This is a genomic window from Candidatus Pelagibacter sp. HIMB1587, from assembly GCF_052047775.1.
Lineage (GTDB): Bacteria > Pseudomonadota > Alphaproteobacteria > Pelagibacterales > Pelagibacteraceae > Pelagibacter.
The window spans coordinates 125,717-183,387 of sequence record NZ_JBNAJJ010000002.1 but is presented as its reverse complement, the minus strand read 5'-3'; the positions used below and the strand labels follow the sequence as shown (position 1 = coordinate 183,387).

The 57,671-nt window shown below is 28.9% G+C and carries 54 protein-coding genes and 3 tRNA genes (2 of these 57 running past the window's edge); 33 read left to right on the top strand and 24 right to left on the bottom strand.

Annotated features, from left to right (window positions below):
* The 4 genes from ACTTBE_RS05450 to ACTTBE_RS05435 all read left to right on the top strand — a co-directional run.
* A protein-coding gene (locus ACTTBE_RS05450) for a Fur family transcriptional regulator (protein WP_262590069.1) crosses the window boundary here: on the top strand, nucleotides 1-253 show its 3' portion. Its footprint begins 176 nt before the window's first position; only the last 253 of its 429 coding nucleotides appear in the window; the start codon falls outside the window, past its left edge; it ends in the stop codon at nucleotides 251-253.
* A gap of 106 nt (nucleotides 254-359) precedes the next feature.
* Nucleotides 360-776 carry a rubrerythrin family protein gene (locus ACTTBE_RS05445; protein ID WP_262590070.1) on the top strand — a complete coding sequence of 139 codons (417 nt, stop codon included), beginning with the start codon at nucleotides 360-362 and terminating at the stop codon, nucleotides 774-776.
* A 159-nt stretch (nucleotides 777-935) separates the two neighbouring features.
* Nucleotides 936-2,267, top strand: coding sequence for a (Fe-S)-binding protein (locus tag ACTTBE_RS05440; RefSeq protein ID WP_440677499.1), 1,332 nt, complete (start codon nucleotides 936-938; stop codon nucleotides 2,265-2,267).
* Nucleotides 2,268-2,269: 2 nt separating this feature from the next.
* A complete protein-coding gene (locus tag ACTTBE_RS05435; RefSeq protein ID WP_440677498.1) occupies nucleotides 2,270-2,863 on the top strand; it encodes a DUF3501 family protein in 594 nt (197 codons plus the stop codon).
* Here ACTTBE_RS05435 and ACTTBE_RS05430 read toward each other — a convergent pair.
* Genes ACTTBE_RS05430 through ubiE form a run of 6 tightly spaced genes read right to left on the bottom strand, consistent with a single transcriptional unit; the run spans nucleotide 2,860 to nucleotide 7,966 of the window.
* A complete protein-coding gene (locus ACTTBE_RS05430) occupies nucleotides 2,860-3,300 on the bottom strand; it encodes an SH3 domain-containing protein (RefSeq protein WP_440677497.1) in 441 nt (146 codons plus the stop codon). The genes ACTTBE_RS05435 and ACTTBE_RS05430 overlap by 4 nt on opposite strands.
* Nucleotides 3,291-4,046, bottom strand: coding sequence for a HesA/MoeB/ThiF family protein (locus ACTTBE_RS05425; protein ID WP_440677496.1), 756 nt, complete (start codon nucleotides 4,044-4,046; stop codon nucleotides 3,291-3,293). Before ACTTBE_RS05425 ends, ACTTBE_RS05430 begins: the two co-directional genes overlap by 10 nt.
* The gene (dut, locus tag ACTTBE_RS05420; protein ID WP_440613541.1) at nucleotides 4,043-4,480 is read right to left on the bottom strand and encodes a dUTP diphosphatase; all 438 of its coding nucleotides are present in this window, start codon (nucleotides 4,478-4,480) and stop codon (nucleotides 4,043-4,045) included. The genes ACTTBE_RS05425 and dut overlap by 4 nt, the downstream gene beginning before the upstream one ends.
* Nucleotides 4,480-5,685 carry a bifunctional phosphopantothenoylcysteine decarboxylase/phosphopantothenate--cysteine ligase CoaBC gene (gene coaBC / locus ACTTBE_RS05415; RefSeq protein ID WP_440677495.1) on the bottom strand — a complete coding sequence of 402 codons (1,206 nt, stop codon included), beginning with the start codon at nucleotides 5,683-5,685 and terminating at the stop codon, nucleotides 4,480-4,482. Before coaBC ends, dut begins: the two co-directional genes overlap by 1 nt.
* An 8-nt stretch (nucleotides 5,686-5,693) precedes the next feature.
* Entirely contained in the window at nucleotides 5,694-7,262 is a 1,569-nt protein-coding gene (gene ubiB, locus ACTTBE_RS05410) for a 2-polyprenylphenol 6-hydroxylase (protein ID WP_440677494.1), read from the bottom strand.
* A complete protein-coding gene (gene ubiE / locus ACTTBE_RS05405) occupies nucleotides 7,262-7,966 on the bottom strand; it encodes a bifunctional demethylmenaquinone methyltransferase/2-methoxy-6-polyprenyl-1,4-benzoquinol methylase UbiE (RefSeq protein WP_440613538.1) in 705 nt (234 codons plus the stop codon). Before ubiE ends, ubiB begins: the two co-directional genes overlap by 1 nt.
* A gap of 29 nt (nucleotides 7,967-7,995) precedes the next feature.
* Here ubiE and mutM point away from each other — a divergent pair, with 29 nt between their 5' ends.
* The 4 genes from mutM (at nucleotide 7,996) to dnaN (ending at nucleotide 12,005) form a co-directional block, all read left to right on the top strand.
* Nucleotides 7,996-8,859, top strand: a complete 864-nt coding sequence (gene mutM / locus ACTTBE_RS05400; RefSeq protein ID WP_440677493.1) for a bifunctional DNA-formamidopyrimidine glycosylase/DNA-(apurinic or apyrimidinic site) lyase — start codon at nucleotides 7,996-7,998, stop codon at nucleotides 8,857-8,859.
* A 48-nt stretch (nucleotides 8,860-8,907) separates the two neighbouring features.
* Nucleotides 8,908-9,168: a 30S ribosomal protein S20 gene (gene rpsT, locus ACTTBE_RS05395; protein ID WP_262590084.1), complete on the top strand. Its 261-nt coding sequence runs from the start codon at nucleotides 8,908-8,910 to the stop codon at nucleotides 9,166-9,168.
* A 316-nt stretch (nucleotides 9,169-9,484) separates the two neighbouring features.
* Nucleotides 9,485-10,903 carry a chromosomal replication initiator protein DnaA gene (dnaA, locus tag ACTTBE_RS05390; protein WP_440677492.1) on the top strand — a complete coding sequence of 473 codons (1,419 nt, stop codon included), beginning with the start codon at nucleotides 9,485-9,487 and terminating at the stop codon, nucleotides 10,901-10,903.
* A complete protein-coding gene (gene dnaN / locus ACTTBE_RS05385) occupies nucleotides 10,893-12,005 on the top strand; it encodes a DNA polymerase III subunit beta (protein ID WP_440648217.1) in 1,113 nt (370 codons plus the stop codon). Before dnaA ends, dnaN begins: the two co-directional genes overlap by 11 nt.
* On the opposite strand, the gene ACTTBE_RS05380 is transcribed toward dnaN, so the two are convergent.
* Genes ACTTBE_RS05380 through argH form a run of 4 tightly spaced genes read right to left on the bottom strand, consistent with a single transcriptional unit; the run spans nucleotide 12,002 to nucleotide 15,439 of the window.
* Complete coding sequence (locus ACTTBE_RS05380; protein ID WP_440677491.1) at nucleotides 12,002-12,703, bottom strand: lysophospholipid acyltransferase family protein; 702 nt, start codon at nucleotides 12,701-12,703, stop codon at nucleotides 12,002-12,004. The two genes, dnaN and ACTTBE_RS05380, sit on opposite strands and share 4 nt — an antisense overlap.
* Nucleotides 12,704-12,714: 11 nt before the next feature.
* Entirely contained in the window at nucleotides 12,715-13,929 is a 1,215-nt protein-coding gene (gene lysA, locus ACTTBE_RS05375) for a diaminopimelate decarboxylase (protein WP_440677490.1), read from the bottom strand.
* The gene (locus ACTTBE_RS05370) at nucleotides 13,926-14,051 is read right to left on the bottom strand and encodes a hypothetical protein (RefSeq protein WP_440675541.1); all 126 of its coding nucleotides are present in this window, start codon (nucleotides 14,049-14,051) and stop codon (nucleotides 13,926-13,928) included. Before ACTTBE_RS05370 ends, lysA begins: the two co-directional genes overlap by 4 nt.
* Nucleotides 14,048-15,439, bottom strand: coding sequence for an argininosuccinate lyase (gene argH / locus ACTTBE_RS05365; protein WP_440677489.1), 1,392 nt, complete (start codon nucleotides 15,437-15,439; stop codon nucleotides 14,048-14,050). The genes ACTTBE_RS05370 and argH overlap by 4 nt, the downstream gene beginning before the upstream one ends.
* A 24-nt stretch (nucleotides 15,440-15,463) precedes the next feature.
* Here argH and ACTTBE_RS05360 point away from each other — a divergent pair, with 24 nt between their 5' ends.
* Nucleotides 15,464-15,973, top strand: coding sequence for a TlpA family protein disulfide reductase (locus tag ACTTBE_RS05360; protein WP_440677488.1), 510 nt, complete (start codon nucleotides 15,464-15,466; stop codon nucleotides 15,971-15,973).
* Here the strand turns inward: ACTTBE_RS05360 and ACTTBE_RS05355 are convergent.
* Complete coding sequence (locus ACTTBE_RS05355; protein ID WP_440677487.1) at nucleotides 15,970-16,173, bottom strand: twin transmembrane helix small protein; 204 nt, start codon at nucleotides 16,171-16,173, stop codon at nucleotides 15,970-15,972. The genes ACTTBE_RS05360 and ACTTBE_RS05355 overlap by 4 nt on opposite strands.
* 49 nt (nucleotides 16,174-16,222) lie before the next feature.
* Between ACTTBE_RS05355 and ACTTBE_RS05350 the strand changes: the two genes are divergently transcribed.
* The gene (locus tag ACTTBE_RS05350; protein WP_440677486.1) at nucleotides 16,223-16,873 is read left to right on the top strand and encodes an alpha/beta hydrolase; all 651 of its coding nucleotides are present in this window, start codon (nucleotides 16,223-16,225) and stop codon (nucleotides 16,871-16,873) included.
* A 47-nt stretch (nucleotides 16,874-16,920) separates the two neighbouring features.
* The gene (locus ACTTBE_RS05345) at nucleotides 16,921-17,490 is read left to right on the top strand and encodes an HNH endonuclease (protein ID WP_262590094.1); all 570 of its coding nucleotides are present in this window, start codon (nucleotides 16,921-16,923) and stop codon (nucleotides 17,488-17,490) included.
* Here ACTTBE_RS05345 and ACTTBE_RS05340 read toward each other — a convergent pair.
* The 3 genes from ACTTBE_RS05340 to ACTTBE_RS05330 are packed head-to-tail and all read right to left on the bottom strand — an operon-like array spanning nucleotide 17,487 to nucleotide 19,084.
* Complete coding sequence (locus tag ACTTBE_RS05340; RefSeq protein WP_440677485.1) at nucleotides 17,487-18,020, bottom strand: demethoxyubiquinone hydroxylase family protein; 534 nt, start codon at nucleotides 18,018-18,020, stop codon at nucleotides 17,487-17,489. The two genes, ACTTBE_RS05345 and ACTTBE_RS05340, sit on opposite strands and share 4 nt — an antisense overlap.
* Nucleotides 18,004-18,486: a disulfide bond formation protein B gene (locus ACTTBE_RS05335; RefSeq protein ID WP_440677484.1), complete on the bottom strand. Its 483-nt coding sequence runs from the start codon at nucleotides 18,484-18,486 to the stop codon at nucleotides 18,004-18,006. Before ACTTBE_RS05335 ends, ACTTBE_RS05340 begins: the two co-directional genes overlap by 17 nt.
* Entirely contained in the window at nucleotides 18,479-19,084 is a 606-nt protein-coding gene (locus tag ACTTBE_RS05330; RefSeq protein ID WP_440677483.1) for a YqaA family protein, read from the bottom strand. The genes ACTTBE_RS05335 and ACTTBE_RS05330 overlap by 8 nt, the downstream gene beginning before the upstream one ends.
* Nucleotides 19,085-19,141: 57 nt before the next feature.
* On the opposite strand from ACTTBE_RS05330, the gene ACTTBE_RS05325 reads away from it, so the two are divergent.
* The 3 genes from ACTTBE_RS05325 (at nucleotide 19,142) to ACTTBE_RS05315 (ending at nucleotide 20,931) form a co-directional block, all read left to right on the top strand.
* A tRNA-Leu gene (locus tag ACTTBE_RS05325) sits at nucleotides 19,142-19,226 on the top strand.
* A 6-nt stretch (nucleotides 19,227-19,232) separates the two neighbouring features.
* Nucleotides 19,233-19,832 (top strand): AMP-binding protein, encoded by a 600-nt coding sequence (locus ACTTBE_RS05320; RefSeq protein ID WP_440677482.1) that lies wholly within the window; start codon nucleotides 19,233-19,235, stop codon nucleotides 19,830-19,832.
* Entirely contained in the window at nucleotides 19,813-20,931 is a 1,119-nt protein-coding gene (locus ACTTBE_RS05315) for an AMP-dependent synthetase/ligase (RefSeq protein WP_440677481.1), read from the top strand. Before ACTTBE_RS05320 ends, ACTTBE_RS05315 begins: the two co-directional genes overlap by 20 nt.
* Nucleotides 20,932-21,290: 359 nt before the next feature.
* Here ACTTBE_RS05315 and ACTTBE_RS05310 read toward each other — a convergent pair whose 3' ends face one another.
* From ACTTBE_RS05310 to ACTTBE_RS05295, 4 genes are read right to left on the bottom strand one after another with little or no spacing between them, the layout of a single operon-like run.
* Complete coding sequence (locus ACTTBE_RS05310; protein WP_440648233.1) at nucleotides 21,291-22,196, bottom strand: CarD family transcriptional regulator; 906 nt, start codon at nucleotides 22,194-22,196, stop codon at nucleotides 21,291-21,293.
* Complete coding sequence (gene fdxA / locus ACTTBE_RS05305; RefSeq protein ID WP_075484280.1) at nucleotides 22,153-22,479, bottom strand: ferredoxin FdxA; 327 nt, start codon at nucleotides 22,477-22,479, stop codon at nucleotides 22,153-22,155. Before fdxA ends, ACTTBE_RS05310 begins: the two co-directional genes overlap by 44 nt.
* The gene (locus ACTTBE_RS05300; protein ID WP_440677480.1) at nucleotides 22,476-22,892 is read right to left on the bottom strand and encodes a TerB family tellurite resistance protein; all 417 of its coding nucleotides are present in this window, start codon (nucleotides 22,890-22,892) and stop codon (nucleotides 22,476-22,478) included. The genes fdxA and ACTTBE_RS05300 overlap by 4 nt, the downstream gene beginning before the upstream one ends.
* A 4-nt stretch (nucleotides 22,893-22,896) precedes the next feature.
* Entirely contained in the window at nucleotides 22,897-25,374 is a 2,478-nt protein-coding gene (locus ACTTBE_RS05295; RefSeq protein ID WP_440677479.1) for a helicase-related protein, read from the bottom strand.
* A 174-nt stretch (nucleotides 25,375-25,548) separates the two neighbouring features.
* Here ACTTBE_RS05295 and ACTTBE_RS05290 point away from each other — a divergent pair, with 174 nt between their 5' ends.
* The 4 genes from ACTTBE_RS05290 to ACTTBE_RS05275 all read left to right on the top strand — a co-directional run bounded on the left by ACTTBE_RS05290 (nucleotide 25,549) and on the right by ACTTBE_RS05275 (nucleotide 32,220).
* Nucleotides 25,549-27,510, top strand: coding sequence for an acetoacetate--CoA ligase (locus tag ACTTBE_RS05290; protein ID WP_440677478.1), 1,962 nt, complete (start codon nucleotides 25,549-25,551; stop codon nucleotides 27,508-27,510).
* Nucleotides 27,511-28,737, top strand: a complete 1,227-nt coding sequence (locus ACTTBE_RS05285; RefSeq protein WP_440677477.1) for a pyridoxal phosphate-dependent aminotransferase — start codon at nucleotides 27,511-27,513, stop codon at nucleotides 28,735-28,737.
* 84 nt (nucleotides 28,738-28,821) lie between these two features.
* Entirely contained in the window at nucleotides 28,822-29,826 is a 1,005-nt protein-coding gene (locus ACTTBE_RS05280) for a TAXI family TRAP transporter solute-binding subunit (RefSeq protein WP_440677476.1), read from the top strand.
* A gap of 72 nt (nucleotides 29,827-29,898) precedes the next feature.
* On the top strand, nucleotides 29,899-32,220 hold the full coding sequence (locus ACTTBE_RS05275) for a TRAP transporter permease (RefSeq protein ID WP_440677475.1): 2,322 nt from the start codon (nucleotides 29,899-29,901) through the stop codon (nucleotides 32,218-32,220).
* 1 nt (nucleotide 32,221) lies between these two features.
* Here ACTTBE_RS05275 and ACTTBE_RS05270 read toward each other — a convergent pair whose 3' ends face one another.
* The 3 genes from ACTTBE_RS05270 to ACTTBE_RS05260 all read right to left on the bottom strand — a co-directional run bounded on the left by ACTTBE_RS05270 (nucleotide 32,222) and on the right by ACTTBE_RS05260 (nucleotide 33,655).
* Nucleotides 32,222-32,647 (bottom strand): PaaI family thioesterase, encoded by a 426-nt coding sequence (locus tag ACTTBE_RS05270; protein WP_440677474.1) that lies wholly within the window; start codon nucleotides 32,645-32,647, stop codon nucleotides 32,222-32,224.
* 153 nt (nucleotides 32,648-32,800) lie between these two features.
* Nucleotides 32,801-33,565: a glycosyltransferase family 25 protein gene (locus ACTTBE_RS05265; protein ID WP_440677473.1), complete on the bottom strand. Its 765-nt coding sequence runs from the start codon at nucleotides 33,563-33,565 to the stop codon at nucleotides 32,801-32,803.
* A 13-nt stretch (nucleotides 33,566-33,578) separates the two neighbouring features.
* Nucleotides 33,579-33,655 (bottom strand) — tRNA-Arg (locus tag ACTTBE_RS05260).
* A gap of 149 nt (nucleotides 33,656-33,804) precedes the next feature.
* On the opposite strand from ACTTBE_RS05260, the gene aceE reads away from it, so the two are divergent.
* Genes aceE through ACTTBE_RS05245 form a run of 3 tightly spaced genes read left to right on the top strand, consistent with a single transcriptional unit; the run spans nucleotide 33,805 to nucleotide 39,008 of the window.
* Nucleotides 33,805-36,846 (top strand): pyruvate dehydrogenase (acetyl-transferring), homodimeric type, encoded by a 3,042-nt coding sequence (gene aceE, locus ACTTBE_RS05255; protein ID WP_440677472.1) that lies wholly within the window; start codon nucleotides 33,805-33,807, stop codon nucleotides 36,844-36,846.
* Nucleotides 36,846-38,108: a 2-oxo acid dehydrogenase subunit E2 gene (locus tag ACTTBE_RS05250; protein ID WP_440677471.1), complete on the top strand. Its 1,263-nt coding sequence runs from the start codon at nucleotides 36,846-36,848 to the stop codon at nucleotides 38,106-38,108. The genes aceE and ACTTBE_RS05250 overlap by 1 nt, the downstream gene beginning before the upstream one ends.
* Before the next feature lie 6 nt (nucleotides 38,109-38,114).
* Entirely contained in the window at nucleotides 38,115-39,008 is an 894-nt protein-coding gene (locus ACTTBE_RS05245; RefSeq protein ID WP_440677470.1) for a DMT family transporter, read from the top strand.
* On the opposite strand, the gene ACTTBE_RS05240 is transcribed toward ACTTBE_RS05245, so the two are convergent.
* Nucleotides 39,005-39,769, bottom strand: coding sequence for an undecaprenyl-diphosphate phosphatase (locus ACTTBE_RS05240; protein WP_440677469.1), 765 nt, complete (start codon nucleotides 39,767-39,769; stop codon nucleotides 39,005-39,007). The genes ACTTBE_RS05245 and ACTTBE_RS05240 overlap by 4 nt on opposite strands.
* A gap of 182 nt (nucleotides 39,770-39,951) precedes the next feature.
* On the opposite strand from ACTTBE_RS05240, the gene ACTTBE_RS05235 reads away from it, so the two are divergent.
* Nucleotides 39,952-41,391, top strand: coding sequence for an NAD(P)-dependent oxidoreductase (locus ACTTBE_RS05235; protein ID WP_440677468.1), 1,440 nt, complete (start codon nucleotides 39,952-39,954; stop codon nucleotides 41,389-41,391).
* Nucleotides 41,391-45,896: a glutamate synthase large subunit gene (gene gltB / locus ACTTBE_RS05230; RefSeq protein ID WP_440677467.1), complete on the top strand. Its 4,506-nt coding sequence runs from the start codon at nucleotides 41,391-41,393 to the stop codon at nucleotides 45,894-45,896. The genes ACTTBE_RS05235 and gltB overlap by 1 nt, the downstream gene beginning before the upstream one ends.
* On the opposite strand, the gene ACTTBE_RS05225 is transcribed toward gltB, so the two are convergent.
* Complete coding sequence (locus ACTTBE_RS05225; RefSeq protein WP_440677466.1) at nucleotides 45,889-46,635, bottom strand: alpha/beta hydrolase; 747 nt, start codon at nucleotides 46,633-46,635, stop codon at nucleotides 45,889-45,891. The genes gltB and ACTTBE_RS05225 overlap by 8 nt on opposite strands.
* A gap of 42 nt (nucleotides 46,636-46,677) precedes the next feature.
* On the opposite strand from ACTTBE_RS05225, the gene ACTTBE_RS05220 reads away from it, so the two are divergent.
* Genes ACTTBE_RS05220 through lepA form a run of 8 tightly spaced genes read left to right on the top strand, consistent with a single transcriptional unit; the run spans nucleotide 46,678 to nucleotide 56,241 of the window.
* Nucleotides 46,678-47,832 (top strand): glycosyltransferase family 4 protein, encoded by a 1,155-nt coding sequence (locus ACTTBE_RS05220; RefSeq protein ID WP_440677465.1) that lies wholly within the window; start codon nucleotides 46,678-46,680, stop codon nucleotides 47,830-47,832.
* Complete coding sequence (gene thrS / locus ACTTBE_RS05215; RefSeq protein ID WP_440677464.1) at nucleotides 47,833-49,749, top strand: threonine--tRNA ligase; 1,917 nt, start codon at nucleotides 47,833-47,835, stop codon at nucleotides 49,747-49,749.
* A complete protein-coding gene (gene infC, locus ACTTBE_RS05210; protein WP_075505925.1) occupies nucleotides 49,750-50,295 on the top strand; it encodes a translation initiation factor IF-3 in 546 nt (181 codons plus the stop codon).
* A 53-nt stretch (nucleotides 50,296-50,348) separates the two neighbouring features.
* Nucleotides 50,349-50,555, top strand: a complete 207-nt coding sequence (gene rpmI / locus ACTTBE_RS05205) for a 50S ribosomal protein L35 (RefSeq protein ID WP_023854436.1) — start codon at nucleotides 50,349-50,351, stop codon at nucleotides 50,553-50,555.
* A 2-nt stretch (nucleotides 50,556-50,557) separates the two neighbouring features.
* Nucleotides 50,558-50,914 (top strand): 50S ribosomal protein L20, encoded by a 357-nt coding sequence (gene rplT, locus ACTTBE_RS05200; protein WP_440633264.1) that lies wholly within the window; start codon nucleotides 50,558-50,560, stop codon nucleotides 50,912-50,914.
* Nucleotides 50,915-50,954: 40 nt separating this feature from the next.
* Nucleotides 50,955-52,022: a phenylalanine--tRNA ligase subunit alpha gene (gene pheS / locus ACTTBE_RS05195; RefSeq protein ID WP_440677463.1), complete on the top strand. Its 1,068-nt coding sequence runs from the start codon at nucleotides 50,955-50,957 to the stop codon at nucleotides 52,020-52,022.
* Nucleotides 52,019-54,427, top strand: coding sequence for a phenylalanine--tRNA ligase subunit beta (gene pheT, locus ACTTBE_RS05190; protein WP_440677462.1), 2,409 nt, complete (start codon nucleotides 52,019-52,021; stop codon nucleotides 54,425-54,427). Before pheS ends, pheT begins: the two co-directional genes overlap by 4 nt.
* Nucleotides 54,428-54,432: 5 nt before the next feature.
* Nucleotides 54,433-56,241, top strand: a complete 1,809-nt coding sequence (lepA, locus tag ACTTBE_RS05185; protein ID WP_440677461.1) for a translation elongation factor 4 — start codon at nucleotides 54,433-54,435, stop codon at nucleotides 56,239-56,241.
* A 17-nt stretch (nucleotides 56,242-56,258) separates the two neighbouring features.
* Here the strand turns inward: lepA and ACTTBE_RS05180 are convergent, their stop codons facing one another.
* Nucleotides 56,259-57,398: a hypothetical protein gene (locus ACTTBE_RS05180; RefSeq protein ID WP_440677460.1), complete on the bottom strand. Its 1,140-nt coding sequence runs from the start codon at nucleotides 57,396-57,398 to the stop codon at nucleotides 56,259-56,261.
* A 45-nt stretch (nucleotides 57,399-57,443) separates the two neighbouring features.
* Here ACTTBE_RS05180 and ACTTBE_RS05175 point away from each other — a divergent pair.
* Nucleotides 57,444-57,533: transfer RNA gene (locus ACTTBE_RS05175), tRNA-Ser, on the top strand.
* Nucleotides 57,534-57,647: 114 nt separating this feature from the next.
* Nucleotides 57,648-57,671, top strand: partial view of an ATP-binding protein gene (locus ACTTBE_RS05170; protein WP_440677459.1) — the start only. Its footprint extends 2,046 nt past the window's final position; the window shows 24 of its 2,070 coding nt (coding positions 1-24); its start codon is at nucleotides 57,648-57,650; the stop codon falls past the right edge of the window.

Below are 57,671 nucleotides of genomic sequence, written 5' to 3'. Positions count from 1 at the left end.
AGTTTACAACACTGTTCATGCATTTCAGAAAAAAGGTTATTTAAAAGAAATTTCGATTAACAGCGATAAAAGTTATTTTGATACAAACACATCTGTTCATCATCATTTTTATGATGAAGATACTCATCAGCTAATAGATTGTGATGAAAATGATATAGACCCAGTTAATATTAAAAAAAATATTACAGGAAAAAAAATAAATTCAGTTGAAGTTTTGGTTAAAGTTGCGAGTGATAATCAAACTCAAAAATAATTCAATTAAATCAATTATATAAAATCTAGATTATAATAATTCTAAACTATTGACATTAAAGTTTTAGACACTATATGGTCTATAAAGTTAAATTAAGGAGAAAAAAATGTCTTTAAAAGGAAGTAAAACAGAAGAGAACTTAAAAGCAGCATTCGCTGGTGAGAGTCAAGCAAATAGAAGATATCTTTATTTTGCACAAAAAGCTGACATCGAAGGCTATAATGATGTAGCTACAGTATTTAGATCAACAGCAGAAGGTGAAACTGGTCACGCACATGGTCACTTAGAATACCTTGAACAAGTTGGAGATCCAGCTACTGGGAAACCAATTGGTGAAACTAAAGCAAATTTAGCTTCAGCAATTGAGGGAGAAACGCATGAATATACTGACATGTACCCAGGTATGGCTAAAACTGCAAGAGAAGAAGGTTTTGAGGAAATTGCAGATTGGTTTGAGACTTTAGCAAAAGCTGAAAAATCTCATGCTGGTAAATTTCAAAAAACTTTAGAGTCTATTGCCTAAATAATATTCATTAGTGGGCGTTTACCGCCCACTAAATTTAACAAAATTTCTAAAATCAAAAAAAATGAAAGAGCAACTTTTACAATTAATAAAAGATTGGTTTAATGAACCAGTGGTATTAGTTTCTTTATCATTAATTATAATTTCTAATATAATCGTATGAGCAAAGAAGGAAGTCTAGACGCCCCAATACGTCACCCGATTGATTTTGAGCATCCAGATTTTTTAAATCCTGAAAAATTAGATGCAGAAATGCGAAGAGTGTTTGATATTTGCCATGGATGTCGAAGATGTTTTAATCTTTGTGACTCCTTTCCAAAATTGTTCGATATGATTGATGAATCTGAAAATGAAGACGTAGAAAGTTTAAAAAGTGAGCAATTTGCTCCGGTTGTTGATGCCTGTACTCTTTGCGACATGTGTTTTATGACCAAATGTCCTTATGTACCTCCTCATGATTTTGATCTTGATTTCCCTCATTTAATGTTGAGGTACAGAACGGCACAGAAAAAATTAGGTAAATTACCAAGTGTTCCAAAGCAATTAGCCCAAATAGATAGAAACGCAAAAATTGGGGTTTTATTTTCTAAAATAATTAATTGGGCATCAGATATAAAAAATAAGTTTTTCAGAAAAATATTAGAGGTAGTTGCGGGTATCGATAAAAGGGTTCAACTTCCAAAATACAATTCAGAAACTTTTTCTAACTTTTTTAAGAAAAACAATCACAAAATAAACTACGAGACAAAAACTAATGATAGAAAAGTTGTAATTTATTCTACCTGTTTTGTTAACTTTAATAAAAAAAATACGGGTGTTGCAGCTTTAAAAGTTCTAAAGAAAAATGGCGTAGAAGTTCAAGAAGCCTATCCTGGATGTTGTGGAATGCCATTCTTAGAGCAAGCTGATCTTCCTAAAGTTGTGAAACAGGCTAAAAAAGTTTCTAAAGATTTAGTTGAATGGATTAACAAAGGTTACAAAGTTGTTACCTTAACCGCTAGTTGTGGCTTAATGTTAAAATTTGAATGGCCATTGCTTTTACCAAATGATGATAAAATAAAAAAATTATCTGCAAATGTAATGGATATTGATGAATATGTTGTTGATATTGCAAACAAAGAAGGATTAGCAGATGGTTTGCAAGAAATCGATGGTGGAGTAACAGTTCATCATGCGTGTCATGCAAGAGCACAAAACATGGGTATCAAAGCAAGAGATATGCTTAAACTTATCCCGAATGTTAAAATTGATGTTGTAGAGAAATGTGCTGGGCATGGTGGAACTTTTGGTGTGATGAAAGAAACACATGATCTGGCCAATAAAGTAGGAAGACCAACTGCAAGACAAATTAAAACAAAAAATAACAAGTACATGGCTTCTGATTGTCCTTTAGCAGGTAAGCACTTGAAGCAGCTTGAAGTGGATACTAACATCTCCAATGATGAGGCACTACATCCTATCGAATTGATGGCTAAAAGTTATAAATTATGATTATGCCAAGAGAAAAAAGAGAGATACAAAAAGAAGACATCATGCCATTGGATATCTACACAAAAAATAGAAGAGAACTGAGAAAAAATATTGTTGATTTTAAAAAAAATAGAAGAATTGCATTAGGTCCTTATGCAACTTTTTATTTTGAAAGTTACGAGACAATGTTAGCTCAAGTTCAAGAAATGTTATATATTGAAAAAGGTGGAGATGAACAACTTAAAGATGAGTTGTCAGCATACAATCCTCTAATACCAAATGGTAAAGAATTAACAGCTACTTTGATGTTTGAAATAGACAATCCTATATCACGTGCAGCTTTCCTAGGAAAAGTGGGTGGAATAGAAGAAACAGTGTTTATGAAAATTAATGGAGAAAAAATAAAAGCTATACCAGAGGAAGATGTTGATAGAACATCAGCTGAAGGAAAAGCTTCTTCAGTCCAATTTATTCATTTTAATTTTTCAGATGACCAAATAGCTAAATTTAAATCTGAAGAAATTGAAGTTGAAATAGGAATAGATCATAAAGAATATTCCCATACTACCAAGCTGTCTTTAGAGAACAAAAAGTCACTTTCTGCAGATTTTAGTTAATTAAATCCCCAGACATTATCTGTTTTAACCCAACCTTGAAATTTTCCAGATGTTATCTGACACCATTCTTGTTCACACTTTTCTAATATTAATAACCTACCTTCCTTAATAAGAGCTATTGGTTTTGCAAAAGATGTAGGGTTTTTAAATAAAATTTTATCTTTTGTTGCTATTGCAGAATTATTTTTTTTTAATTGAGATATATGTATCCACCCACCATTATTTTTAAGGTCTATAATTCTTCTAAAGTTTTCTTTTTTATCTATTTGTTTTAAAGGAAGGTTAATTTTTTTGTAAACATATTTTACATCTGAATCAAAACTTGGACCGTACCTAACGTTTACTTTATTTTTTTTTAAAGAAACAAATATTTCATCAGCTGAACTTATTGAAATTGATAAGATAAAAATTAAAATTATTCTTATAATTAATTGCATAGACAGTTTTTTCTTTTTTTAATTTTTGCTTTTCTAAAATTTAAATTTAATAAATCAATAATTAAAATATAATTATTTAAACTTTGGCCTATATTTAAAATATTTTTTAAAATTTCATTAGCTTGTATCGTGCCAACTATTCCCGCTACAGTTCCCAGGATTCCTTCATATTCACAATTGAGTATTTCATCTGATATTTTTTCCTCTTGATAAAAACATCGAAGGCATGGTTCCTTTTTATTTTTGAAATTAAATGTAAAGATATGACCATCAAATTTACTTATAGCACCAGTTACCAAAAACTTTTTATACTTTAAACTTAAATCATTAATTAGAAATTTACTTTCAAAATTATCAGTTCCATCAACAATATAATCGTAATCTTTAATAATTTTTTGAAAATTAGATTTATTTAATTTGTAATTAAAAATTTTTATATTTGTTAAAGAATTAATGTTGTTTAATTTTTTTTTAGCTATTTTGACTTTTAGTTGATTTAAATCTTTCTGATTGAATAAACTCTGCCTATGAATATTTGAAAGGCTTATTCGATCATGATCCACAATTCCTAATGAGCCAACCCCTGACCTAGTCAAGAATTCTGCTACTGGGCACCCGAGACCACCCATGCCTATTATTAATACTTTTGCATTTGTAATTTTATTTTGACCTAAAATACCAATATTTTTTAATATGATCTGTCTTGAAAAACGTTCGATTTGTTTTTTGTTTAGTTTTTTGCTCATTTTCCTGTTGAGCCAAATCCGCCTTCGCCTCTAATTGTTTCTGGAAGCTCATCTGTTTCTTCAAAATTCATTTTTATCACTGGTGCAAGAACCATTTGAGCTATTCTGTCTTTATTGTTTATTAAAAAATCTTCTTTTCCGTGATTGTAAAGTATTACTTTTATTTCACCCCTGTAATCACTATCTATGGTTCCTGGTGTATTTAAAACACTAATACTATTTTTTGCTGCTAAACCTGATCTAGGTCGTATTTGAATTTCAAATTCATTTGAAAAAGCAACGGCAATTCCAGTTGGAACTAAACAAGAATTTTGGGATTTAAGTATAATAGGTTCTTTTATAAATGCCATAAGATCCATTCCCGAAGCCCCTTCTGTTTTGTAGGCAGGTAGCTCTATTGAAGGATCTAATTTTTTAACAAGGATTTTTGCCATTAATTTAATTGATCAATTATTCTATCAACTATTTCTTCAGAAATTTCAGATTTTCTTTTGTATGGTAGGACTTCACTTTTTAAAGATTTATTTTTGTAGTGGATTACAACTTCATTATAATCAGAGTTAAATCCAATATTTTTGTTAGAAACATCATTAGCAATTATCCAATCACAATTCTTTTTATTTAATTTTTCTTCTGCATTTTTTAAAACTTCGTTTGTTTCTGCTGCAAAACCAATCACAATTTCAGGCCTCATAGAATTATGATTTGATATGTAATTTAAAATATCAATATTTTTTTCTAAATTTAAATTTAATGCTTCTTCTTTTTTTATTTTTGTTTGAGATTTATTTTTTACTTTAAAGTCTGATACTGCAGCTGAAAAAATTGCTACATCTACAGGTAAATTCTCTTGTGTAGCAGCAAACATTTCATCTGCTGTTTCAACTTCAATGAGTTTAATATCTTTTTCTACTTCTAGATTAGTTGGTCCTGAAATCAGTGTTGTGTCAAAACCTTTTTTCGATAGACATTTAGCTAATTCATATCCTTGTTTGCCACTTGATTTATTTGTTATAAAACGCACAGGGTCGATATACTCATTTGTTGGACCCGCAGTAACTAAAGCTTTAAATTTTTTATTTTGACTTTGGTTTAAAAAAAATTGGTTTAACTCATCCGCAATTTTTAATGGTTCTGACATTTTACCTTCTCCATATTCCCCACATGCCATATCTCCTATTTCTGGACCAATAAACTTATAACCAAAATCTTTTAATTTTTTTAAATTAGTTTTTGTAGATTTATGTTCCCACATTCTAACATTCATCGCTGGTGCTAAATAAATTTGTTTATTTGAGGCAAGTATTACAGCGGAAGCCAAATCATCTGTAGTACCTTGTGCTAATTTTGAAATTGTATTTGCTGTAGTTGGTGCAACGATAACTACGTCTGCCCATCTAGAAAGTGAAATGTGATCCATTTCAGTTTCGTTTTCTAAGCTAAATAAATCACTATAAACTTTACCTTGAGATAGTGATGCTACTGATAATGGAGTTACAAATTCTTTAGCACTAGAAGTAAGTATAGTTTTTATTTCTGCACTATTTTTTTTTAATAATCTAATCGTTTCAAGACTTTTATAAGCTGAAATACCACCACAAATAATAAAAAGAATTTTTTTGTTATTAAGATTTTTCATTTGCAGAATTAAAATACTATAAGACCAAAAATTACAAGAAGTAATAAACCAATAATAGATTGGTTTCTAAATGCTATCATTTCAGATTTTTTATCGTTTAAAGCTGTATAAGAATTGGAGTTTTGAGGAATTTGTCCGCTAGCTAAAAATGTTAGAGCTTGATTTGCTTTGTCCATGATTTCAGGTAACTCAGGTAATCTTTTAATTACTTCAGTACTATTTTTAAGTGTTTCGTTAAAATTATTTATAGGATCTTTTGTTTCTCTTAACCAATTTTCAAGAACTGGTTTAGAAGTTGTCCAAATATTAGTGTTAGGATTTAATTTTCTTGCAACACCCTCAACCACAACCATTGTTTTTTGTAACATCAACAATTGAGGTTGAGTTTGCATATTGAATTTTTCTGTAACATCAAAAAGCTGTTTTAATAATTTTCCACCCGAAATATCTTTAACCTCTTGACCAAATATTGGCTCTCCTATTGACCTTAATGCTTGTGCAAGATCATCTATTGGCACATTTTTAGGAACTAATCCTGCTACCAAGTGAACCTCAGCAACTTTTTTATAATCTCTTTGTATAAATCCAAATAAAATTTCAGCTAAAAAACGTTTACTCATTTTGTCTAATCTACCCATTATACCAAAATCTATTGGAGCTATTAGACCATTCTCATCAATAAATATATTTCCTTGGTGCATATCAGCATGAAAAAAACCATCCCTTACTGCATGTCTTAAAAAATGTTGGATAATATCCTCAGCAATTTTATTAGTATTTAAATTTCTTTTTTTTAGCTCCTCTGTTTCACGAATAGATACTCCATCTATCCAATCTAATGTCATTACATTCTCACTAGTAAAGTTCCAATATATTTCAGGAACTTTGAATCCAGCATCATTTTTTGTATTTTCTGCATATTCATTTGCGGCTGCTGCCTCAAACCTTAAATCCATTTCTAGGTTAGTTATTTCTTTCAACAAAAAAACAACTTCCACAAGTTTTAATCTTTTAGTTTTTTTTAAAAATGACTCAATGATAAATGCAAATAGCATCATCGCATCAATTTCTTCATTAAATATTTTTTTTATGTCAGGTCTTATAATTTTTATTGCTACATCTTTAATTGTACCATTGTCATTTATTTTAGCTTTATGAACTTGTGCTATTGATGCAGCAGCAACTGGCTCACTTAAATCAATAATAGAATTGTAAGCATCATTGCCTAAATCATTTTTAATTATTTCTTTTGCCTGATTAATAGAAAATGGTGGTACACGATCTTGTAATTTTTCCAGCTTTGTAGAAAGTTCTTCTCCTATAATATCAGGTCTAGTAGCTAAAAATTGACCTAATTTTATAAAAGTTGTACCCATCGACTCTAATGATTTTGAAAGTCTTTCACCATCATCTAGCGCATGATGACTCAATTCTTTTTTTTCAAAAGATATTGCTAATAGCTGAAATAAAATTGTGATTGCGACCGGCGGTTTTTTAAATTTAGAGGCAATATCTAAAATATCAGATTTTGCAATTTTTCTTCCTAATTTAAATAAAGTAATTAATTTTCTTAGCATTATATTTTCCAACCACTATGGATAGAAACTATACCACCTGAAAAGTTCCTATAATTACATTTCGTAAAATTATGCTTTTTCATTAAGTCAATTAATTCTTCCTGATTAATAAATTCTTCAATACTTTTTACTAAATATTCATATGGTTTTTTATCGCCAACAATAAATTGACCAATATGAGGAATTATTTTTGAATAGTTTTTATAAACAAAATCTAGGTTAGAGTTTTGAATTTTTGAAAATTCTAAACATAAAAATCTTCCACCTGGTTTTAATACCCTATAAGCTTCGGATAGAGCTTTATCTAAATTCTTTGTATTTCTAAGACCAAAACTTATTGTGTAATAATCAAATTCGTTGTCTTGAAGTGGAAGCTTCTCAGCAGCTGCATTGATCCATTTTATATTTTTATAATTAGATAATTTTTGTTTGCCTTGATTAATCATACCTTTATTTGGATCTACACAAGTGACTTCTGACATTTGATTTGTACTATTCAAAAATAATTTACCGATATCTCCAGTTCCACAAGCAACATCTATTAACTTTCTATTTGGAGATGGTTTCATTATATTGATTAGACTTTTTTTCCAAAATCTATGAATGCCCAGTGACATGAAATCGTTCATCAAGTCGTATTTACTATAAACTTGATCAAAAACACCTTCCACAAGGCCTTTTTTATTTTGAAGATATTGTTGCATAAAAAAATATATATTGAATATAGTGAGAAATGCCAGAATTACCAGAAGTAGAAATTGTTAGACAATCTTTAGACAAAAAAATTAAACAAAAAAGTATTAAAAAAGTAATTATTAGAAATAAAAATCTTAGGTTTCCACTTCCAAAAAATTTTAGTTCTTTTTTAATGAATAAAAAAATTATTAAAGTAGATAGATTTTCCAAGTATTTAATATTGAATTTTAAAAGTGGAGAGTTTTGTTTGATACATTTGGGTATGTCTGGAACCATACACATCATTGATAGTAAAAAAAAATTAAAATTTACTAATGCTAGTTTTTATCATTCTCCTATATTACCAAAAAAACATAATCATATTGAATTAATATTTAATTCTTTGAAAATAATTTATAATGACCCAAGAAGATTTGGTTTTTTTGAGTTAGTAGAAAATAGTGAAAAATTAGAAAGTAGATTTAAAAATTTGGGACCAGAACCATTCAATTTAAACTTTAATATGAATTATGTTTTTAATTACTTCAAAGGAAAGAATAAAAATATTAAAACATTTTTATTAGATCAAAAATTTGTTTCTGGAATTGGGAATATTTATGCAAGTGAAATTTTATTTCTAAGTAAGATTTATCCATTTAAAAAAGCAAGTTTGTTAACTAGAGAAGATTGTAAAAAAATTATTTACTATTCAAAAAAAATTTTATTAAGAGCAATTAAAAAAGGTGGTTCAAGTATTAGAGATTTTAAGGATACGTTGGGATCTTCTGGAAACTATCAAAAAGAGTTTAAAGTATATCAGCAAGAAGGATTAAGATGTAAAACTATAGGATGTACTGATACTATACAGAAAAAAATTGTATCAAATAGATCTACTTTTTTTTGTAATTCCTGCCAAAATTAGCAAAATATTTAGTTGACCGTTTTCAGTTCTCAAGCTATACCCCTGCGCATGGCAAATACAAAATCAGCTATTAAACGTATAAGACGTATTTCTAAACAAACAGCAGTTAATAAAGCTAGAAAAAGTAGATTTAGAAATGCATTAAAGAAAATGAACGCTTTAATTGATACCAAAAAGAAAGACGAAGCGTTAAAATTCTTACCTAAATTAAACTCTGAGTTGATGAAAATTGCAAAGACTGGTGTAATTAAAAAACAAAATGCATCAAGAAACGTTTCAAGAATAACTAAAAAGATTGCAGCAATTTAAAAACCTTAAGTTGTTTCGAAGATAAATTTCACACACACATTATATAAGATCTAAATATTTTCAAATTACTATATTTAGATTTAGTAAATCTTTGATCTTACACAATACAATCAATGTTTGATTCAATCTGTATTTGATTCAATCAAAAATTTTATTTTTAAGAAAATTTAAAACTAATTTAAAAATTTGTGTCCATAAAAAAAAATGATTGTGACAATAAACTCTACAATTGCAGATTTAATTTTTTTTTAATTTTAAATTTAATACTTGTTGCAAAATTTTTTAAATCGTTCTAACTGAGATCTTCCCTTAAGTTATGAATAAATCTTTTACAAATAAAAATATTAATAATTTTGCTTCAGAAGAGATCGATTGGCAACAAATTCAATCTGAAATGAAGAATAAATTAGGTTTGGAAATTTATGAAAGTTGGTTAAAAAAAATATCATTTCTTGAGGAGTATAATAATTATTTACTTTTATCTGTTCCAACTAGATTTATTAGAGACTGGATTACTTCGAGGTATTTAGACCAAATTCTGAAAATAATTAAATTGTATAAAAAAGGTATAATTAGAATTGAATTTAAAATTATTGATCAAAAAGTTGATAAGGATTTAAAAGAAACAACAAATATTGAAAATACCCAAAATGAAAATGTTTCATTTATAAAAGACTCGTACCTTCAGTACAACCGAATAGATCCAAACAAACGATTTGATAACTTTATAACTGGATCAAGCAATAAACTTGCATATGAAGCTTCTATAAAGGTTACAGAAACTATCTCTCATTATAATCCACTCTATATTTATGGTGGTGTAGGAATGGGGAAAACTCACTTATTAAATTCTATTGGTTTTGAGATGAAGAAAAAAAATAAAGTGATGTTCATTTCAGCTGAACGTTTCATGTATCAGTTTGTAAAATCAATTAAATCAAATGATATGGTTAAGTTTAAAGAATATTTTAGAAACACTGATATTTTATTAATAGATGACATCCAGTTTATTAGCGGCAAAGAAGCAATGCAGGAAGAATTTTTTCATACATTCAATGCTTTGTTAGATAAAGGATCGCAAATTATAGTATCTGCTGATAGAGCACCTAATAAATTAATGCGTATTCAAGAGAGAATTAAATCTAGATTTTCAGGTGGATTGGTTGTTGACATTCAAAAACCTGATTTAGAATTACGAAAAAAAATAGTTCAAAAAAAAACAGAAGAATTAAACAATTTATATTCAGATCAGCTTCAAGTATCAAAAGATATACAAGATTTTATCAGTAATGAGATCTCAGGAAGTGTTAGAGAATTAGTTGGAGCAGTTAATCGAATAGTATCCTTTTCAAGAATTTATAACAAAGTTCCAAATTTACCTGAAACTAAAGTGGTATTAAAAGATCTTTTAAATATCTCTGAAAACAAAGTAACAATTGACTTAATACAGACTATTGTGTGTAAGTTTTTTAAGATAAGCAAAAATGAAATGCTTTCTTCAAGAAGATCAAGATATCTTGTAAGACCTCGACAGACAGCAATTTACTTAACTAAAATTTTAACTTCAAAATCATTACCAGAAATAGGTAGAGAATTCTCGAATAGAGATCACACAACAATTATCCATTCTGTTAAAACAATTGAGAAAATTAAAGAAAAGGATCCAGAAATGGTAGATAATATCAATAAACTTAAAAATCAGATATTATACAATAACAAAGAAAATGAAATTTAACGTCAACCAACAAGACCTTCAGCAAGCACTAAATTATTGTCAGGGTGTAATTGAAAAGAGAAGCACGTTACCAATTTTATCTAATATTTTATTAGATGCTAGTAATTCTAAATTAACAATTACTGCTACAGATCTTGATTTAATTTTTATACACCAGCTAAATAATGTTGAAATTCTTGAAGAAGGAAAAACAACAACAACCTCGTCAATTATGTATGATATAATCAGAAAATTAACATCAGGAAAAAAAATTAACCTTACTCTTACCGATGTAAGTAAATTACAAGTAGAATCGGAAAAATCTATTTTTAATTTGAATTGTATTAGTGCTACCGAGTTTCCATTGACTGATGAAAATTTTAATGAAAATGAATTTATTATAAAATCAAAACAATTATTGAAACTTCTAAATAAATGTAAGTTTTCTGTTTCAAATGATGAAACTCGACATTATTTAAGTGGTATTTATTTTCACCAAACCGAAGTTGAAGATAAAAATTATTTAACAGCTGTTGCTACTGACAGTCATAGAATGTCGATTTCAAAAATCAGGCTAGATGAAAAAATTGAATTTGACCCTATTATACTTCCCAAAAAAACAATTTTTCAACTTTGTTCACTGTTAGATAGTTATGATGGTGATGTAAAAGTATCAAATCTAAAGTCAAAAATTAAGTTTGAACTGAATAATAGTATTTTAATTTCAAAACTTATCGATGGAAAATTCCCGAATTACATTCAGGTAATCCCTAAAAATAATCAAAAAAAATTAGAAATTGATTTAAAACTTTTCTTAAACTCAGTTGATAGAGTGGCCTCTGTATCTCTGGACAAAAAAGATGGTGTAAAATTTAATTTATCAAATGATACTCTTAACCTTTCGGTAAATAATACTAATAGCGGAGACGGAAAAGAAACATTAAATGTTAAATTTGATCACGACTTAGAAATAAGTTTTAATTCCAGATATTTGATTGATGTAGCTTCACAATTAGATGGTGATAGAGTCGAAATCTTCTTTAATGATACGGGTTCACCAGCATTAATAAAAGATCCAGGCGATTTTGACAGTATTTATGTTGTGATGCCAATGAAGGGTTAATTTATTAAATCTAATTCTTGATAGATATTTTTTTCTAAAGTTTTTAAAAATTCATTTTTTTCTAGCCCAGCTGAAATAGGTTTTAATATTGATATAGTAATTGTTCTATTACTATTTTTTCCACCTTTTTTTGGCCATACGTAGCCAGAGTTTATGGCTACTGGTAAACAATTTATTTTTAATTCTTCATATATCCTTGAGGCTCCTTTTTTAAATGGAGTTCTATTGTCAGGTAATACTCTGGTACCTTGAGGAAAAATAATTAATGGACGATTTGATTGTGATATTGTTTTTGAAATATCACTAAAAAAACCTAAATTATCTTTAGTTGTTTTATTTCTATTTATTGAAATTGATCCTATTTTTTTTAAATACCAACCAAATATTGGAATTTGAAGAAGCTCTTTCTTTAAAATAAAAACTGGTGAATTAAAAATAGTTTGCAAATAAAAGGTTTCAAACATTGATTGATGAGATGCAGCAATAAAAAATTTATCCTCTTTTATTATATTTTCTTCACCTTTAATAAGGATTTTTACTGAAAGGATAAACCTTAAGCAAATACCAGTCCAATAGCCCATTAATTTGCCACCAATTAAAACAACTTTTCTTGGTAGAAAGAAAGAAGGTAAAAAAATTATAGAAATAACAATAATTCCAGTAAAAAAAATTATTGAAAATAAAAAGTTTCTTATCATTGTCTCAAAAGCTAGATTATTTCTTTATGCTTTTGTCTTTTTCTAATTATTTTTATTTTATTGTTTTTAATTAGTAATTCTAAGGGCTTTGTTCTTAAGTTATAATTTGAACTCAGCGACATTCCATAAGCTCCTGCATCGCATATTGCAATATAGTCCTTTTCTTTGAGTTTTTGAAAATTTTTAATTGTTACAAACTTGTCTGTACTTTCGCATATAGGTCCCACAAATTCATAAGGTTTTTTGGAAACTTTTCCAGATTTAATAACGGGTAAAGTTTTATGAATTGCACCATATAATGCTGGTCTCATTAAATCATTCATTGCCGCATCTAATATAATGAATTTTTTACTTTCACTGTCTTTTATATAAATAACTTTTGTAATTAATGTTCCAGCATTTCCTATTATAGACCGCCCAGGTTCAAATATTATTTTACATTTTTTATTTTTTAAAAATTTCTTAATGGCTAAATTATATTTTTTATAATTAAGTTTTTTACTATCGTCTGTGTATTTAATTCCCATACCACCGCCTAAATCGATATATTCAAATTCATGAGATGTTTTTTTCAGAATATTATCAACCACCTTAAGCATTTTTTCATATGGTTTATGATCTAAAATTTGGCTTCCAATATGAACACTTAAACAATTAAGATCAATATTTTTTGAATTTTTACAATAATCAATAATTTCATAAAATGTTTTTTCATTTACACCAAATTTATTTTCTTTCTTACCAGTTGAAATTTGGCTTAATGTTTTGGCATCAGTATTAGGATTTAATCTTAGACCGATTTTTACAATTTTATTTTTAATTTTAGCAACTCTATTTATTTCTTCTATTTCACTTTTAGATTCTGCATTTATTAGTAAAATTTTTTTGTCTATTGCATATTTTATTTCATCTGTAGTTTTACCTACTCCCGAAAAAACAATTTTTTTTGGATTAACACCTGCTTTAAGAGCCATCATCATTTCACCAACAGAAACAACATCAGCTCCTAAACCAAATTTTGCTATTTCGCTTATTAAATTTACATTTGTATTTGATTTAACTGCAAAACATATCAATGGTGATATTGATTTAAAATTTTTTTTGAAATTTAATATATTTTCTCTTAACCTTGAATATGAGTAACAATAAGTTGGAGTATTGTACTTTTGAGCAATATCTTGGAAATAATGTTTATCAATTGAAAGTTTTTTATTTATATATTTCATTTTGTTTTAAATAGAGGATCACATTTTTCCTCTTCTGAACCAGTATAAGTTGGACAATTTTTCTTACCACAAGATACCAACATAAATGAAATTAAAATTAAAAGTGATATTTTTTTAATCATTTTTTTTTCTTATATTTTATTATCATTTTTCTTATATTATCAAAAGATGTTCCTCCAAAAGATTTTTTTGAATTAATAGAATTTTTTAATTCAAAAATATTTAAAACTTCCTCTGTGAGTTTTGGTTCAATTTTTTTTAGTTCATGTAAAGTCAACTCGTTTAAATTTTTCTTTCTTTTTTCTGCCATGTTCACAATAGCAGCTGTTTTTTGATATGCCTTTCTAAATGACATGTTGTGTTCTTTAACTAAATAATCAGCTAAATCTGTTGCCGTAATATGACCTGTATTAGCAAGTTCAAGCATTTTCTTTTTATTCGCACTGCAATTTTTTAAAACTTCATCAAATATTTTTAAGCAATTTATGAGAGTGTCATTAGAATTAAAAACTAATTCCTTATCATCCTGTAAATCTTTAAAATAGGATAGCGGCAAGCCCTTTAGTATAGTTAGCATAGAAAAAAAATTTCCATAAGAAGCACCAGTTTTTCCTCTTAGATATTCCAGAAGATCAGGGTTCTTTTTTTGAGGCATAATTGAAGAGCCTGTAACAACTTTATCTGATAAGTTGATTAAGTTAAATCCATCTGAGTTCCATATAATTAATTCCTCTGCAATTCTAGAAATATGCATTGAACATACAGAAATAGCATAAAGAAAATCTAGCACAAAGTCTCTATCTGAAACTGTATCTATTGAATTATTGGTTGGTCTTTTAAACCCAAGTTTTTTAGATGTAAAATTTCTATCTATGTTAAATGAAGTGCCTGATAGAGCCGCTACACCCAACGGACTTTCATCTAAATTATCTAAATTGTTTAAAAATCTTTTTTTATCTCTAGTAAACATTTCCACATAAGCCATTAAATAATGGCCAAATGATATAGCTTGAGCATTTTTAAGGTGAGTGAATCCTGGCATAATAGTCTCAACATTTTTTTCAGCCAGTTTAATTGAACTTTTGATTACTTTATCTATATTATTATTAATATCTTTTGTTGCAGTTTTAATCCAAATTTTAAAATCAGTTATTACCTGATCATTTCTTGATCTAGCTGTATGAATGTGTCCAGCTTCATCACCAATTATTTGAAATAATCTTTTCTCTATATTCATATGAATGTCTTCATATTTTTTATTAAATTCAAATTTTTTGTGAGTTATTTCTTTATCAATTTTATTTAGACCATAGATAATTTTATTTTTTATTTTAAAGGAAATTATCTTTTGTCTAAAAAGCATTTCAACGTGTGCAATGGATCCTTGGATGTCTTCTTTGTAAAGTCTCTTGTCTATATCAATAGAATTACCAACTTTTTGAAATAAGTTTGACGCTTCCTTTTGTATTCGTGTGTTCCATATTGCTTGGTTGTTTTTATTTTTTGCCATGATATTTAGTTATACCTAATTAATATGAGAATTTTAGCATTATTTATTTTTTTAATTACAACTGCAGAAGCTAGTGATTTACCGAACATTAAAAATATTGTTATTCATAAAGTTCCAAAAACGTATGAAAATGTATTTTTTTTAAATAAGAAAAATGAAAAAATTAAAATTAATGATTTCAAAGGAAAATTGTTAGTTTTAAATTTTTGGGCTACTTGGTGCCCTCCGTGCAAAGAAGAGATGCCTTCATTAGACAATATGCAAGCAAATTCATCACTTAATAATTTAAAAGTTTTTCCTATTAATATTGGGAAAGAAAAACTAAATAAAGTTGAAGAATTTTTTGTGAAATTAGACTTAAAAAATTTGGAACCTTTTTTTGATCCAGAGGTAACTTTAGCTAAAACATTTTCTCTAAGAGGAGTTCCAACATCAATATTTATAAATAAAGAAGGTGAGGAATTTGCAAGGGTTCTTGGTGACATAGACTTTAATGACAAAGATTTTTTAAACTGGATTGAAAAATATAATTAGTTTTTAAAAAAATATGCGAAAGCTACCAAAACAAGTATAGCCACAAATTGCAGTAGAACTCTAAGTTGCATTAGTTTATTTGAATATTTTTTACTTGTTTCTCCGCCTTTAAATAAGGTTCCAATACCCAAAACCAAAACTATTCCAACAGTTATTAAAAGAGCGATAGATAAAATTTTAACTAATATTCCTGAAAACATATTATTATTGTAGTGTGTTTTTAAAAATAAAAAACATAATAAATCATCTATGACATTTTGCCTTAATTCAATCATCATCAAGCCAGAAAAAGGAACAGAAATCAAGAATGCAATAATTTTACTTCATGGGTATGGTGGAGATGGAAAAGACATAAGTATGTTAACTTTAAATTGGAAAAGACATCTGCCAAACACTATTTTTATTTGTCCTAATGGACATGAAAAGTGTGTAATTAATCCATCAGGATATCAATGGTTTGATTTAACCAAAGAAGATCCATCTTATATTCTTGAAGAGTCAATTAAAGCTGAAAATGTTATTAAAAAATTTATTGAGGAAGTTAAAACTGAATACAACTTATCAAATCAACAAATTTGTTTATCAGGCTTTAGCCAGGGCTGCATGATGTCTTTGAATGTTGGTCTTACCTCAAATGAAAAATTTTTATGTGTCGTAGGATTTTCAGGGAAAATAATAGATCAAATTAATTTGAAAGATAGAATCAAAAATAGCACAGATACATTACTAATACATGGTGATGTCGACCAAATTGTTCCATCAACACATTTACTTGAAGCTAAAGATTTTTTAATTCGAAATAATATTCCTGTTGAAACGTTATTAATAAAAAATTGTGACCATCACATTCCTATCGAGGCATCAAGTACAGCATTAAATTATATTTTAAAAAAAATTTAACATCTGATCATATTGATTATGATGCTAAACTAAGTTAATGTTTTAATGTGAACAACTTTATTGAACAAGATGTATCATTAGAAAAATGTCCTGCATTAGTTCTTAATGCTGATTACAGACCTCTAAGCTATTACCCACTATCATTATGGTCATGGCAAGACACTGTGAAATCAGTTTTTCTTGATAGAGTTATAATTGTAAGTCATTACGATAGAACTATCAGAAGCCCTTCATTTAATATGAAGCTACCAAGTGTTATAGCTTTGAAGGACTATATTGTTCCTCAAACGAAACCAAGTTTTACTAGATTTAACGTTTTTTTAAGAGATAAATTCTCTTGTCAATATTGTGGAAGTAATGAGGAACTTACTTTTGATCATTTGCTTCCAAGATCTAAAGGTGGAGAAACAAATTGGGACAATGTTGTTACAGCTTGTTCAGCCTGTAATGTAAAAAAAGGTGGAAAATTATTAAAACATTCAGGAATGAAATTAAATCAATATCCATTCAGACCTTCAACAGAAGATTTACATAAAAATGGTAAGAACTTTCCTCCTAACTTTTTACACAAAAGTTGGATGGATTATTTGTATTGGGATGTTGAATTAGAAACTTAAATTTTTTCAGAAATATTAATTGCAATTTTAGAACCAGTTTTAATTATTTTATCTAAAATACTATAAGGTCCTTTTTTAGTTGCACCCTTTTCATAAGCGATATCTTTATGATTAAGCTCATCTTCTCTAAATTTTGTAATTTTGTTTTTGAGAAATTTTTCATCTTCATCTAATTGATTAATTTGATTTAAGTAGTGTTCATCAATTACTTCCTCTACAGATGCTGTGCATAGCATGGCAGCCTTTTTCCCTAACAAAGTAGAACCAAATCCTAAACCAACACCTAGTAAATCCCACAGTGGTAAAAGTTTTGTAGGAGCAATGTTTCTTTTTTTAATTTCATTTTCAAAGAATTCACTATGTTCCTTTTCATGAATTTTCATATCTTCTATGATTTTTTTCAAATTTTCATCTTTGACAAATGTATTTAAAGCTAACAATTGACCTTCATATATTTTAACTGCTCCACGTTCACCAGCATGATCTACCCTTATAAATTCTTCAATTTTTTTTTTACTTACTTTTGACATAGTTTAAATAAATTTTTAATGCATTGATTGTAATTAGTATAGAAATTACAATATTGTAAGTTGTAAGTGATAATCCAAAAATTTTAAATGTTACATCTTTGCAGCTCACTTTTTGTTCCTGCAATTGTTTTAAAATTTCTTCTTTGGATGTTGCCTCAGTGCCATTTTTTAGGTCACAAACTAGAGATTCCTCGATAAATCCTTGTTCAATACCAAAATGATAAACTGATAAAATAGTAGCTGTTAAAAAAACAATTACCAATAAAACCAAAAATATTTTTTCAAACTGAGAAAATTTATAATTCAAGAGTATAATTACTATTGCGATTACATATGGAATTCTTTCTAAGATACAAAGATTGCATGGTTGATGACCTAAAACATATTCAATAAAGAACGCTGACAATAAAGCAACAAAACTGACAAATAAAATTAGGTTAAGAACCAATGATTTGTTATTAAGCATTAAATTTAAAAATTAAAAGTATAATTCCTAATACTATAACTATTAAAATTCCAATTATAGTGAACCATTTTGAACCATGCTTCTCCATGAATTCAGTAAATAAGTCACCAAATTTATAAGATAAATAAGCAACAATAAAAAATCTAAGACTTCTCGAGATTAAACTTACAACAATAAATATAGGTAAACTAAAACCAACAACACCGCTAGCAATAGTGAATACTTTATAGGGAAGAGGAGTAAATCCTGCTAAAAAAAGAATACTTAGCCAGGCAAAAAAACCTGATCCTTGAGACAAACTTGTCTTCAAATTTTCTACTTTATTTTCATAACCATAAAATTCAATTACATGAATAGCCAAATCATAAAACAAATAACCTAGTAAATATCCAAAAATTCCTCCTAAAACTGAAAATAAAGATGCGATTAAAAATATTTTAAAATATTCTTTTTTTTTAGCAATCACCATAGGAATAATCATTACATCTGGAGGTATAGGAAAAAATGAACTTTCAGTGAAGGAAACAATTCCTAAGTATAATTTTGAACTTTTGTGAGCAGCTAAATTTAAACAATATTTATAAAGACTTTGGAACATTTTTTAGTTTTAATATAATTTTAGTTCTTATACTATTTAATTATAATTTAATTTAATGGGCGAATGGCGGAACTGGTAGACGCGCACGACTCAAAATCGTGTTTCGCAAGAAGTGAGAGTTCGATTCTCTCTTCGCCCACCAAAGTTTATGAATATAAAAAACTATAATAATCTTTTAGAACTATTTTATAATCAGTATACAAAAGAAAAAGCAGATCAAATTTTTCTAAAATCATTAAAAAATCCAAACGATAAATTTTCTTGGAGAGATACTTATTTGAATATTTTAAAATTAAGCGACGAGCTTAAATCTTTAATTCAAAAAAAAGATAGATGTTTATTAATTTCAGAAAATAGACCTGAATGGATGATATCTGATTTAGCGATAATGTTAGCAGGTGGAATTACCGTGCCAGCCTATACCACTTATACCGAAAGAGATTATGAATATTTAATTGATGATTGTAATCCATCAGTAATAATTGTCTCAGATCAAGTTCAATATAATAAAATTAAAAATATAATTTCTACAAAGCCATTTATAAAAAAAGCTATCACCTTTGATCAAATTGACAGTCAATCAGATACTATATGTATTAAAGATATTTTTCTAAAGAACGATTGTGAAGAGATCGATTTTTTAAAATTAGAAATTTCAAGAAAAGATATAGCTTGTATTATTTATACATCAGGAACCCAAGGTAACCCCAAGGGAGTAATGCTTAGTCATGGGGGGGATTTTAAATAATTGTGAAGGTTCTATTTCACTTTTGAAAGAGATAATATCTTACAAACCTAAATTCCTAACTTGGTTACCATTATCTCATTCCTATGAACACACCGTTCAGTTTGTCCAAATAGCAATAGGAGCAGAAGTTTACTATGCAGAAAGTATAGATAAGTTAATTAAAAATATGGGGGAGTGTAGTCCCGATATTATGACAGCTGTTCCAAGATTTTATCAGAATCTGTATCAAAAAATTAATTCAACTTTTAATAAAGCTACTGGTTTTAAAAAATCTCTAATAAACAAAATGCTATATCTAGGAGAAAAAGTATTAACAAATCAAAAACTTACTTTTTTTGAAAAAGTGCAAAATACAATTTGCGAAAAAATAGTTAGAAAAAAAATAAAAGCTCAGTTTGGAGGTTCTTTAAAAGCATTCATTTCTGGAGGAGGTGCGCTAGATAAAGAGGTGGGTGTTTTTTTAAATTCGATAGGTTTACCGACTTTGCAAGGATATGGGTTAACTGAAACTTCTCCAGTTGTAAGTTGTAACCCAATAAAAGATATAAGGATAGATACAGTAGGTCCTGCTTTTAGTGGTAATGAGGTGAAAATTGCTGATGATGGTGAAATTCTGGTTAAAGGTGAAAATGTTATGTTAGGTTATTGGAATAAAAAGGAAGAGACTGAAAAAGTTTTAAAGGATGGCTGGTTATATACTGGAGATATAGGACATTTTGAAAATGGATACTTAAAAATTACTGATAGAAAAAAAGATATTTTAATTACACCAGGTGGTGACAATATTTCACCTGTAAAAATTGAAAATGACTTACTGAAGATTGAATATGTAGAGCAAGCATTAGTTTATGGAGATAACAAACCATATTTAATAGCTATTTTAGTTTTAAATAATAATGAAAGCAATGTGTCAGATGAAAACATTTCAAAAGAAATAGAAACAATAAATAAAAACTTATCTAAGATAGAAAAAATTAAAAAGTTTTTTGTAATTAAAGATCAATTTACAATTGAAAATGGATTAATGACACCAACTTTAAAGTTAAAAAGATATAAAATTATTGAAAAGTATAAAAGTGAAATAGAAAAACTTTATTAAATTTCTTTAAATTAAGAGTTTATTTACCGCATAAACATTAACTAAATTAATAAAAAAATTTTTTATAAAAAATAAAAAATAAAAAATATTTTTTTTAAAATTCGCTTTTAATTAATGATTTGACATAAGTTGTATAAAAAAATAAAAATAAGTTAACAGCGAATCAATTTGATTCGTTAAACTAAAAAGGGAGCTAAAGATGCCTAAGAAAAGAAAAAAAGCGGCAAAGAAAACTAAGAAAAAAGCTAAGAAAAAAGCTAAGAAAAAAGCTAAAAAGGCTAAGAAAAGAAGAAAATAATAACTTAGTATTCTTTACAAAAAACGCTTCTCATAACTTTTTGTGTGAGAGGCGTTTTTTTTTATTCGTCTAAAGGTTCGTCAGTTTCAGAAATAGGCTCTTCGACAGGTAAATCAGCAGTTGGAGTTTTGGGAGTAGCGCTAATAGCTTGTGCTTGTCCACCAACATTTCTCTTTAATGCTTTATCTAATTTTTTTTGAGTGTCTTCTGGTGATAGATTTAAAATTATCTGAAATTCTGATTGCATTCTTTCATAAGCTTTTTCAAAAAGTTGTCTTTCACTATAAGATTGATCAACCATAAGATCATCACCTTTGTTTAGATCTCTTACAACTTCAGCTAATTCATAAATTTTACCTGATGAAATTTTTGCCTCATATTCTTGTGCTCTTCTACTCCACATTGATCTTTTGATTTTTGGCTTACTTTTTAATATAGAAATACATTTGTTTACTTGATTAATTGTTGCTAAAGGCCTTAGGTGAGACTGTTTGTTAACGGGTACCATACCATTAGCTTTATCTTTTTCAAATTTGATAACGTATGTTTCAACATCAATACCACCGATATTTATTTTTTTAAATTCTGTAATTTGACCAACGCCATGTTTTGGATAAACAACATAATCTTTAATTTTAAATTCTCTTTTTTCTGTTTCTTGTTTTTTAACTTTTTTTATCTCAGGTTTAACCTCATTAGTTTTTGATATTCTTAAATTATCAACTTTCGGTTCATCTGGCGTTTCAGTAGTTTTTGAAACTTTTTTTATTTTAGGAGATTTATTTGGAATTTTTTTTAATACTTTTTTAGCTTTTTTTACTACTACTTTTTTGACTTTTTTAGTTTTAGTTTTTACAACTTTTTTAACTTTAGTTACTTTTTTCTTTTTAACTTTTTTTGTCATTTCTTTATCTGATTTACCTTTAAAGATTTTCTTTAAAATACTTTTCGTACTTATTTTGCTCATTTTTAAATTTTTCGTGATCCGCTGGGGGATCTTTTTTCTCACTTATGTTTGGCCAGATTTCTGAATATTTTTTATTGATCTCTAACCATTTTTCGCTTCCAGGTTCTGTATCTGCTTTTATAGCATCAACGGGGCACTCTGGCTCACAAACGCCACAATCTATACACTCATCCGGTTTAATTACAAGCATATTTTTACCTTCATAAAAACAATCAACCGGACAAACGTCTACACAATCAGTAAGCTTACACTTAATACAATTATCGTTTACAATATAAGTCACTCTTTACTTTCCTCTTTTAATCTATGCTTAATATCCCCCATAGTTTTACTGTCAATGTATAAAAGTCCCGCTAATCTTCTCATAAGATTTGTTTCATACATATCCGCATCTTCATTAGAATAAATAATTGACCAAAGAGCTTCCACTATTTTAATTTTATCTTTTTCAGGTAAATTTTTAATTTCTCTTGTGAAGTCTAAAATTTGGTTTGAATTTTCCTCAATAATTTTTGCATCTTGTATAGTTTCTGTGATTTTTTCACTTTCAAGGCCCAACTCTAGAAGTGTTTTTTTAATTATTTCCTCTTCTATGTCAGTATAATTTTCATCTATTTTTGCAGCATGGATTAATAAAGCACAAACTTTTACCTTAAAATTATTCTCTTCTTTTTTATCTGTCTTTTTAAAAAACATAAAATTAACCTAGCTTGAGATTTTTAAGAACTTTAAATGGATTTTCATTTGAAACTTTTTTGTTCTGTATTTTTTTAAATTTTTTAACAGGATTATATTTAAAAAACATGTCTTGTTCTTTCTCATAAGTTTTATAACCCATTTTTTGTAATAATTTTTTAAAGTTCTCTTTGCTGCACCCTAAAAGATTTAACATTTCAGGTATCATTTTTATTTCATTATTTTCTTTTGAAGTAGCATTAATAATTTGTACAAAGAGTCTTTCAAGAATATCTATTCTTACAAAAAGATTATCAAATTTTTCAAATCCACAGAGAAGCATAAAGTTTTTATTTTGAGAATCTTTATCTTCTAAAAAATTTAATCCAAAAGTTGGTGGTTTTAAATTATAGAATTTTTGATGAAAATTTTTCCACAATAAGGTTCGTAAAGATACAGCATCTGGTTTTATAAGCTGATAAAGGAATACATGGTATCTTCCAAATTTTACACCCAATTCTCTAAGCACTTTTCTATCTATTTGTTCAAGATTTTTTAAATAATCAGAAACTTGTTCTCTTTTTAAAACACCATTATTTTCATAAAGCTGATAAGCTAAAGCTTTAATCGAAGACTTATCTTCTTTAATGTTTTTTAAATCTATTAAACTTTTCAAGACATCGCTTATTTTAGAGTTTAACCATTTTTGAATAAAATCATTTAGTTTTTGTTTTGGATTTTGTTCAATAATGTCATCAACAACTAAAGTAAAATTAGGACTTAAATAATCATTTCCTGGTAACAGTTTAGCAATTGGAAATTCATTCCAATATATTTTAAAATCCTCTTTTAAATCTATTAATCCTGTATCTACAATTGACTGAATTCTTTTATCAAACTCAGGTCCAATTGATTGTCTAGCAGCTTTTTTTAATGACTTGATATCAGTTTCAAGAGAGCCTTTTTTTAAATCTAATTCTAATTTCAAACCTTTGATTTTACCAATAAACTGATCATCTATTTTAACGTCATTGTTCTGTAATATTTCAGTTTTGAATTCCATGTCTTGTTTTAAACCTCTTGCAAGTATACTTGCTCTTTTGTCGATAAAAGTCTTGGTAAGTTCTTCATGAAGTCTGTCAGAAAGTCTATCTTCTAAATGTTTTGTTTTTTCTATCCAATAATTTTGATTTTCTACCCAATTATTTTTATTTGAAACATAAGACCAAGTTCTTACATTTGCAATTCTATTTGATAAAGAATCTACATTTCCCTCTAATTTATCAAGTTTCATGAGCTGTAATCTCAAGTAATCTTCTGAAATTAGACCTTTTTCACTGTTTAAAAATTTAAAAACATTTCTGATCACTTCATAATGATTGCCGTAGGTTTTTTTAACAAAATCAGGTATCTGACAACATTCCCATAATAATTTGAGAGTTCTTTCGTTAAATTCTAGATTATTTTTTTCATCTTTTATAAAATATTTTAGCGCTCTTTCATCCTCACATTCGTGAACTTTTCTTAACCATTCCATCTGGGGTCTTTCTTCAAGACTTTTAATCAGTGAATTTGGGTTATTGAAATTAAGATCAGAATTTCTCCAGAATAAAGTTCTTATTTCTTCAAATTTATGTCCTTCAATTAATTCCACTTCTTCAGGTGAAATTTCTTTACAATCACCAGTTATTCCAAAACCACCATCATTCAAATATCTTCCAGCTCTTCCCGCTATTTGTCCTATTTCAGATAAATTTAATTTTCTTAATTTTTTTCCATCAAATTTTTTAAGATTTGAGAAATATACATAATCTAGATCCATATTTATTCCCATTCCAATAGCGTCAGTGGCTACTAAAAAATCGACATCTCCAGATTGGTAAAGTTCTACTTGAGCATTTCTCGTTTTAGGACTTAATGACCCCATAACTATAGCTGCCCCACCCTTTTGTCTTCTTATTAATTCTGCTATTGCATAAACTTCTTCCGCTGAAAAAGCTATAATTGCAGTTTTTCTATTTATCCTTGATATCTTTTTATGTCCGGCATAAGTGAGTTTTGACAATCTATCTCTATTAATAAATTCTAAATCCTCGTTTAATTTAGATATGATGTTTTTAATAGTACTAGAACCCATTAGCATCGTAAGTTTTTCACCTCTTAAATTTAATAGTCTATCTGTGAATATGTGACCTCTTTCATGATCTGCACACATTTGGATTTCATCTATGCCCACAAATTCTAAATGTTTTTCAATAGGCATTGATTCGACTGTGCATAAATAATATTTTGCATTTGTAGGAATTATTTTTTCTTCACCAGTTATTAAAGCAACTTTGTCTACACTAATTTTTTTTATTACTTTATCGTAAACCTCTCTTGCTAATAATCTTAATGGGAACCCAATCATTCCGCTGTCAAAAGATAGCATTGTGTCAATTGCAAGATGAGTTTTACCCGTGTTTGTTGGACCAAGAACAGCTGTAATTTTATTTTTAGTCATTTCTATCTTTGGTGTATATTTTTTTTTACCTACCAGATATTGTTAGTGCTAAAGAACAAAAATAGACTAAAACATGACCGAATCGGAGAGTAAAAAGTTCTCATTTTTATATTAATATTAATGAGAATATCATAATTGAGATTAATTCTATAATAGTAATTTAATAAAATAAAAATGACCAATAAACTTTGGGAAGCATCTTTAAAAGAGAAAAAAAATTCAAATCTCTATGCTTTTGAGAAATTTATTTCAAAAAAAATCAAAAAAAAATTTAAATTAAATTACAAAACTTTTTTAAATTGGACTGTTAAAAATTCTCCTGAGTTTTGGAATTATTTTTGGGAATTTTCAGAAATTAAAGGATTGAAAAGTAAAAAAAAAATTAAAAAATCTAAAATATTTTATAAAAATTTATTTTTACCTGGAAGTAAGTTAAATTTTGGTGAAAATTTACTGTCAAAAAATAATGATGATAAGGCGATCACTTTTATAAGCGAAAATGGCTTTAGAGAAGAAAAATCTTGGAGAGAATTAAATTTAAATACAGGCAAAATTATAAAGTTTTTAAAGGAAATTAAAATTAAAAAAGGAGACAGAGTTGCAGCTTATATGCCTAATACTATCGAGACAGTTGAGGCGTTTATAGCAGCGAGTACTTTAGGAAGCATTTGGTCATCATGCAGCCCTGATTTTGGTATTAAAGGTGTTGTTGAAAGATTTTCACAAATCAATCCAAAAGTTTTGTTCATTATAGACCAGTATTTTTATAATGGAAAAAAAATTAATGTATTAGAGAGATTATCTGAAATTTTAAAATCTATTCCGTCAATTAAAAATGTTGTGATTGTTAATTATCCTGGAAAAAAATATGTCACTAATAAAAGTAAATATAAGAAAATAAATATAATTAAATGGCGTGAGATTATTCATAATCAATCTGAAAAAATAAATTTTAAAAAGTATGATTTTGAAAGTGAGTTGACTATTTTATATTCAAGTGGAACAACTGGAAAACCAAAATGTATTTGCCACAGAACTGGTGGAGTTCTTCTTCAGCATAAGAAAGAACACCAATTACATTGCGATATAAAAGAAAATGATAATGTGTTTTATTTCACCACATGTGGTTGGATGATGTGGAATTGGTTAGTAAGCTCGTTAGCTTCAAAGGCATCAATAGTACTTTTTGATGGTTCTCCAATGTATAAATCAAGTGATTTACTTTTAAAAATAGCACAAAGAGAAAAAATTACTCTGTTTGGAATTAGTGCTAAATATATTGATGCTCTAAGAAAATTAGAACCTAATCTTAAATTTAAATATAAACTTCAAAAACTAAAAACAATATGTTCAACAGGTTCTCCTTTATCAAGTGAAGGTTTTAAATATGTTTACAAAAATATTAAAAAGAAAGTTCATCTCTCATCTATTTCAGGCGGTACAGATATTGTATCGTGTTTTGTTTTAGGAAACATATATCAGCCAGTAAATATTGGTGAAATACAAAATTCTGGCTTAGGTTTAGATGTTGATGTTTTTAATGATAGTGGCAAATCTTTAAAAAATTCTAAAGGTGAACTTGTTTGTAAAAATCCATTTCCATCAATGCCTCTTAAATTTTGGAATGATAAAAATGACGTAAAATTTAAAAAAGCTTACTTTAATAGATATAAAAATACTTGGCATCACGGTGATTATGCTGAAAGAAAAAATACCGATGGTTTTATTATACATGGAAGATCTGACACTACTCTTAATCCAGGAGGTGTAAGACTTGGTACTGCTGAAATATATTCTGAGGTTGAAAAGTTTAAAGAAATTAAAGAAGCACTAGTAGTTGGTCAATCTTGGGATAATGATATAAGAATAATTCTTTTCGTTGTAATGAGTAATGAATACATACTTAATGATTCTTTACTTAATAGAATAAAAACTCAAATAAGAATAAATGCATCACCAAGACATGTCCCTAGTAAAGTAATTGTTGTAAAAGATATTCCAAGAACCAAAAGTGGTAAAATTGTTGAGCTTGCAGTTAAATGCACTATAGAAGGAAGTGTTGTTAAAAATAAGGAAGCTTTAGCAAACCCAGAAGTTTTAAAACAATACAAAAATTTGAAACAGTTAAGTTATTAAATGTTAAAAAATATAGTTAAAGATCTAAAACCATCTTCTACGCTAGCAATTAATGAAGCTTCAAAAAAACTTGAAGATGAAGGAAAAAAAATATTTAAATTTGGTTTTGGACAATCACCATTTAAAGTTCCACAAGATGTAGTAGAGGAGCTTAAAAATAATGCGTATCAAAACAAATATTTACCCATGCAGGGCCTTTCAGAACTAAGACAGTCTGTAGCAAAATACACATCAAAGAAAAAAAATTATGAATATAATTCTGAAAATGTCATCATAGGACCAGGCTCTAAAGAGTTGATGTTTTTACTTCATGTAATATTCGATGGTGAAATTATATTGCCAGCACCTAGTTGGGTTTCTTACGCGCCACAAGCAATATTAGGAAGAAACAAAATTCAAATTTTACAAACAAAAAGAGAAAATAATTGGTTCCCTACAGCTCAAGAAATAGAGGAAGTAATATTAAAAGATAAAAATAAAAATTATTTATTATTTTTAAATTCCCCCAATAATCCTTCAGGACAAGTTTGTGAAAATTTGGAAGAGATTTCTAATGTTGCAAATAAACATAATCTTATAATTTTATCTGATGAGATATATTCAGAACTGACTTTTACAAAAAATTATAAGTCTATTTCAAATTTTTGTCCTGAAAAAACAATTATCAGTACAGGCCTAAGTAAATGGTGTGGAGCTGGTGGTTGGAGATTGGGATATTTTATTGTTCCAGAGAGCTTAAATGACATAAAAAACATGATTAATGTTTTAGCCAGCGAAACCTTTTCAGCAGTAAGTGCGCCTATCCAATATGCTTCAATAAAAGCATATGAAAACAATCATAGTAAATACATTAATAAATCAAGAAATATTTTAAAGGCTGTCGGCAATTATGTTTATCAAAATTTAAAATCAAACAAAATTTTAATTAATGAACCTCAAGGAGGTTTCTATTTAATGCCTGAATTTTTAAATTCTAAATTTAAAACTTCATCAGAAATGTGTGAAAATATTTTAAAAGAAACAGGTGTTGCATTATTACCTGGATCAGATTTTGGATTTAATGAAAGTAAAATGCTTGCAAGATTAAGCTTTACTGATTTTGATGGAGAAAAATTCATGAATAGTATTAAGGAAAATCAATCTATTGATTTTAATATAATCGAAAAGTTGGCACCAAAGGTTGTAGAAGGTGTTGATAATTTAAAAAAATGGTCAGAAAATCTTTAAAATCAGCCTATACATCTATTATAATTTTTTGGTAAGATTAATTTATAAAAAATAACGACATACAATTATAGAGAGGGAAAAATAATGAAAAAAATAATCACATCCCTATCAAGTGCTTTACTGATTTTATTTGCATCACTGTCATTAACTACTGTTGCTAAATCAGCTGAGTTCTTTACGATAGGAACAGGCGGACCTACTGGAGTATATTTCCAAACAGGTAACGCTATATGTAAAATGCTTCACAAATCTGCAATTAGTGCTGAGCATGGAAGAAGCAAAGGTACAGCTAAAGCTTATAGATGTACTGCTCCATCAACTGGAGGATCAAACTATAATATTGGACAAATAGCAGCTGGAGAATTCCAGTTTGGTGTTGCTCAGTCAGATTGGCAATATCATGCTGTAAATGGATCAAGTAAATGGGAAGGAAAACAGTATAGTGATTTGAGAGCTGTATTTTCAGTTCACAACGAACCTTTTCAAATTTGGGCTAGAAAAAAAGCAAGAATTAAAGATTTTGCAGACTTAGAAGGTAAAGTAGTAAACATTGGTAACCCTGGTTCTGGTCAGAGAGGAACTATGGAAGAGCTAATGAAAGCTATGGGTGTTGATACTAGTTTCTTTAAATCAACGACAGAGTTAACTTCTTCAGAGCAAGTGAAAGCTTTATGTGATGGTAAAATTGATGCATTTGGTTATTCGGTTGGATTTCCAAATGGTGCAATGGAACAAGCAGCAACTTGTGCCGCTAAAGCATCTCCAATCAATTTGACTGGACCAGAAGTTCAAGGCTTAATTGATGGTGCTGATTATTATGCGCAGGCTGTAATTCCTAAAGGCACTTATACAAAACAGAAAAAAGATGCTACTACATTTGGTGTTAAAGCAACTGTGGTAACTTCAGCTGATGTTTCTGAAGAATTAGTGTACTTAGTTACAAAAGCAGTTTTTGAAAACTTCGATGATTTCAAAAAACAACACCCAGCATTTGGATTTTTAGAAAAGAAAAACATGATTAAAGATGGTTTATCTGCTCCACTACATCCTGGTGCAATTAAATATTATAAAGAAGCTGGATTAATGTAATCTAAGTTTTTTACTTTTTAAAAGGCCTGGTAATTTTTACCGGGCCTTTTTTTTATGGTATGAATATTTCTTATGAGTGATTCAATTAGCGCCAATATAAAAAATAAAATAAGCGAGGATTTATCACCAACTAGAAACATTACCGGATTTCATTTAAAGGTAGTTTCCGCTATAGCTATCATTTGGTCCTTATTTCAACTTTGGTATGCGTCACCATTTCCATTTATGTTGAATTTTGGAATTTTCAAAGGTTTGCCTGCTAGAGCAATACATTTAGGATTTGCATTAACTCTAGCATTTTTAATTTACCCGGTAGCAAAAGAAAAAAAAATTTCATTTTTTGATATTATTATAAGTTTTGTAGGTGCTTTTTCTTGTCTCTATATTTATTTTTTTTATGATCAATTAGTAGAGAGGGGTGGTGTCCTATTAAGTTTGGAAATCACTGATACATTTAATTTTCCAGTAGAATTAATTTTAGGAGGATGTGGTATTTTAATTCTTTTAGAGGCTACAAGAAGAGCAATCGGGTTACCTTTGGTAATCATTGCAACTTGTTTTTTATTATTTTCATATTTTGGAAGGTATGCACCAGAAATAATATCTCATGGAGGCTTGTCTTTAAATAGATTGGTAGGATTTCAATGGTTGGATCAAGAGGCAATATTTGGAATCCCTATTGGGGTTTCCGTAGATTTTATTTTTCTGTTCGTTTTATTTGGTGCCTTACTTGAAACGGCAGGTGGTGGTAAATATTTTTTAGATTTAGCTTTTGCGATGGTTGGTAAAATGAGAGGTGGACCAGCCAAAGCCGCAATTCTAGGTTCAGGAATGACTGGTTTAATTTCAGGATCATCAATTGCTAATACCGTAACTACTGGAACATTTACTATTCCAATAATGAAAAAAACAGGTTTCTCTAAAGAAAAGGCAGGTGCAATTGAGGTTTCATCATCTGTAAATGGACAAATAATGCCGCCTGTGATGGGTGCCGCAGCATTTGTAATGGCAAGTTTTATTGGGGTTACTTATTTTGAAATAGTTAAACATGCTTTTTTACCTGCAATTATTTCTTATATTGCTCTTTTTTATATATCTCACCTAGAAGCTCTAAAATTAAATCTTAAAGGAATGGACGATACAGACGTTCCAAATTTGAAAAAGACATTTTTATCTGGAATTCACTTTTTAATTCCTATTTTTGTTTTAATATATACTCTTGTTTATTTAAGGTTTACTGCCTCGTATTCAATTTTTTATGCAACAATTACTTTAATTTTAGTCAATCTAATCAACTTAATAATTAAAAATAATTATTCTAAAGACTCTTTTAAAGAATGGTTTAATCAAACAATCGTTGGTTTTGAAAAAGGAGCATTAAATATGGTTGCAGTTGGCATTGCAATTGCTACAGCTGGTATCATAGTAGGTGCAGTTGGCTCAACAGGCTTAAGTACAAACTTAATTATTGTTATCGAATCTATTGCTAAAGATAATGTCACTATACTATTATTTTTAACTATAATTTTGTGTTTATTGTTAGGAATGGGTTTACCAACCACTGCAAATTATGTTGTAGTTGCATCTTTGATGGCAACTGTTTTAGTTGATGTTGGAAATGCATCTGGGTTTATTTTTCCACTGATAGCAGTTCATTTATTTGTTTTTTACTTTGGGCTGATGGCAGATGTAACACCGCCAGTAGGACTAGCTTCTTATGCAGCTGCGGGAATATCAGGAGGAGATCCATTAAGAACTGGAGTTCAAGCTTTCTGGTATAGTTTAAGAACAGGAATATTGCCGATAGTCTTTTTGTTTAATCATGAACTTTTACTTATTGGTATTGAAAATATCTGGCATGGGCTTATTGTTATTATAACTTCATTAATTGGAATTTTAGTTTTTACATCAGCGACACAAGGATGGTTTGTAAATAAGCTTAAATGGTATGAAATTATTATTTTTTTAATCATTTCTATTTCTTTGTTATCTCCAGATTTTATTTTAAATAAATTTTATCCAAAATATAATTATGAGGAAATTAGTAAAATAAATTCATTAAAATTAGATTCAGAAAAAGAAATTCAAATTAAAATAACGAGACCTAGTTTATATGGAGAAAGATATAAGCTTTTTGTAATATCAAAAAATACATTTGAGGATCATTTTACTCTAGAGGATTATGGGATTACTTTATTAGAGCAGGATGAAAAAATAATAGTTGATAATTTAAAATGGAATGGAGAAGCAAAAAAAAATGGTTTTGAAATGGGAGATTATATCAGTGAACTCAAAATTGAAAATTCTGATAGACCATCTAAAAATATAGTTTATCCAATTGCTTTAATTTTATTAGTTATTTGTGGATATTTTAATACCAGAAGAAAGGAATGAATTAACCACCTGGACCTAAGTTTGAAGGTTTAACTTTTAAAATTTTCCAAACCCCAGTTGCTGATGTAATAATTTTGTTGTTACATTTTAGCTCACAAAATAAAAATATTAATGTATTAGTTTTTTTTAAAATTTTTGTGTGTCCAACAATTTCATCACCAACTTTTGAGGCGCCAATAAACTTAATATCTAACGAAATAGTTACACATGGAGCATTACTAGCAGATCTGTGAGCTGCGGTGCCAGCACCAGCATCTATTAATGCTGATAGATAACCTCCATGTGTTATTCCGGCAGCATTTAAGTGATTTTCATTTATAGTAGATTTAAATTCATATTCAGTTTCAGAAATGTTTCTAAAAAAAACACCTCCATTATGTTTCATGAACCCAGGGGTTAAACTTATTTGTTCAAATTCATTACCCATAAAATTTACAATAAAATAGTTAGTAGCAATAACAACAATACAATAATTATAAAAAAGCAAATTACTGAATTTTGCAAAGATATTTTTTTAATTAAATCAATCATTTAAATATTTAACTTATATTTATAGAATTTTAAATTAGTAAATGTATTTTTATGATCTAAATTCAAAGTTTTTTTTATGTGAATTAAATTTGTTACAAATTTTTAAAAATTTATTTTTTAACCTATATAGAAATCTTCGAAATAAAAAAACCTCATTCATTCTATTATCTCTCGGTATTGCTGATTCAAATTTTTCTTTATCTTGTCTAACTAGAAATGGATTCAATCCTGTGATTTTAATATCACAGTAAATATGAAAAAGTAAAAAATAGTCAGGCATTGTCTTAACTGGATAATTAAATAATATTAATGATTTTGCAGCTTGACGATTAATAAAATAAGCATGGGCAAGGACTGCGTTTCTTACATCAACTAATTCATAATCATTTTCAATATCTAAAGGTTTCTTATAAAATTGCCACAACTCACTCAAAAGAATTATCTGTCTTTTATATTTAAAATTTCTAATTATAAATTTTTTTAAATTATCTGAAAAATTATTTAAAAAAACAGCATCATCTTCAAAAATTAGAGCATATTCATAATTAGTTTTAAGAAATTTTTTATAAACTTTAATATGACTTAAAGCACAGCAAATTTCTGGTGAATTCATATGAGTATTAATCGGATTAATAAAATTTTTGTTTTTTGAAATTAAAGAGTCTAATTTACTTTTTTTAATTTTTTTTCCATCGATAGCATCAATTATCTCAAATTCATTTATATTTTGTTTTTTTAATTCTTTAATAATATTTTCTCTTCTTTCAGCCTCTCTTTTCAAATTAATTACATAAATTTTGAAATTATATGACATTTTTTATTCCTTTTGGTGGACCGCCCAGAACTCGAATCTGGAATCTCCCGGTTCGTAGCCGAGCGCCTTATCCAATTTGGCCAGCGGTCCAAAAATTGATTTTATTAAAGTTACTGTTTTTTTTAGTTTTATTAACAAATTTTGTTCAATTAAAACACAGCTTTGCAAAAAAAGATTAATTAATGTGATAAAATAACATAAAAATATAATTTATTTGAGTGTATAAGCCTTTTTAAATAATGAGCGAAAAACTACTTGTTCCTGACATCGGTGATTTTGAGAATGTAGAGGTCATAGAGTTACTGGTAAAGCCCGGAGATACAATTAAGAAAAATGATCCAATAGTTACAATTGAAAGTGATAAATCCAGTGTTGAAATCCCATCAACGATTTCAGGGAAAATTGATACCATTAATGTTAAAGTAGGAGATAAAGTTTCAAAAGGTGATTTAATTTTAAGTATAAGCAATTCAAACAAAAGTCTCACAGAGAGCAATCTTCCTAAAGATACTGAAAATATTATTAAACAAGCTGAAGAAGCTATGGCTGTGAATAAAGAGGAGCTGGTGAATGTTCCAGATCCAGCTAAAGAAAAAAAACAATCTATAATTCAAGTTACAAATGGATTAGATACAGATCCTTTAGAAACCCAAGATTGGCTAGAATCTTTATCTGCAGTAATTTCAAAAGATGGAAATCAAAGAGCTCATTTTTTAATTAAGGAATTAATTAACAAAGCTTATCGTGAAGGAGCAAATATTCCTTACACCCAAAATACTCCGTATATAAATACTATTCCTCCTGAAGCTGAAATAAAATCAAATGGAGATCAAAATATTGAGAGAAGAATAAGATCTCTGATCAGATGGAATGCAGCTGCTATGGTGGTAAGAGCTAACAAAAAATTTCCAGAATTAGGTGGGCACATAGGAACCTTTGCATCTGCTGCAACTTTATACGATGTTGGAATGAATCATTTTTGGAGAGCAAAAAATAATAAATTTGGAGGTGATCTAGTATATTTCCAAGGACATAGCGCGCCTGGAATGTATGCTAGAGCATTTTTAGAGGGCAGATTAACTGAGAAACAATTAGATAGTTTTAGACAGGAAGTAAAACCTGGAGGATTATCTTCATACCCTCACCCTTGGCTAATGCCAAATTTTTGGCAATTTCCGACTGTTTCGATGGGGTTAGGACCAATGCTTGCAATTTATCAAGCAAGATACATGAAATATTTAATCAATAGAGGATTGATTAAAGATGAGGGACGAAAGGTCTGGGCTTTTTTAGGAGACGGTGAAATGGATGAACCGGAATCCATGGGTGCTATTGGATTAGCAGCCAGAGAAAAACTAGATAATTTAATTTTTGTAATTAATTGTAATCTCCAAAGACTTGATGGACCTGTAAGAGGAAATGGAAAAATTATACAAGAACTTGAAGGTAGCTTCAGAGGCGCTGGATGGAATGTAATAAAAGTTATTTGGGGTTCATACTGGGACTCATTGTTAGCTAATGACAAAACTGGTCAATTAGTAAAAATTATGAATGAAACTGTAGATGGTGAATACCAGGCTATGAAAGCAAGAGATGGTGCATATGTGCGAGAAAAGTTTTTTGGAAAAAATCCAGATACTTTGGAGATGGTTTCATCTATGTCAGATAAAGATATTTGGAGATTAAATCGAGGAGGACACGATCCACATAAGGTATATGCAGCTTATGATAAAGCAATTAAAAACCAAGGAAGTCCAACAGTTATTATTGCAAAAACAATCAAGGGATATGGTATGGGAAAAACAGGTGAAAGTGTAAACACTACTCACCAAACTAAAAAATTAGATGTGGATGATCTTATGTATTATAGAGATCGTTTTGACGTTCCTCTAACTGATGAACAAGTTAGAAATATAGAATACTTTAGGCCTGATGAGAAATCTCCAGAGATTAGATACATAAAAGAGAGAAGACTTAAATTAGGAGGTTATTTGCCAGAGAGATCAACTTTTGCAAAACCCATTAAAGCACCATCAAAAGACATTTTTGATTTTATGAAAGTTTCAACTGGTGAAAAAGAAATGTCTACTACAATGGCGCTGGTCAGAATGTTAACTAATTTATTAAGAGATAAAAATATTTCACCTAGATTAGTTCCAATTATCCCAGATGAAGCAAGAACATTTGGTATGGAAGGATTTTTTCAAAAAATTGGAATATACGCTCATGAGGGACAGAAATATGAGCCCGAAGATGCTGCACAACTAAGTTCTTATAGAGAAGATAAAAGTGGACAGGTACTTGAAGAAGGAATTAATGAGGCAGGAGCGATGTCTTCTTGGATAGCAGCTGCAACTGCTTACACAAATCACGATATTGAAATGATTCCGATATACATTTTTTATTCTATGTTTGGATTTCAAAGAATTGGAGATTTAGCTTGGGCCGCTGGTGATAGCCAGGCTAGAGGTTTTTTAGTTGGTGCAACAGCCGGAAGAACAACATTAGCAGGTGAAGGATTACAGCATCAAGATGGACATAGTCATTTGATTGCATCAACAATTCCTAATTGTGTAACTTATGATCCTACATTTCATTATGAATTAGCAATTATTTTTAGAGAGGGTCTAAGAAGAATGCATGAGAAGAAAGAAAATGTTTTTTATTATATTACAACAATGAACGAAAATTATTCACATCCTGAAATGCCTAAGGATAAAAATTGTGAAGAAGGAATTCTTAAAGGAATGTACAAGATAAAGGAATTTAACAAATATAAAAAAACAAAACTTCAACTTTTAGGCTCAGGAACGATATTAAGAGAGATGATGTCAGCAGCTGAAATTTTACAAAACGACTATCAAATTGATAGTGAAATATGGAGTGTTACAAGTTTTAATGAGTTAAGAAAAGATGGAATGGAAGTTGAAAGATATAACCTTCTAAATCCGGACAAAACTCCTAAAAAATCATATGTAGAGCAATGTCTTGGAAGTACTGAAGGACCAATTATGGCAGCATCTGATTATATGAGAATGAATTCTGATCAAATAAGACCTTACACAAACAATAAGAGTTTTTATTCGCTAGGTGCAGATGGTTTTGGAAGAAGTGATACTAGAAAAAATTTAAGAAAATTCTTTGAGGTAGATAAAGAACATTTAGTAGCTTATGGATTAAGCATTTTAGCAAAAGAACAATTGATAGCTTCAAAATATGCAAAAGATGCTATGAAAAAATACAAAATTGATGGTGATAAACCTATGCCAACAAAATTATAATGTCAGATATTGAAATTAAGGTACCAAATATTGGAGATTTTAAAGATGTTGAGGTTATTGAGGTATTAGTAAAAAAAGGTCAATCAATTAAAAAAAATGACCCTTTAATTACAATAGAAAGTGATAAGTCAAGCGTAGAAATACCATCTAGTTTTGAAGGTAAAATTTCTAACTTAAATATAAAAGTTGGAGATAAAGTATCTGAAGGAGATTTAATTTTAACTTTAGAAAAGTCATCACAGATAAATCAAAAAGTTGAACAAAAGCCAATAATAGAAAAAGAGTTTAAAAAAATTGAAGTAATAGAACCTGAAGTTCAACAAGAAACTAAAGTTTTAAATAATGTATCTAACATTTCATCAGCAAGCCCAAAAGCTAGAAAATTTGCTAGAGAACTCGGTGTAGATATAAATAAAGTTTTAGGAAGCGAGAGAGATGGAAGAGTTGTTGAAGAAGATATCAAAAAATTTGTAGCATTAAGATCAAACAATAACGCTGAAGTCGTTGAGGAAAAAAAACCAAGCAAAATCAAAAATGAATTTGAGCATTCAGATTTTGGTGAAATAGAGATCAAAGATATACCAAGAGTAAAAAAATTATCATCAAAGTATTTAACAAATTCATGGACCACTATACCTCATGTTACAAATCATGATGAGGCTGATATTACAGAAATGGAAAGCTTCAGAAATTCTTTGACAGATATTTATACAGGAGAAAAAATTAAAATTACTCCTTTAGCATTTATTGTAAAAGCTTTAGTTGCTTCGTTAAAAAAATTTCCAAGTTTTAATTCTTCAATTGATGAAATTGAAACAGGTAAAATGACAATGAAGAAATATTACCATATAGGTATAGCTGTAGACACTCCAAATGGACTAATGGTTCCAAAAATTAGAAATGCTAATAATAAAAAAATTTCTCATATTAGTAGAGAGTTGAGAGAGGTAAGTGAGCTTTGTAGAAATTTAAAAATAGACAAAAAAGAATTGTTTGGTGGTTCGATGACCATTACTAGTTTGGGTGGAATAGGTGGATCATTTTTTACACCAATAATAAATTATCCTGAAGTAGCAATTTTAGGAGTAGGAAGATCAGAGAAAAAACAAATTTATATAAATGGAAAGTTTCAAACTAGAACAATGCTACCAATCTCTTTGTCTTATGATCATAGAATTATTGATGGTGCTGAGGCAGCAAGATTTAACAATGATCTTAAAGAAAACTTAGGCAAAAATTTTGCTTATAAGCTAGCTGTATAATTAAAAATGTCTAAGCCCATTTCCCTATTAAGTGCTTTGTTATGCACTTTTATATGGGGCACAACTTTTATTGCTCAAGATACTGGCATGGACAATATTGGTCCTTTTACATTTAATGCTGTTAGATTTTTTGTTGGTTTTTTAGCTATTACCCCACTCGTAATTTTATTTGAATTAAAAAATTTTAAACCAGAATTAAAAACAGATAAAAAAACATTTGTAATTTATGTATCTTTAATAGGATTGTCCTTATTTTTAGGTTCTGCATTACAACAGGTTGCTTTGCTTTATACAGATGTTGCAAATGCAGCCTTTTTTACGATCTTTTATGTACCTATGGTGCCTATCATAATTTATTTGTTTGGAAAAAAATCAATTCATTGGAGTGTTTGGCCATCAGTAATTTTGTGTTTAATTGGAGGATATTTATTAACAAATTTTTACGATGCAACAGTTAGGCTGGGAGATACTTTGGTTGTACTAGGAGCTTTATTTTGGAGCACACATATTATATTTACTGGAATTATTATTTCTAAATACAATCTTCCACTCACAATCGGAGCAATTCAAACTTTAATCGTAGCTATTTTATCTTTTTTAATTGGAATTCTTTACGAAGAATTTGTTTGGAACAACATTCTAATGGAAATATATTCCATATTATATGCTGGAATATTATCTGGAGGATTTGCATTTGTATTACAGATTTATGCACAAAAAAATATTACACCTGCACCAGCAGCAATCATTTTTTCCCTTGAGGGTGTATTTGCAACTGTAGCTGCATGGTTCATTTTAAATCAAGTATTAGATATAAATAATATACTTGGATGTTTTTTTATTTTGTGTGGAGTTTTATTATCACAATTACTCCCACTTATAAAAAGAAAAAAAATTTAATATATTAAATTAAACAATACTAAAGCAATTATTATTCTATAAATTACAAATGCGTTCATAGAAAACTTATTAATAAAAATTAAAAAATATTTAACTGTTAAAAAAGAAAATATAAAAGAAAATATAATTGCAATTATTACCAAGTAATTAAATTCCGTTGTTTGATTAAAAATATCTTTTAAACTAAGTACACTTGCACCAGCTAATGCTGGGATAGATAGTAAAAAAGATATTTTACTCGAATCTACTCTATTAAACTTTAAAATCCTCGCAGCTGTTATTGTAATACCTGCTCTGCTTACTCCAGGTATTAATGATAAAATTTGAATTATTCCTATAAATAGAATTGATTGAATATTTAAATTAGTAGAAATTTTTTTATCAAAACGACTTTTGTCTGAAATATATAAAACAATTGCAAATATTAAAGTTGTCCATGCAATAGTTTCAATGTTTCGTAAATTATAAATTAGCCCTGTGGTATACAAAATATATCCAAAGATTATTAATGGAATAGATCCAATAACAATTAAACTTATTAGTCTTTTATTTTTATTTATGTTTAATAACTCTTCTTTAAAGTAATAAACTATTGCAAAAAGAGATCCTAGATGAAGGCTTATATCAATTAGTAATGAGCTAGATTTAAATTCATATAAGCTTGAAACTAAAATTAAATGTGCAGAAGAACTTATCGGAAGAAATTCTGAAACCCCTTGAATTGCTGAAAGAATTAAAACTTCTATAATATTTTGAAACATAATTTCTTCGTAGCTTATAAAGCTTATATTTCAAACAATACGATTTGATCATAGTAGCTATGCATTTATTAGAAACCTGTTTATTTATAACAAAAATGAGAGATTAAAGGTCAATAAATATGACCTATTTAATGCTTTATTAAATAAAATCATTATATAATTTGCCGAAAATTATATTTTTTATGACTGACAAAATGTTAAAATTTGTAAAAATAGGTCAACAAACTCCACCTAAAAGAGAAGTTGACCAAAGAAAAAAGGATTTTAACGAGATATATGACGAATATATCAATGAAAAAGCTAAAGAACAATCAAGCAGATGTTCTCAGTGTGGAGTTCCTTTCTGTCAAGTTCATTGTCCTTTAAGTAATAATATTCCTGATTGGCTAAAGTTAACTGCAGAAGGAAGATTAAAAGAAGCATATGAGCTTTCCCAAAGCACTAACAATATGCCTGAGGTTTGTGGAAGAATCTGTCCGCAAGATAGATTATGCGAGGGGAATTGTGTAATTGAACAGTCTGGTCATGGAACAGTTACAATTGGTTCTGTTGAAAAATATATAACAGATAACGCCTGGGAACAAGGTTGGGTTAAACCAATTGAAGTTACAAATGAAAAAAATCAAAGTGTTGGAATTATAGGAGCTGGTCCTGCTGGATTAGCGGCAGCAGAACAGTTAAGAAAAAATGGTTATAAAATTACAGTTTACGATCGTTATGATAGAGCTGGAGGATTGTTAATATATGGAATTCCAAATTTTAAATTAGAAAAAGAAATAGTTGAAAGACGAACAAAGCTTTTAAAAGATGGTGGAATAGAATTCATACAAAATTTCGAAGTTGGAAAAGATGCAAGTTTAGAGCAATTAAGAAAAAAACATGATGCAGTATTAATTGCAACAGGAGTTTACAAAGCAAGAGAAGTTAATTTACCAGGTAATGATTTAGATAATATTTTTCCAGCAATGGATTTTCTTACAGCATCAAATAAGAAAGGATTGGGCGATGACGTTGAATTATTTGACAAGGGAGTTCTAAATGCTGAGGGAAAAGATGTTGTTGTAATTGGTGGAGGTGATACAGCAATGGATTGTGTGAGAACTTCAGTTAGACAAAAAGCAAAATCAGTAAAATGCTTATACAGAAGAGATAAAGAAAATATGCCTGGTTCAGCAAGAGAAGTTGCAAATGCTGAAGAAGAGGGTGTTGAATTTGTATGGTTATCTAGTCCTAAAGAATTTAAAGGAACTAATAAAGTAGAAAATTTAATTGTAGATCAAATAAAGTTAGGTGAACCAGACGAAACTGGCAGAAGAAAACCTGAAGTACAAGAAGGTTCAAGTTATGATATAAAAGCAGATATGGTTATTAAAGCTCTTGGATTTGATCCAGAGGATTTACCTAATTTATTTGATAGCAATGAACTTCAAGTTACAAAATGGGGAACAATAAAAACAGATTTTGATACTATGGAAACTAATCTAAGTGGTGTTTTTGCTGCTGGGGATATTGTTAGAGGAGCTTCATTAGTTGTTTGGGCAATTAAAGATGGGAGAGACGCAGCAGATTCCATAAAAAATTATTTAGAAACAAAATCCAAAAATGAGAAAAAAGTTGCTTAATGAAAACTTATAAAAAAAATTTTGATCTACTTAAGAAAAACAATGTCTATTCTGAGGATATGGAGCATGATGCTTGTGGAGTAGGTCTAATAGCTTCAACAGAGGGAAAAAAATCCAGGAATGTGGTTGAGTATGGAATTGAAGCTTTAAAAGCTGTTTGGCATAGGGGTGCAGTAGATGCTGATGGAAAAACAGGAGATGGAGCTGGAATTCATGTAGAAATTCCAAAAGATTTTTTTATTGAAAAAATTGAGGTTACTGGACACACACACGATAATTCTGAAATCTGCGTAGGAATGATTTTTCTTCCACGTAATGACTATGCAGCACAAGAGAGCTGTAAAACAATTGTTGAAAGCGAATTAACGAAAAATGATTTTAATATTTATGGCTGGAGACAAGTTCCTGTTAATCCAAAGGTCTTAGGTGAAAAAGCTTTTCAAACTATGCCTGAAATTATTCAGGTACTTTTCAAACCTCATAATAAAGAACTTACAAATAAAGATTTGGAGAGAAAAATTTATGAGACAAGAAGAAAAATCGAAAACGAAGCTTTCAAAAAATCATTAAATAATTTTTATATTTGTTCGTTAAGTTCAAAGTCAATTATTTACAAAGGAATGTTTTTAGCTGAAGCAATTTCAGAATTTTATCTAGATTTAAATGATGAAAGATTTGTATCAAGATACGCAATATTTCATCAGCGGTTTTCAACTAACACAGCTCCAAGTTGGAATCTTGCCCAACCATTTAGAGCAATTGCACATAATGGAGAAATTAACACTTATAGAGGAAATAAAAATTGGATGAAAGTTCATGAGCAAGAAATGAATAGTCCATTATTTGATGATATAGAAAATCTTAAGCCAGTTATTCAACAAGGAGCCTCAGATTCTGCAGCTTTAGATAATGTTTTCGAATTATTAAACATTTCAGGTCAACCTGCACCATTAGCTAAACTAATGTTAGTTCCTGATGCATGGTCTAAGAAGAATAAGACTTTGCCAAAAGATCATCAGCAATTATTTAATTTTTTAAATAGCACAATGGAACCTTGGGATGGGCCTGCCGCAATAGCTGGGACTGACAATGAGTGGGTTATTGCAGCAAATGATAGAAACGGATTAAGACCTTTAAGATATGCAATCACAAAGGATAAGTTATTGTTTGCAGGCTCAGAAACTGGGATGATCGAGCTAAATGAAAAAAGAATTTTATCAAAAGGAAGATTAGGTCCTGGAGAAATTATAGGAGTAAGAATCGAAAAAGGTAAAGTATTCACTAATAAACAAATTAAGGATTACTTAGCAAAAGAGTATAAACATTTTAATTCACAAATTATTGATTTAGACGACAAGCTAACAATTGAGGATGAAAATAATTCTTTTTCAGGGGATGATTTAAGAAGAAGACAGTACACTTTTGGAATTAGTTTAGAGGATCTTGAATTAATTTTACACCCTATGGCTGAGGATGCAAAAGAGGCTACAGGGTCTATGGGCGATGACACCCCTTTAGCTGTGCTATCAGATAAATATAGACCTCTGTATCATTTTTTTAGACAAAATTTTAGCCAAGTTACAAATCCACCAATAGACTCTTTGAGAGAAAACAAAGTGATGAGTTTAAAAACAAGATTTGGAAATCTAGGCAATATTCTAGATTTTGATAATTTAACAAAACAGAATATTTATGTTCTTAATAGCCCAATTTTATCTAATTCTCAGTTTGAAAAATTCATCAATTTTTTTGGAAATAATTCAACAATAATTGATTGTACCTTTGAAGAAAGTAATAGTTTATACGAAGCTATTAAAAAAATTCAAAAAGATTCAGAAATTGCTGTTAGACAGGGTGTTACACAATTAATTCTCAGCGATAAAGATTTATCAATATCAAAACTTCCAATTCCAATGCTGCTTGCAGTTGGTGCAATCAACTCGTTTTTAATTGAGAAAAAATTAAGAGGCTATGTATCAATCAATGTCCAATCTGGAGAAGCATTAGATACACACTCTTTTGCAACTTTAATTGGTGTTGGAGCAACAACAGTAAATCCTTATTTGGCGTTCGACAGTTTATATCAAAGATTTGAAAAAAAATTATTTGGAAAGTTTAGTTTTGAAGAATGTGTTGAAAGATACATTAAATCTGTCAATGCAGGTTTATTAAAAATCATGTCTAAGATGGGTATCTCTGTTTTAAGTTCTTACAGAGGTGGATGCAATTTTGAAACTGTTGGATTAAGCAGAACTATTGTTTCAGATTATTTTCCAGGAGTTGTTTCTAAAATTTCTGGTATTGGACTTACTGGAATTGAAAAAAAAATAAGAGCAATTCATAAAGAAGCTTTCGAAAGCACAGATACAATTCTTCCTATTGGAGGAATTTATAGATATAGAAAAAATGGAGAAACACACCAATATCAAGGGAAACTTATACATTTACTTCAAAGTGCAGTTGGTTCTAATTCTTATGACGCCTATAAAAGATATGCAGAAGGAATTTATAATTTACCACCAATAAATTTAAGGGACTTAATTGATTTTAGAGAAAAAAAATTAAAGGGAGCTATAGACATTTCAGAAGTAGAACCAATAGAAAATATTTTAAAAAGATTTGGAAGCGGAAGCATGTCTCATGGGGCTTTATCTAAAGAGGCACACGAAACTTTGGCTACAGGTATGAATAGAATTAAGGGAGCTTCTTGTAGTGGTGAAGGCGGTGAAGATGAAAAAAGATTTAAAGTGTTAGATAACGGAGATAGTGCAAACTCAAGAGTAAAGCAAATAGCTTCAGCAAGATTTGGTGTAACAGTTAATTATTTGAACAATTGTAATGAGATTGAAATAAAAATTGCACAAGGCGCAAAGCCAGGAGAAGGTGGACAGCTTCCAGGTTTCAAAGTTACTGATGAAATAGCAAAGTTAAGACACTCAACGCCTGGAGTAACACTAATTTCTCCTCCACCACACCACGATATTTATTCAATCGAAGATCTTGCGCAGCTTATTTATGATTTAAAACAGATTAATCCAAAAGCAAGAATTGGAGTAAAACTAGTTGCATCCTCAGGAGTTGGGACTATTGCTGCAGGAGTTGCCAAAGCAAAAGCAGACATAATATTAATTTCAGGACATAATGGCGGAACTGGAGCTACTCCGCAAACAAGTGTAAAATACGTAGGTATCCCGTGGGAGATGGGATTAACAGAGGCTAATCAGGTTTTAACATTAAATAATCTTAGACATACAGTTACACTTAGAACTGATGGGGGAATTAAAACAGGTAGGGATGTAGTTATAGCTGCTATGATGGGAGCAGAAGAGTATGGAGTTGCAACAACCGCTTTAGTTGCAATGGGATGCATAATGGTAAGACAATGTCATTCGAATACATGCCCTGTTGGTGTCTGTACTCAAGATGAAAAATTAAGAGAAAAATTCACTGGAACACCAGATAAGGTTGTTAATCTATTTACGTTTATAGCAACTGAGGTTAGAGAAATTTTAGCTAAATTAGGTTTTAAATCATTAAATGATATTATTGGTAGAACTGACTTACTTAGACAAGTTAGCAAGGGTTCAGATAATTTAGATGATTTAGATTTAAATCCTTTATTTGTTCAAGCAGATACTGGGAACAATACTAGATACTGTGCAAATCAAGAAATTAATTTGGTGCCAGATACTCTAGACCAAGAAATATGGCCTGAGATTGAAAAGGCTTTAGATAATTCAGAAAAAATTGAAAAAGAGTATTTAATTAAAAATACTCATAGAGCAGTTGGGACAAGAATTTCTCATCATTTATATAAAAAATATGGTTATGAAAAACTTGATGATAATTTTTTAGTATTAAATTTTAAAGGGTCAGCTGGCCAATCTTTTGGAGCCTTTTCATCCAAAGGTTTGAAGTTGGTATTAAAAGGGGATGCAAATGATTATGTCGGTAAAGGTCTTTCAGGAGCTACAATTTCTATAAGACTACCAGAGGAAAGTAATTTAGTTTCAAATGAAAATACTATCTTAGGAAATACAGTTCTATACGGAGCAACATCTGGAAAACTTTTTGCAGCTGGTCAAGCTGGTGAAAGATTCTCTGTAAGAAATTCAGGTGCAATTACGGTTATTGAGGGATGTGACTCTAATGGATGTGAGTATATGACAGGTGGAACTGTAGTAATTCTTGGAGATGTTGGAGATAATTTTGCTGCTGGTATGACAGGTGGTATGGCATTTATCTATGACAAATCACAAGAATTTGAAAAAAAAGTAAACCCAGAGTCAGTAGTTTGGCAGAATGTTGAAACAGATTATTGGAAAGAAAATTTAAAAAATTTAATCAAAGAACACCATGAAGAGACAGGATCTTTGTTATCTAAAGAAATAATTGAAAATTATGATAATGAAATTAACAATTTCATTCAGGTTTGTCCTAAAGAAATGTTAGATAAACTTAAAAACCCTATTAGTTTAAAAAAAGTTGTAAAAGAAGTTAGTTAATTAATAATTTTAATTCTTTTAAGATTTTATTAAGCCATTTCTTATTTGATAAGCTATGGTCACCTTTTTTTACAATGATTAATTTCTTTCTTGCTTTTGGAAATAGTTTTAAAACTTTTCTAGAATAACTTACCGGTACAGCTTCATCATATTCACCATGCACCATGGTAACATTAATTTTTGAGTTTATTTTTTTATTTAAAACTCTATTTTTTCTTCCATCTTTTATAAGCTGATAAGTGATTGGATACTCATAATTCCCATGTTTTAGGTGATATATGCCTTTTTGGATTGTTTCTTGCTTTATTTTCTTAGAAAATTTTTTCCACATCAAATTTTCTAAAAACTCAGGTGCTGATCCAATTCCTAAAAATCCCATAATTTGTTTTTTAAATATTTTGAATTGTCTTAAAGCAATCCAAGCGCCCATACTTGAACCAATGATATAAAAATTATTATTTTTTATATATTTATTTATCAATGTAGAAGTTTCTTTAGTCCATTTTGAAATATTTCCATTTGTGAATTTACCTGTAGATTTTCCATGACCTGAATATTCTAAAGCAAGAAAACTTACTTTGTTTTTTCTTGCAAATTTCAAAAAAGCTTCTGGCTTTTTTCCTTCAAGATCTGACATAAATCCATGTAAGAAAACTATGAATGGAGCATTTTTATAAATTTTACAAATATGTCTAATTTTCTCAGTCTTTGAAGTTTTGTGGAATCTGAAATTTGCCATAATCGTTTATAAGAATTGCTAATTAATATATAATCATATCAAATGTCATCTAATTTAAAAGTTTTGCAAGTAATCCCAAAACTTGGATATGGTGGTGCAGAGACTGGTTGTTATGATATTGCTCACTATTTGCCAGAAAACGGTTGCAAATCATTTATAGTTACTAGTGGTGGTGAGTTACTTAAGTTTGTAGATAAAAATAAAGTAAAAGTTTTTAGACTACCAGTTCAAAGTAAAAACCCAATATTAATTTTAATTAATGCGATAATTTTAACTTTTATTATTTTATTTAATAATATTTCGATTATACACGCCAGAAGTAGAGCGCCTGCATGGTCTTGTTTAATAGCCTCCAAGATAACAAGCAGAAAGTTTGTGACTACATTTCATGGAACTTATAATTTTAAAAGTAATTTGAAAAAATTATATAATTCAGTAATGGTTAGATCTGACTTAATTATTGCAGGATCAAACTTTATTTTTTCGCACATCAAAGAAAATTATTCAAATTACTTAAATCAAAAAAAAAAATTATTAGTAGTATTTAGAGGAATTAATGTTGATTATTTTGACCCTACCACAAAACTTGAAACTGAAGAGAAAAAATTATTAAAACAATGGGAAATAGAAAAAGATAAAAAGATTATACTTTTGCCTGGTAGATTAACTACATGGAAGGGACAAGAAGTATTTATTGAAGCAATTAATCTGGTAAATATTGAATTAGGTTATGAGGCATTTTATGCTGTTATCCTTGGAAGTGATCAGGGAAGAGATTTGTATAAAAAAAAACTGATAAGGCTTTCAGAACAGTATAGGTTGACTAAACAACTAAGATTTATCGATCACTGTAAAGATATGGCATTAGCTTACAAAGTTTCTGATATAATTATTTCAGCTTCTATTGAACCAGAAGCTTTTGGTAGAGTTTCTGTGGAGGCCCAATCTATGGAGAAACCAATTATTGCGAGTAATATTGGTGGTTCTAATGAAACTGTCATTGATGAAAAAACAGGCTATTTATTTAAAGCGGGTGACGCAAAGTCTTTAAGTCAGAAAATTTTAAAAACTCTTACAATTGACGAAACTCAATTAAAATTAATTGGTATTGAAGGAAGAAAAAATATAGTTCAAAAATTTAATGTTGAAAAAATGTGCTTTTCTACTTATTCAGAGTATAAAAGATTAATAAATTAAATGCCTATAATTACATTACCTGATGGAAATAACATTGATTTCCCAAATAAAGTTACTGGATTAGAAGTAGCAGAAAAAATTAGCAAATCATTAGCTAAACAAGCAATGGTAATAAGCGTAGATGGCGAGTTGAAAGATTTAGAACATTTAATTGAGAAAGATTGTTCTGTAAAAATTTTTACATCTAAAAATCCTGAGGGTCTAGAAACCATTAGACATGATACTGCTCACATATTAGCAATGGCAGTACAAGAATTGTTTCCAGGAACACAAGTTACGATTGGCCCTGTAATTGAAAATGGATTTTATTATGATTTTGCTAGAAAAGATCCTTTTACAGAAGATGATTTAACGAAGATTGAAAATAAAATGAAAGAAATTGTTGATCGAGATGAGATTACAAAAAGGGAAGTTTGGGACAGAAATAAAGCCATAGATCATTTTAAAAAAAAAGGTGAAATCTATAAAGCTGAGTTAATTGAAGCAATACCAGAGAATGAAGATGTTTCAATTTATTTTCATGGAGATTGGCACGATCTTTGTAGAGGGCCTCATCTTTCTTCAACAGGTAAAATTGGAAAATACTTTAAATTAATGAAAGTTTCAGGAGCTTATTGGAGAGGTGATTCAAACAATGAAATGTTACAAAGAATTTATGGTACAAGCTGGGCTTCTCAAAAAGATTTAGATGAGCATCTAAAAAGAATAGAAGAAGCAGAAAAAAGAGATCATAGAAAATTAGGAAAAGAAATGGACTTGTTTCATTTTAGAGAAGAAAGTCCAGGCTCAGTTTTTTGGCATGAGAGAGGGTGGGCATTATTTCAAAAATTAATTAATTATATGAGAAGCAGACAGGATGCTGCTGGATACAAAGAGGTAAATACACCTGAAATTTTAGACCGACAATTGTGGGAAAAATCTGGTCATTGGGAAAAGTATGGAGAAAATATGTACACATCAGAAACTCCTGATGAGAAAGTGTTTGCAATAAAACCAATGAATTGTCCTGGTCATATACAAGTATTTAATCAAGGATTGAAAAGTTATAGAGATCTTCCATTACGTATAACAGAATTTGGTAAGGTTCATCGTTACGAACCATCGGGTGCTTTACATGGTTTGCTTAGAGTAAGAGCTTTTACTCAAGATGATGCGCATATTTTTTGTGCGGAAGATCAAATTACGAGTGAGTGTTTAAATGTAACAAATTTAATATTAGATATTTATAAAGATCTTGGTTTTGAAAATGTGATTTTAAAATATGCTGATCGACCGGAGGTTAGAGTTGGAGATGATGAGGTTTGGGATAAGGCAGAAGCTTCACTTCTTGAGGCAGTTAAAGCTTCTAAATTAGAGTATAGTATTAATAAAGGCGAAGGTGCTTTCTACGGACCAAAAATTGAATTTGTTTTAAGAGATGCTATCGGAAGAGATTGGCAATGTGGAACTTTACAAGTTGATTTAAATTTACCTGGAAGATTAGATGCATCATACGTTGATAAAGACGGAACGAAAAAAGTTCCTGTAATGCTTCATAGAGCGCTCTTTGGTTCTTTAGAAAGATTTATTGGAATATTAATTGAAAATTATGCTGGTAAGTTTCCTTTTTGGATTTCACCTTTACAAACTATGGTAATTCCAATTTCAGAAGAATTTAATGATTATGCAATAGAAGTTTCAAAAAAAATTAAAGATGCAGGTATAAGTTCTGCAGTTGATACTAAAAATAATAATTTAAACTATAAAATTAGAGATCATTCTTTAACAAAAATACCTCTTTTATTAATTTGTGGTAAAAAAGAAGTTGACTCCAATTCAGTAACGATTAGAAGGTTAGACTCTAACAAACAAGAAAATATGGATATAGATTCATTTTTAAAAACTTTCTCTGCTTTAAATAAAGCATCATCAAACTAAGTGGCAGATTTCAAACAAAACTACTTTCAAAGAAGAACAAAGGATAGAGGCCCAAGGTCTAATAACCGAATATCTTCACCTGACGTTCAAGTTATTGCAAGTGATGGTGAAAATCTTGGAGTGATAAGCACCAATGAAGCTATATCAATGGCAAAAAACCAAGGTTTGGATTTAATTGAAATTGCGCCTAATGCAAACCCACCTGTTTGTAAAATCATGGACATGGGAAAGTATAAATATGATGCACAAAAAAAAGCAAACCTTGCAAAAAAGAAACAAAAAATAATTTCATTAAAAGAAATTAAAATGAGGCCTGTAACCGAAACTCATGATTATGAATTTAAGGTCAAAAATGCAAAAAAATTTATTTCCAAAGGAGATAAAGTTAAATTTACTATCAGATTTAAAGGGCGAGAACTCCAACACTCTCATTTAGGTAATGAACTGATGGGTAAAATTAAAGAGGATATGAAGGATATTGGTAGAGTAGAGTTGCAACCCAAATTTGATGGGAAGCAAATGATCATGGTAATTCAACCTTTATAGGCCTTAATAGAGGTTGTAAAATTTCAACATTCTTTGTATAAGTCCGCAGAATTATGCCAAAATTAAAAACAAAAAGCTCAGCAAAAAAAAGATTTAAAATATCAGCTAAGGGTAAAGTTATATCTGCTCAAGCAGGTAAAAGACACGGTATGATTAAACGAACGAATTCACAAATTAGAAAATTAAGAGGCACTACAACTTTGTCTAAACAAGACGGCAAAATTGTTAAATCATACATGCCTTACAGTTTAAGAGGGTAACAATGGCAAGAGTTAAAAGAGGCGTAACAAGTAAAGCAAAACATAAAAAAGTTTTGAAAGCCGTAAAAGGTCAGTGGGGCAGAAGAAAGAATACTATCAGAGTTGCCAAACAAGCAATGGAGAAATCCATGCAGTATGCTTACAGAGATAGAAGAAATAAAAAAAGAGATTTCAAATCATTATGGATACAAAGAATTAATGCTGGTGTAAGAGCAGAGGGTATGACTTATTCAAAATTCATTAATGGTTTAAGTAAATGTGGTGTTGCAATAGATAGAAAAATTTTAGCTGAAATTGCTTACGATAGTCCAGAGGCATTTAAAACAATTGTACAAAAAGCTCAATCCGCTTTAAATTAATCTCTATTGTTTTTATTTCTTAAGGAAATAATCTACTAATATGTCAGACATAAAAAATATTAGAGATCAATTTGTATCAAAGCTTAAAAATGAACTAAGCTTAGATAAAATCAATTCAATCAAAACAGAGTTATTTGGAAAAAATGGTCAAATTTCATCTTTATTCAAAACTGTAGGATCAATACCAGAATCTGATAGAAAAACTTTTGCAGCAGACTTGAATAAAATAAAAGATGAACTGCAATCTTTAATTACGGAAAAGATTAAAGAAATAGAAACAAAAGAAGTTAATCAAAAACTTGAAAAAGAAAAAGTTGATATAACTTTACCTGGAAGACCTTTTGTTAGAGGAAAAATTCATCCTGTATCTCAAACTATAGATGAAATTTCATCTATATTTTCAGAAATAGGTTTTAGTGTTGAAGAAGGACCAGATGTAGAAAATGAATATAATAATTTTACTGCACTAAATACTCCAGATAATCATCCGGCTCGTGATATGCACGACACTTTTTATTTGGACGAAAATAAGGAAGTTTTGTTAAGAACGCATACTTCACCAGTTCAAATTAGAACAATGTTAAAAGACAAGCCTCCGTTTAAAATTATTGCTCCAGGTAGAACATATAGATCAGATAGTGATCAAACACATGCGCCAATGTTCCATCAGGTTGAGGGTCTTCATATAGATAAAAATATTAATATGGGTCATTTAAAGGGATGCTTAAATTATTTTATTAAAGAGTTCTTTGAAGTGGAAAAAATCAAAATGAGATTTAGACCAAGTCATTTCCCTTTTACAGAACCATCTGCAGAAGTAGATATTGGTTACGAAATTAAAGATGGTAAAATTGTTATAGGAGAAGGGGATCAGTGGCTTGAAATCTTAGGATGTGGAATGGTTCATCCAAATGTTTTAAAAAATGTTAAAGTTGATCCTGATAAATACCAAGGATATGCATTTGGCATAGGTATAGACAGGTTAGCTATGCTAAAATATGGTATTAATGATTTAAGAGCTTTCTTTGACTGTGATTACAGATGGTTAAATCATTTTGGATTTGATCCTCTTGATGTTCCTACAAATTATAGAGGTCTAAGTCGATGAAGATAACATTTGATTGGTTAAAAGATCATTTATCTGTAAGTGCTAAGGAAGAGAAGTTACTTGAAAAATTAACTGATATTGGACTTGAAGTTGAAAGTGTTGAAAATTTATCTGAAGGTTTAGATTTATTCAAAGTAGCAAAAATTTTAAAAACTGAAAAACATCCTAATGCAGACCGTTTAAAAGTTTGTGATGTTGATGTAGGTGAAAAAGAGATTAAGAAGGTCGTATGTGGTGCACCAAATGCTAGAGAAGGTCTAATTACTGTTTATGCTCCTCCAGGTGCGGTTATTCCAAAAAATAAAACTAAATTAGTTATAGCAAAAATTAGAGATGTTACATCTTATGGTATGCTTTGTTCTGAGTCAGAACTCAATTTGTCTGAAGAAAGTGATGGAATTACTGAGCTTTCATCTTCGAAATACAACAATAGTATTGGAAAAAGTTTTTTTACTCAATCTAGTTCTAATTTGATTGATTTATCAATCACACCCAACAGACCGGACTGTCTTGGTGTTAGAGGGATAGCTAGAGATTTAGCAGCTTCAGGCTTTGGTAAATTAAAACAGATTAAAGAACAAAAAATAAAATCGAAAAAATCTCAAACAATTAAAGTAATAATTACAAACGAAAAAAATCAAGGATGTTTTTCTTTTGGAAGCTGTTTGGTAACAAATGTAAAAAATACTGAAAGTCCAAAGTGGTTAAAGGACAAATTAATTTCTATAGGTCAAAAACCTATTTCGGCAATTGTTGATATTACAAATTATGTAATGATTGATATTAATCGCCCATTACACGCATATGATGCTGATAAAATTGAAAAAGGTATAATTGTTAGAAACTCAAAATCTGGTGAAGAGTTCACAGCTTTAGATAACAAAACCTATAAACTTGAAGATAATATGTGTGTAATTAGTGATGATAAGGGTGTGTTAGGACTTGGTGGTATCATCGGAGGTACAAGATCTGGAACAGAAATGGATACACAAAACGTTTTAATCGAGTCAGCTTATTTTGATCCAAGATCAATTAGAAGAACAGCAAAAAGATTAAATATTGATACAGATGCAAAATTTAGATTTGAAAGAGGAATAGACCAATTATCAATTGAAGAAGGTTTAAACAAAGCAGCTCTTTTAATTAAAAAAATTTGTGGTGGCGAAATTAGTAAGATTGATATCCAAAAAATTAGTACATTTAAAAATCCAATAATTAAATTTGATCCAAATTCATTTGAAAAAGTAACAGGTTTTAAAATTTTAACGAAAGATATGTTAAAAATTTTAGATAACCTAGGTTTTACGAGTAAAAAAGATAAAAAAGTTTTTAAATTAACTATCCCATCTTGGAGACCAGATATCACTCAGGAAATAGATGTAGTTGAGGAATTGGTAAGAATAGTTGGATATGATAAAATCAAAATAGAAGAACCAATCAAAGAGAGAAAAAAATCTACTTTAACACAAACTCAAAAATTATTTCATTTCTTGCAAAGATCTGTTGCCTCAAAGGGTTATTTGGAGGCAATTACTTGGTCTTTTACTGATGCAAAATATAATGATCATTTCAAAGGACAAAATAATGAATTAAAAATTGTAAACCCTATAAGTTCAGAATTAGGAGTTTTAAGAAATTCAATATTTTCAAATTTAATTATGTATATGAGCAAAAATATAGATAGAGGATTTAAAGATTTATCTATTTTTGAAATAGGACCAACATTTTTTGGAAAACATCCTGGTGAACAAAATATAGTAGTCTGTGGTTTATCAGCTGGAAAAAAATCTCGTCTTTCTTGGTTGGAAAAAGAAAGAAATGTCGATGTTTTTGATATTAAAAAAGATGTAGTTCAAACCTTAGTTGAAGCAGGTTACGATGCAGAAAAATTTTTTATTGATGACGAAACTCCTGATTATTATCATCCAGGTAAATCAGGAAGATTATTTTTGAACAGAGGCAAAGAAAGTGTGGCTGCATACTTTGGTGAAATTCATCCAAATATCATTAAGCAAATAGATATGAAAACCGAGTCTTTAGTAGGTTTTGAAATATTTCTTGATAATTTAAAATTACCAAAAAAATCATTGAAAGATCAAAAAACAAAATATTCTGTTTCAGATTATCAAAAGTCAGAAAGAGATTTTGCTTTTATAGTTGATAAGAAAATTAAGGTCCAAGATTTGGTAAATGTTGTATCAAATGTTGATAAAAATTTGATTTCTAACATTAAAGTTTTTGATGTTTATGAGGGCGATAATATTCCTGAAAATCAAAAATCAATTGCGATTAGTGTTACAATTCAATCTCAAGAAAAAACTCTTAAAGAAGCGGATTTAGATCAAATAAATAAGTCAATTATAGAAACAGTCGAAAATAAAACTGGCGCTAAAATTCGATCCTAAAGCCAATGAGTTCAATCGATAATATAAGAAATTTTGCAATCATCGCACACATTGATCATGGAAAATCTACTATTGCAGATAGAATAATTCATAGTTGTGGGGGGCTAACAGAAAGAGAGATGAAAGCTCAAGTTTTAGATTCAATGGATATTGAACGAGAGAGAGGTATCACCATTAAAGCTCAAACAGTAAAGCTAAATTACAAAGCTAAAGATGGAAAAGAATATATTTTAAATATTATAGATACTCCAGGCCATGTAGATTTTAGCTATGAGGTAAGTAGATCGTTATATGCGTGTGAAGGTTCAATTTTGATTGTAGATAGCACACAAGGAGTTGAGGCTCAAACTTTAGCAAACGTCTACCAAGCATTAGATACAAATCATGAAATTGTCCCAGTTTTAAATAAAGTAGATTTACCAGCTTCTGATTTAGAAAGAACAAAAAAACAAATCGAGGAAGTTATTGGGATAGATACTGAGAATGCTATTCCTTGTTCTGGAAAAACTGGTGAGGGAATAGGAGATATCTTAGAGCAAATTATAACAACTTTACCAGCACCAAAAGGAGACAGTTCATCAGATTTGAAATGTTTATTAGTAGACAGTTGGTATGATACTTATCTAGGTGTTGTCATTTTAGTTAGAGTTATAGACGGGAAGCTTTCAAAACATATGAAGATCAAAATGATGTCGACAAATCAAGAATATATAGTTGAAAAAGTTGGTGTTTTTACTCCAAAGCCAGTTGATATTACTGAATTAAAAACAGGAGAGATAGGTTTTATAACAACAGGTATAAAAGTGTTATCTGAAACAAAAGTTGGAGATACAATTTGTGACGCAACAAAACCATTAAAAGAAGCTTTACCAGGTTTTAAACCAAGTAAACCTGTAGTATTTTGTGGATTATTTCCTGTAGATAGCTCAGAGTTTCAAAAATTAAAAGATGGTTTAGCAAAGTTACAATTAAATGATGCTAGCTTTTCTTTTGAACCAGAGTCATCTTCAGCTTTAGGGTTAGGATTTAGATGTGGTTTTTTAGGCTTGCTTCATCTAGAGATCGTAACGGAAAGACTTGAGAGAGAATTTGATGTTAATTTATTAACAACAACTCCTGGTGTAGTTTATAAAGTTTATTTAAATAATGGTGATACTATAGATTTACAAAATCCATCAAGCTTACCTGATCCAACATTAATAAAATATATTGAAGAACCTTGGATCAAAGCAACTATTATTACTCCAGATCAGTACTTAGGTTCAATAATTAAAATGTGTCAGGATAAAAGAGGAGTACAGACCAACCTTAGTTATTCTGGAAGTAGAGCAGTGGTAAATTATGAACTTCCCTTAAATGAAGTTGTGTTTGATTTCAACGATAGACTTAAGTCAATGACAAGTGGATATGCAAGTTTTGATTACGAAATAATTGAGCATAGAGAAGGTGATCTAGTAAAACTTGGTATTTTAGTAAATGGTGAACCTGTTGATGCTTTAGCTATGATGATACATAAAGATTTTGCACAAAAAACTGGGAGAGAAGTTTGTGAAAAACTTAAAGATCTTATTCCAAGACATAATTTTATGATTCCTGTTCAAGCTGCAATAGGAGGAAAAATTATTGCTAGGGAAACTATCAAAGGGTTTAAAAAAGACGTTTTAACAAAAATTCATGGTGGTGGAGCTACAGATAGAAAAAGAAAACTTTTAGAAAAACAGAAAAAAGGTAAAGCTAGATCAAAACAATTTGGAAGAGTTGAAATTCCTCAAGAAGCTTTCATCGGTGTACTAAAAATTAGTAAGGAAAAATAAATATTAAAAATTATATTTTAAATTATTCCTTCAACACTTCTATGGTCATCACAGCATATAATTTTAGATTTATTATCAAATGCAATCTTATTAAAATTCCTCTTAAAGCTTTCAGGAGATAAGTTCAGGTTATAAAACTCTTGTACTTTTGATCTTTTAAAAATAATCTCATCTTTTTTCATATTTAATGCTTCATGAATTTTATTTCTAAGCTCATCTAAATTAGAATAAATCAAAGAATTCTCGTTATTCAAATTAGGTAATATCAAATTATTACAACTTGTTATTGGTATTGATCCAACTTTAATGCCTTCAATTAAATGGTGACTTAATGGCATAACTACACCAGGGCAGTTTAGATTGAAACATGATAAACTTAATAAGTTTAAGTTTTCTTTAAAATTTAATTTATATGTTGTTTTCTTGATTACATTTTCATGTAAACAAAAAATAATTTTTTTTTTTAAAAATTCAGAGTTTTTTAAATCTTTTTTTGAATTTATAAAATAAATTTCAGACTCAAATTCTTTCTTTATTAAATTAATAATTTTTATTCTATCAGGAAATTTTTTGGGCTCTTTTTTCCAATAAAAGTTTTTGTAGCCTTCTTCATTAATAGACCCAGAAAAATAAATTCGTATATTAAAATTAGGTTTCTTTAAAATATTAATTTTTTTATAAAATGAATTATAGATTCTTGGATACATAAAATAAGGCATAACAATATGATTTGTTTTATTATTTTTGGTATCATAAAAATAATTAAAATAATTTGTATCAATTAGAATTTTGTCATTTTTCATATTTGGATACATACTTATTTTAATTTTTTTTTTATTTTTGAAAAATAAATTTGATGTTGTGAATTTGAAGAAGTTAAAAAAACCAATCCTTCTTAATAATTTTTTTGCATTTTCATCATTATTGTAAGTAAACGAATATTCATCTTTCAATGAGAATAAAAAATAATTTATATAGCTATTATCCCTAAAAGAGCCTAGATCTATAATTTTTTTAGAATTAAACTTAAAAATATTAAGTGTTGCTAATATAGCTAAAAAAAAATTTTTAATTTTATATTCAATAAATCTTAATAAAATTTTACCGTCACTATATTTTCTAAAAACTAAGCTTGCTTTATATTCTTTGAAGTTCATGTTGTTATTGTTTAATTATAATATATTAAATTAGCAATTAATAATGGAGAGGTGGCCGAGTGGTTGAAGGCGCACGCTTGGAAAGCGTGTAAAGGAGCAATCCTTTCATGGGTTCGAATCCCATTCTCTCCGCCATAAAATTTATTAAGTTTTTCAACAATAATTTGAACATTTTATCTTTATCTTGTTGAGATTAATCAGCATTTTTTTAAAAAAATGTTATAATTATTCTTTTCCAAAATTTAAAAAATGACAAATAAAAACACATATCAA

Coding starts and splice junctions, on each gene's coding strand:
- ACTTBE_RS05265 (WP_440677473.1), bottom strand. CDS start 33,565: ATGTCATATAATTTCAAAATTTATGTAATTAATTTGAAAAGAGAGGCT.
- ACTTBE_RS05380 (WP_440677491.1), bottom strand. CDS start 12,703: ATGATAAGAAACTTTTTATTTTCAATAATTTTTTTTACTGGAATTATT.
- rplT (WP_440633264.1), top strand. CDS start 50,558: ATGGCAAGAGTTAAAAGAGGCGTAACAAGTAAAGCAAAACATAAAAAA.
- dut (WP_440613541.1), bottom strand. CDS start 4,480: ATGGCAAAAATCCTTGTTAAAAAATTAGATCCTTCAATAGAGCTACCT.
- ACTTBE_RS05355 (WP_440677487.1), bottom strand. CDS start 16,173: ATGTTTTCAGGAATATTAGTTAAAATTTTATCTATCGCTCTTTTAATA.
- ACTTBE_RS05245 (WP_440677470.1), top strand. CDS start 38,115: ATGTCTAAGCCCATTTCCCTATTAAGTGCTTTGTTATGCACTTTTATA.
- ACTTBE_RS05220 (WP_440677465.1), top strand. CDS start 46,678: ATGTCATCTAATTTAAAAGTTTTGCAAGTAATCCCAAAACTTGGATAT.
- argH (WP_440677489.1), bottom strand. CDS start 15,439: ATGGCAAAAAATAAAAACAACCAAGCAATATGGAACACACGAATACAA.
- thrS (WP_440677464.1), top strand. CDS start 47,833: ATGCCTATAATTACATTACCTGATGGAAATAACATTGATTTCCCAAAT.
- gltB (WP_440677467.1), top strand. CDS start 41,391: ATGAAAACTTATAAAAAAAATTTTGATCTACTTAAGAAAAACAATGTC.
- ACTTBE_RS05440 (WP_440677499.1), top strand. CDS start 936: ATGAGCAAAGAAGGAAGTCTAGACGCCCCAATACGTCACCCGATTGAT.
- ACTTBE_RS05180 (WP_440677460.1), bottom strand. CDS start 57,398: ATGAACTTCAAAGAATATAAAGCAAGCTTAGTTTTTAGAAAATATAGT.
- ACTTBE_RS05445 (WP_262590070.1), top strand. CDS start 360: ATGTCTTTAAAAGGAAGTAAAACAGAAGAGAACTTAAAAGCAGCATTC.
- pheT (WP_440677462.1), top strand. CDS start 52,019: ATGAAGATAACATTTGATTGGTTAAAAGATCATTTATCTGTAAGTGCT.
- ACTTBE_RS05350 (WP_440677486.1), top strand. CDS start 16,223: ATGACATTTTGCCTTAATTCAATCATCATCAAGCCAGAAAAAGGAACA.
- ACTTBE_RS05235 (WP_440677468.1), top strand. CDS start 39,952: ATGACTGACAAAATGTTAAAATTTGTAAAAATAGGTCAACAAACTCCA.
- aceE (WP_440677472.1), top strand. CDS start 33,805: ATGAGCGAAAAACTACTTGTTCCTGACATCGGTGATTTTGAGAATGTA.
- ACTTBE_RS05335 (WP_440677484.1), bottom strand. CDS start 18,486: ATGCTTAATAACAAATCATTGGTTCTTAACCTAATTTTATTTGTCAGT.
- ACTTBE_RS05250 (WP_440677471.1), top strand. CDS start 36,846: ATGTCAGATATTGAAATTAAGGTACCAAATATTGGAGATTTTAAAGAT.
- coaBC (WP_440677495.1), bottom strand. CDS start 5,685: ATGAAAAATCTTAATAACAAAAAAATTCTTTTTATTATTTGTGGTGGT.
- ACTTBE_RS05320 (WP_440677482.1), top strand. CDS start 19,233: ATGAATATAAAAAACTATAATAATCTTTTAGAACTATTTTATAATCAG.
- ACTTBE_RS05340 (WP_440677485.1), bottom strand. CDS start 18,020: ATGTCAAAAGTAAGTAAAAAAAAAATTGAAGAATTTATAAGGGTAGAT.
- ACTTBE_RS05225 (WP_440677466.1), bottom strand. CDS start 46,635: ATGGCAAATTTCAGATTCCACAAAACTTCAAAGACTGAGAAAATTAGA.
- ACTTBE_RS05285 (WP_440677477.1), top strand. CDS start 27,511: ATGTTAAAAAATATAGTTAAAGATCTAAAACCATCTTCTACGCTAGCA.
- ACTTBE_RS05300 (WP_440677480.1), bottom strand. CDS start 22,892: ATGTTTTTTAAAAAGACAGATAAAAAAGAAGAGAATAATTTTAAGGTA.
- lepA (WP_440677461.1), top strand. CDS start 54,433: ATGAGTTCAATCGATAATATAAGAAATTTTGCAATCATCGCACACATT.
- ACTTBE_RS05290 (WP_440677478.1), top strand. CDS start 25,549: ATGACCAATAAACTTTGGGAAGCATCTTTAAAAGAGAAAAAAAATTCA.
- ACTTBE_RS05360 (WP_440677488.1), top strand. CDS start 15,464: ATGAGAATTTTAGCATTATTTATTTTTTTAATTACAACTGCAGAAGCT.
- lysA (WP_440677490.1), bottom strand. CDS start 13,929: ATGAAATATATAAATAAAAAACTTTCAATTGATAAACATTATTTCCAA.
- ACTTBE_RS05425 (WP_440677496.1), bottom strand. CDS start 4,046: ATGAGCAAAAAACTAAACAAAAAACAAATCGAACGTTTTTCAAGACAG.
- ACTTBE_RS05275 (WP_440677475.1), top strand. CDS start 29,899: ATGAGTGATTCAATTAGCGCCAATATAAAAAATAAAATAAGCGAGGAT.
- ACTTBE_RS05330 (WP_440677483.1), bottom strand. CDS start 19,084: ATGTTCCAAAGTCTTTATAAATATTGTTTAAATTTAGCTGCTCACAAA.
- ACTTBE_RS05240 (WP_440677469.1), bottom strand. CDS start 39,769: ATGTTTCAAAATATTATAGAAGTTTTAATTCTTTCAGCAATTCAAGGG.
- ACTTBE_RS05435 (WP_440677498.1), top strand. CDS start 2,270: ATGCCAAGAGAAAAAAGAGAGATACAAAAAGAAGACATCATGCCATTG.
- ubiE (WP_440613538.1), bottom strand. CDS start 7,966: ATGCAACAATATCTTCAAAATAAAAAAGGCCTTGTGGAAGGTGTTTTT.
- ACTTBE_RS05430 (WP_440677497.1), bottom strand. CDS start 3,300: ATGCAATTAATTATAAGAATAATTTTAATTTTTATCTTATCAATTTCA.
- mutM (WP_440677493.1), top strand. CDS start 7,996: ATGCCAGAATTACCAGAAGTAGAAATTGTTAGACAATCTTTAGACAAA.
- ACTTBE_RS05315 (WP_440677481.1), top strand. CDS start 19,813: ATGGGGGGGATTTTAAATAATTGTGAAGGTTCTATTTCACTTTTGAAA.
- rpmI (WP_023854436.1), top strand. CDS start 50,349: ATGCCAAAATTAAAAACAAAAAGCTCAGCAAAAAAAAGATTTAAAATA.
- dnaN (WP_440648217.1), top strand. CDS start 10,893: ATGAAATTTAACGTCAACCAACAAGACCTTCAGCAAGCACTAAATTAT.
- dnaA (WP_440677492.1), top strand. CDS start 9,485: ATGAATAAATCTTTTACAAATAAAAATATTAATAATTTTGCTTCAGAA.
- ACTTBE_RS05270 (WP_440677474.1), bottom strand. CDS start 32,647: ATGGGTAATGAATTTGAACAAATAAGTTTAACCCCTGGGTTCATGAAA.
- ACTTBE_RS05370 (WP_440675541.1), bottom strand. CDS start 14,051: ATGATTAAAAAAATATCACTTTTAATTTTAATTTCATTTATGTTGGTA.
- pheS (WP_440677463.1), top strand. CDS start 50,955: ATGTCAGACATAAAAAATATTAGAGATCAATTTGTATCAAAGCTTAAA.
- rpsT (WP_262590084.1), top strand. CDS start 8,908: ATGGCAAATACAAAATCAGCTATTAAACGTATAAGACGTATTTCTAAA.
- ubiB (WP_440677494.1), bottom strand. CDS start 7,262: ATGCTAAGAAAATTAATTACTTTATTTAAATTAGGAAGAAAAATTGCA.
- ACTTBE_RS05310 (WP_440648233.1), bottom strand. CDS start 22,196: ATGAGCAAAATAAGTACGAAAAGTATTTTAAAGAAAATCTTTAAAGGT.
- ACTTBE_RS05280 (WP_440677476.1), top strand. CDS start 28,822: ATGAAAAAAATAATCACATCCCTATCAAGTGCTTTACTGATTTTATTT.
- ACTTBE_RS05295 (WP_440677479.1), bottom strand. CDS start 25,374: ATGACTAAAAATAAAATTACAGCTGTTCTTGGTCCAACAAACACGGGT.